Source organism: Bradyrhizobium sp. CIR18, assembly GCF_014198295.1.
Classification (GTDB): Bacteria; Pseudomonadota; Alphaproteobacteria; order Rhizobiales; family Xanthobacteraceae; genus Bradyrhizobium.
Genome location: NZ_JACIHF010000001.1, coordinates 1 through 53,690, shown reverse-complemented (window position 1 = coordinate 53,690; position 53,690 = coordinate 1). Strand labels below are relative to the sequence as shown.

Annotated in this window: 62 protein-coding genes and 1 pseudogene (1 of these 63 running past the window's edge); 29 read left to right on the top strand and 34 right to left on the bottom strand. The window is 63.1% G+C overall.

The window, feature by feature from the left end; all coding sequences use genetic code 11:
* On the bottom strand, window positions 1-406 hold the 5' end (the start) of the coding sequence (locus tag GGD65_RS00315) for an AraC family transcriptional regulator (RefSeq protein ID WP_183234106.1). 542 nt of this gene lie to the left of the window's left edge; 406 of the gene's 948 nt are visible here — the first part of the coding sequence; the start codon lies at window positions 404-406; its stop codon lies beyond the left edge, outside the window.
* A 298-nt stretch (window positions 407-704) separates the two neighbouring features.
* Here GGD65_RS00315 and GGD65_RS00310 point away from each other — a divergent pair, with 298 nt between their 5' ends.
* The 3 genes from GGD65_RS00310 to GGD65_RS00300 are packed head-to-tail and all read left to right on the top strand — an operon-like array spanning window position 705 to window position 3,312.
* Window positions 705-1,814, top strand: a complete 1,110-nt coding sequence (locus GGD65_RS00310) for a DUF2336 domain-containing protein (RefSeq protein ID WP_183234105.1) — start codon at window positions 705-707, stop codon at window positions 1,812-1,814.
* The gene (locus tag GGD65_RS00305) at window positions 1,811-2,143 is read left to right on the top strand and encodes a PilZ domain-containing protein (protein ID WP_028144927.1); all 333 of its coding nucleotides are present in this window, start codon (window positions 1,811-1,813) and stop codon (window positions 2,141-2,143) included. Before GGD65_RS00310 ends, GGD65_RS00305 begins: the two co-directional genes overlap by 4 nt.
* A gap of 50 nt (window positions 2,144-2,193) precedes the next feature.
* Window positions 2,194-3,312: an HD-GYP domain-containing protein gene (locus tag GGD65_RS00300; RefSeq protein ID WP_183234104.1), complete on the top strand. Its 1,119-nt coding sequence runs from the start codon at window positions 2,194-2,196 to the stop codon at window positions 3,310-3,312.
* A gap of 27 nt (window positions 3,313-3,339) precedes the next feature.
* Here the strand turns inward: GGD65_RS00300 and GGD65_RS00295 are convergent, their stop codons facing one another.
* Both GGD65_RS00295 and GGD65_RS00290 read right to left on the bottom strand, forming a co-directional pair.
* Window positions 3,340-3,543 (bottom strand): hypothetical protein, encoded by a 204-nt coding sequence (locus GGD65_RS00295; protein WP_183234103.1) that lies wholly within the window; start codon window positions 3,541-3,543, stop codon window positions 3,340-3,342.
* Window positions 3,544-3,674: 131 nt separating this feature from the next.
* Window positions 3,675-3,839: a hypothetical protein gene (locus GGD65_RS00290; protein ID WP_246783173.1), complete on the bottom strand. Its 165-nt coding sequence runs from the start codon at window positions 3,837-3,839 to the stop codon at window positions 3,675-3,677.
* A gap of 263 nt (window positions 3,840-4,102) precedes the next feature.
* On the opposite strand from GGD65_RS00290, the gene GGD65_RS00285 reads away from it, so the two are divergent.
* Window positions 4,103-5,065, top strand: a complete 963-nt coding sequence (locus tag GGD65_RS00285; protein WP_183234102.1) for an alpha/beta hydrolase — start codon at window positions 4,103-4,105, stop codon at window positions 5,063-5,065.
* Window positions 5,066-5,111: 46 nt separating this feature from the next.
* On the opposite strand, the gene GGD65_RS00280 is transcribed toward GGD65_RS00285, so the two are convergent.
* Complete coding sequence (locus GGD65_RS00280) at window positions 5,112-5,483, bottom strand: nuclear transport factor 2 family protein (protein WP_018322921.1); 372 nt, start codon at window positions 5,481-5,483, stop codon at window positions 5,112-5,114.
* 87 nt (window positions 5,484-5,570) lie between these two features.
* Between GGD65_RS00280 and GGD65_RS00275 the strand changes: the two genes are divergently transcribed.
* Window positions 5,571-6,134, top strand: coding sequence for a TetR/AcrR family transcriptional regulator (locus GGD65_RS00275; RefSeq protein WP_018322920.1), 564 nt, complete (start codon window positions 5,571-5,573; stop codon window positions 6,132-6,134).
* Between the two features lie 15 nt (window positions 6,135-6,149).
* On the opposite strand, the gene GGD65_RS00270 is transcribed toward GGD65_RS00275, so the two are convergent.
* Window positions 6,150-6,617, bottom strand: a complete 468-nt coding sequence (locus tag GGD65_RS00270) for a cupin domain-containing protein (protein WP_183234101.1) — start codon at window positions 6,615-6,617, stop codon at window positions 6,150-6,152.
* A gap of 205 nt (window positions 6,618-6,822) precedes the next feature.
* Between GGD65_RS00270 and GGD65_RS00265 the strand changes: the two genes are divergently transcribed.
* A complete protein-coding gene (locus tag GGD65_RS00265; protein ID WP_018322918.1) occupies window positions 6,823-7,071 on the top strand; it encodes a hypothetical protein in 249 nt (82 codons plus the stop codon).
* A gap of 155 nt (window positions 7,072-7,226) precedes the next feature.
* Here the strand turns inward: GGD65_RS00265 and GGD65_RS00260 are convergent, their stop codons facing one another.
* Window positions 7,227-8,102 (bottom strand): MBL fold metallo-hydrolase, encoded by an 876-nt coding sequence (locus GGD65_RS00260; protein ID WP_183234100.1) that lies wholly within the window; start codon window positions 8,100-8,102, stop codon window positions 7,227-7,229.
* 131 nt (window positions 8,103-8,233) lie between these two features.
* Between GGD65_RS00260 and GGD65_RS00255 the strand changes: the two genes are divergently transcribed.
* Window positions 8,234-8,767, top strand: a complete 534-nt coding sequence (locus GGD65_RS00255) for an REP-associated tyrosine transposase (protein WP_179730647.1) — start codon at window positions 8,234-8,236, stop codon at window positions 8,765-8,767.
* 535 nt (window positions 8,768-9,302) lie between these two features.
* Here GGD65_RS00255 and GGD65_RS00250 read toward each other — a convergent pair.
* Entirely contained in the window at window positions 9,303-10,925 is a 1,623-nt protein-coding gene (locus tag GGD65_RS00250; protein ID WP_028144936.1) for an ABC-F family ATP-binding cassette domain-containing protein, read from the bottom strand.
* Window positions 10,926-11,120: 195 nt separating this feature from the next.
* On the opposite strand from GGD65_RS00250, the gene GGD65_RS00245 reads away from it, so the two are divergent.
* From GGD65_RS00245 to GGD65_RS00220, 6 genes are all read left to right on the top strand, one after another.
* Window positions 11,121-11,390 carry a hypothetical protein gene (locus GGD65_RS00245; RefSeq protein ID WP_183234099.1) on the top strand — a complete coding sequence of 90 codons (270 nt, stop codon included), beginning with the start codon at window positions 11,121-11,123 and terminating at the stop codon, window positions 11,388-11,390.
* A 148-nt stretch (window positions 11,391-11,538) separates the two neighbouring features.
* Complete coding sequence (locus GGD65_RS00240; RefSeq protein ID WP_183234098.1) at window positions 11,539-12,666, top strand: TRAP transporter substrate-binding protein; 1,128 nt, start codon at window positions 11,539-11,541, stop codon at window positions 12,664-12,666.
* Window positions 12,667-12,779: 113 nt separating this feature from the next.
* On the top strand, window positions 12,780-13,382 hold the full coding sequence (locus GGD65_RS00235; protein WP_183234097.1) for a TRAP transporter small permease subunit: 603 nt from the start codon (window positions 12,780-12,782) through the stop codon (window positions 13,380-13,382).
* Window positions 13,379-14,728 (top strand): TRAP transporter large permease subunit, encoded by a 1,350-nt coding sequence (locus GGD65_RS00230; RefSeq protein WP_018322911.1) that lies wholly within the window; start codon window positions 13,379-13,381, stop codon window positions 14,726-14,728. Before GGD65_RS00235 ends, GGD65_RS00230 begins: the two co-directional genes overlap by 4 nt.
* A 31-nt stretch (window positions 14,729-14,759) precedes the next feature.
* Complete coding sequence (locus tag GGD65_RS00225; protein WP_183234096.1) at window positions 14,760-16,160, top strand: amidase; 1,401 nt, start codon at window positions 14,760-14,762, stop codon at window positions 16,158-16,160.
* Window positions 16,157-16,327, top strand: coding sequence for a hypothetical protein (locus GGD65_RS00220; RefSeq protein ID WP_018322909.1), 171 nt, complete (start codon window positions 16,157-16,159; stop codon window positions 16,325-16,327). The genes GGD65_RS00225 and GGD65_RS00220 overlap by 4 nt, the downstream gene beginning before the upstream one ends.
* A 99-nt stretch (window positions 16,328-16,426) precedes the next feature.
* On the opposite strand, the gene GGD65_RS00215 is transcribed toward GGD65_RS00220, so the two are convergent.
* From GGD65_RS00215 to GGD65_RS00195, 5 genes are all read right to left on the bottom strand, one after another.
* Complete coding sequence (locus GGD65_RS00215) at window positions 16,427-16,798, bottom strand: hypothetical protein (RefSeq protein ID WP_246783172.1); 372 nt, start codon at window positions 16,796-16,798, stop codon at window positions 16,427-16,429.
* 28 nt (window positions 16,799-16,826) lie between these two features.
* Window positions 16,827-19,946 carry an efflux RND transporter permease subunit gene (locus GGD65_RS00210; protein WP_183234095.1) on the bottom strand — a complete coding sequence of 1,040 codons (3,120 nt, stop codon included), beginning with the start codon at window positions 19,944-19,946 and terminating at the stop codon, window positions 16,827-16,829.
* Window positions 19,947-19,953: 7 nt separating this feature from the next.
* Window positions 19,954-21,660, bottom strand: coding sequence for an efflux RND transporter periplasmic adaptor subunit (locus tag GGD65_RS00205; protein WP_246783171.1), 1,707 nt, complete (start codon window positions 21,658-21,660; stop codon window positions 19,954-19,956).
* A 49-nt stretch (window positions 21,661-21,709) separates the two neighbouring features.
* The gene (locus GGD65_RS00200; RefSeq protein WP_183234094.1) at window positions 21,710-22,093 is read right to left on the bottom strand and encodes a hypothetical protein; all 384 of its coding nucleotides are present in this window, start codon (window positions 22,091-22,093) and stop codon (window positions 21,710-21,712) included.
* Window positions 22,094-22,292: 199 nt separating this feature from the next.
* On the bottom strand, window positions 22,293-22,559 hold the full coding sequence (locus tag GGD65_RS00195; protein ID WP_018317469.1) for a hypothetical protein: 267 nt from the start codon (window positions 22,557-22,559) through the stop codon (window positions 22,293-22,295).
* Between the two features lie 278 nt (window positions 22,560-22,837).
* Here GGD65_RS00195 and GGD65_RS00190 point away from each other — a divergent pair, with 278 nt between their 5' ends.
* Window positions 22,838-23,254, top strand: a complete 417-nt coding sequence (locus tag GGD65_RS00190) for an SRPBCC family protein (protein ID WP_183234093.1) — start codon at window positions 22,838-22,840, stop codon at window positions 23,252-23,254.
* 277 nt (window positions 23,255-23,531) lie between these two features.
* Window positions 23,532-23,972: a hypothetical protein gene (locus tag GGD65_RS40045; RefSeq protein WP_246783170.1), complete on the top strand. Its 441-nt coding sequence runs from the start codon at window positions 23,532-23,534 to the stop codon at window positions 23,970-23,972.
* A gap of 214 nt (window positions 23,973-24,186) precedes the next feature.
* Here the strand turns inward: GGD65_RS40045 and GGD65_RS00180 are convergent, their stop codons facing one another.
* Entirely contained in the window at window positions 24,187-24,582 is a 396-nt protein-coding gene (locus GGD65_RS00180) for a cupin domain-containing protein (RefSeq protein WP_183234092.1), read from the bottom strand.
* 505 nt (window positions 24,583-25,087) lie between these two features.
* Here GGD65_RS00180 and GGD65_RS00175 point away from each other — a divergent pair.
* Window positions 25,088-25,330: a hypothetical protein gene (locus tag GGD65_RS00175; protein ID WP_183234091.1), complete on the top strand. Its 243-nt coding sequence runs from the start codon at window positions 25,088-25,090 to the stop codon at window positions 25,328-25,330.
* A gap of 670 nt (window positions 25,331-26,000) precedes the next feature.
* On the opposite strand, the gene GGD65_RS00170 is transcribed toward GGD65_RS00175, so the two are convergent.
* The 9 genes from GGD65_RS00170 to GGD65_RS00130 all read right to left on the bottom strand — a co-directional run bounded on the left by GGD65_RS00170 (window position 26,001) and on the right by GGD65_RS00130 (window position 33,690).
* Window positions 26,001-26,387 (bottom strand): ABC transporter substrate binding protein, encoded by a 387-nt coding sequence (locus GGD65_RS00170; protein WP_312017691.1) that lies wholly within the window; start codon window positions 26,385-26,387, stop codon window positions 26,001-26,003.
* A 159-nt stretch (window positions 26,388-26,546) separates the two neighbouring features.
* Complete coding sequence (locus GGD65_RS00165) at window positions 26,547-27,539, bottom strand: glycosyltransferase (RefSeq protein WP_183234090.1); 993 nt, start codon at window positions 27,537-27,539, stop codon at window positions 26,547-26,549.
* A 547-nt stretch (window positions 27,540-28,086) separates the two neighbouring features.
* Complete coding sequence (locus GGD65_RS00160; protein ID WP_183234089.1) at window positions 28,087-28,692, bottom strand: hypothetical protein; 606 nt, start codon at window positions 28,690-28,692, stop codon at window positions 28,087-28,089.
* A 320-nt stretch (window positions 28,693-29,012) separates the two neighbouring features.
* Window positions 29,013-29,717 carry a hypothetical protein gene (locus GGD65_RS00155; protein ID WP_018317477.1) on the bottom strand — a complete coding sequence of 235 codons (705 nt, stop codon included), beginning with the start codon at window positions 29,715-29,717 and terminating at the stop codon, window positions 29,013-29,015.
* A gap of 262 nt (window positions 29,718-29,979) precedes the next feature.
* Window positions 29,980-30,129: a hypothetical protein gene (locus GGD65_RS00150; RefSeq protein ID WP_007591825.1), complete on the bottom strand. Its 150-nt coding sequence runs from the start codon at window positions 30,127-30,129 to the stop codon at window positions 29,980-29,982.
* A gap of 70 nt (window positions 30,130-30,199) precedes the next feature.
* On the bottom strand, window positions 30,200-31,021 hold the full coding sequence (locus GGD65_RS00145; RefSeq protein ID WP_183234899.1) for a tetratricopeptide repeat protein: 822 nt from the start codon (window positions 31,019-31,021) through the stop codon (window positions 30,200-30,202).
* 32 nt (window positions 31,022-31,053) lie between these two features.
* Window positions 31,054-31,737, bottom strand: coding sequence for a substrate-binding domain-containing protein (locus GGD65_RS00140; RefSeq protein WP_183234088.1), 684 nt, complete (start codon window positions 31,735-31,737; stop codon window positions 31,054-31,056).
* Between the two features lie 18 nt (window positions 31,738-31,755).
* Window positions 31,756-32,457: a GrlR family regulatory protein gene (locus GGD65_RS00135; protein WP_183234897.1), complete on the bottom strand. Its 702-nt coding sequence runs from the start codon at window positions 32,455-32,457 to the stop codon at window positions 31,756-31,758.
* 198 nt (window positions 32,458-32,655) lie between these two features.
* On the bottom strand, window positions 32,656-33,690 hold the full coding sequence (locus tag GGD65_RS00130; RefSeq protein ID WP_018317482.1) for a glutamine synthetase beta-grasp domain-containing protein: 1,035 nt from the start codon (window positions 33,688-33,690) through the stop codon (window positions 32,656-32,658).
* Between the two features lie 540 nt (window positions 33,691-34,230).
* On the opposite strand from GGD65_RS00130, the gene GGD65_RS00125 reads away from it, so the two are divergent.
* Window positions 34,231-34,434: a DUF2735 domain-containing protein gene (locus tag GGD65_RS00125; protein ID WP_018317483.1), complete on the top strand. Its 204-nt coding sequence runs from the start codon at window positions 34,231-34,233 to the stop codon at window positions 34,432-34,434.
* Window positions 34,435-34,547: 113 nt separating this feature from the next.
* Here GGD65_RS00125 and GGD65_RS00120 read toward each other — a convergent pair whose 3' ends face one another.
* Entirely contained in the window at window positions 34,548-34,859 is a 312-nt protein-coding gene (locus GGD65_RS00120; protein ID WP_092263016.1) for an MliC family protein, read from the bottom strand.
* A 71-nt stretch (window positions 34,860-34,930) separates the two neighbouring features.
* Here GGD65_RS00120 and GGD65_RS00115 point away from each other — a divergent pair, with 71 nt between their 5' ends.
* The 4 genes from GGD65_RS00115 (at window position 34,931) to GGD65_RS00100 (ending at window position 37,565) form a co-directional block, all read left to right on the top strand.
* On the top strand, window positions 34,931-35,674 hold the full coding sequence (locus GGD65_RS00115) for a tyrosine-protein phosphatase (RefSeq protein ID WP_183232325.1): 744 nt from the start codon (window positions 34,931-34,933) through the stop codon (window positions 35,672-35,674).
* 23 nt (window positions 35,675-35,697) lie between these two features.
* Window positions 35,698-36,378: an SDR family oxidoreductase gene (locus GGD65_RS00110; protein WP_183234895.1), complete on the top strand. Its 681-nt coding sequence runs from the start codon at window positions 35,698-35,700 to the stop codon at window positions 36,376-36,378.
* Window positions 36,379-36,477: 99 nt separating this feature from the next.
* Window positions 36,478-37,164, top strand: a complete 687-nt coding sequence (locus GGD65_RS00105) for a DUF2161 domain-containing phosphodiesterase (protein WP_092263010.1) — start codon at window positions 36,478-36,480, stop codon at window positions 37,162-37,164.
* Between the two features lie 95 nt (window positions 37,165-37,259).
* On the top strand, window positions 37,260-37,565 hold the full coding sequence (locus tag GGD65_RS00100; protein WP_018317488.1) for a hypothetical protein: 306 nt from the start codon (window positions 37,260-37,262) through the stop codon (window positions 37,563-37,565).
* Between the two features lie 79 nt (window positions 37,566-37,644).
* On the opposite strand, the gene GGD65_RS00095 is transcribed toward GGD65_RS00100, so the two are convergent.
* Both GGD65_RS00095 and GGD65_RS00090 read right to left on the bottom strand, forming a co-directional pair.
* Entirely contained in the window at window positions 37,645-38,256 is a 612-nt protein-coding gene (locus tag GGD65_RS00095; RefSeq protein WP_018317489.1) for a GNAT family N-acetyltransferase, read from the bottom strand.
* Between the two features lie 153 nt (window positions 38,257-38,409).
* A complete protein-coding gene (locus GGD65_RS00090; RefSeq protein WP_026201860.1) occupies window positions 38,410-38,808 on the bottom strand; it encodes a PaaI family thioesterase in 399 nt (132 codons plus the stop codon).
* Window positions 38,809-38,925: 117 nt separating this feature from the next.
* Here GGD65_RS00090 and GGD65_RS00085 point away from each other — a divergent pair, with 117 nt between their 5' ends.
* Window positions 38,926-39,777: a cobalamin-binding protein gene (locus GGD65_RS00085; RefSeq protein WP_183234087.1), complete on the top strand. Its 852-nt coding sequence runs from the start codon at window positions 38,926-38,928 to the stop codon at window positions 39,775-39,777.
* 25 nt (window positions 39,778-39,802) lie between these two features.
* On the opposite strand, the gene kynU is transcribed toward GGD65_RS00085, so the two are convergent.
* From kynU to GGD65_RS00060, 5 genes are all read right to left on the bottom strand, one after another.
* Window positions 39,803-41,005 (bottom strand): kynureninase, encoded by a 1,203-nt coding sequence (gene kynU, locus GGD65_RS00080; RefSeq protein ID WP_183234086.1) that lies wholly within the window; start codon window positions 41,003-41,005, stop codon window positions 39,803-39,805.
* Window positions 41,006-41,025: 20 nt separating this feature from the next.
* Window positions 41,026-41,865, bottom strand: coding sequence for a tryptophan 2,3-dioxygenase (gene kynA, locus GGD65_RS00075; protein WP_183234085.1), 840 nt, complete (start codon window positions 41,863-41,865; stop codon window positions 41,026-41,028).
* A 36-nt stretch (window positions 41,866-41,901) separates the two neighbouring features.
* On the bottom strand, window positions 41,902-42,711 hold the full coding sequence (locus GGD65_RS00070; protein ID WP_183234084.1) for an alpha/beta hydrolase: 810 nt from the start codon (window positions 42,709-42,711) through the stop codon (window positions 41,902-41,904).
* Between the two features lie 239 nt (window positions 42,712-42,950).
* Window positions 42,951-44,228 (bottom strand): ArgE/DapE family deacylase, encoded by a 1,278-nt coding sequence (locus GGD65_RS00065; protein ID WP_092262999.1) that lies wholly within the window; start codon window positions 44,226-44,228, stop codon window positions 42,951-42,953.
* Window positions 44,229-44,282: 54 nt separating this feature from the next.
* Window positions 44,283-45,008, bottom strand: coding sequence for a pyridoxamine 5'-phosphate oxidase family protein (locus tag GGD65_RS00060; protein ID WP_183234083.1), 726 nt, complete (start codon window positions 45,006-45,008; stop codon window positions 44,283-44,285).
* Between the two features lie 76 nt (window positions 45,009-45,084).
* Here GGD65_RS00060 and GGD65_RS00055 point away from each other — a divergent pair, with 76 nt between their 5' ends.
* Window positions 45,085-46,575, top strand: a complete 1,491-nt coding sequence (locus GGD65_RS00055; RefSeq protein WP_183234082.1) for a PLP-dependent aminotransferase family protein — start codon at window positions 45,085-45,087, stop codon at window positions 46,573-46,575.
* Between the two features lie 67 nt (window positions 46,576-46,642).
* On the top strand, window positions 46,643-46,888 hold the full coding sequence (locus GGD65_RS00050; RefSeq protein WP_018317497.1) for a DUF6719 family protein: 246 nt from the start codon (window positions 46,643-46,645) through the stop codon (window positions 46,886-46,888).
* Here the strand turns inward: GGD65_RS00050 and GGD65_RS00045 are convergent, their stop codons facing one another.
* The 3 genes from GGD65_RS00045 to GGD65_RS00035 form a co-directional block, all read right to left on the bottom strand.
* Window positions 46,889-47,254, bottom strand: a complete 366-nt coding sequence (locus tag GGD65_RS00045; protein ID WP_018317498.1) for a hypothetical protein — start codon at window positions 47,252-47,254, stop codon at window positions 46,889-46,891.
* 34 nt (window positions 47,255-47,288) lie between these two features.
* Entirely contained in the window at window positions 47,289-47,708 is a 420-nt protein-coding gene (locus GGD65_RS00040) for a hypothetical protein (protein ID WP_179730455.1), read from the bottom strand.
* Window positions 47,709-48,095: 387 nt separating this feature from the next.
* Window positions 48,096-48,644 carry a CreA family protein gene (locus GGD65_RS00035; protein ID WP_179730672.1) on the bottom strand — a complete coding sequence of 183 codons (549 nt, stop codon included), beginning with the start codon at window positions 48,642-48,644 and terminating at the stop codon, window positions 48,096-48,098.
* A 208-nt stretch (window positions 48,645-48,852) separates the two neighbouring features.
* Between GGD65_RS00035 and GGD65_RS00030 the strand changes: the two genes are divergently transcribed.
* The 4 genes from GGD65_RS00030 (at window position 48,853) to GGD65_RS00015 (ending at window position 52,850) form a co-directional block, all read left to right on the top strand.
* Window positions 48,853-50,436: a L,D-transpeptidase gene (locus tag GGD65_RS00030; RefSeq protein WP_183234081.1), complete on the top strand. Its 1,584-nt coding sequence runs from the start codon at window positions 48,853-48,855 to the stop codon at window positions 50,434-50,436.
* 93 nt (window positions 50,437-50,529) lie between these two features.
* Window positions 50,530-51,099, top strand: coding sequence for a glutathione peroxidase (locus GGD65_RS00025; protein WP_183234080.1), 570 nt, complete (start codon window positions 50,530-50,532; stop codon window positions 51,097-51,099).
* A gap of 166 nt (window positions 51,100-51,265) precedes the next feature.
* On the top strand, window positions 51,266-52,291 hold the full coding sequence (locus tag GGD65_RS00020; RefSeq protein WP_183234079.1) for a polysaccharide deacetylase family protein: 1,026 nt from the start codon (window positions 51,266-51,268) through the stop codon (window positions 52,289-52,291).
* 7 nt (window positions 52,292-52,298) lie between these two features.
* The gene (locus GGD65_RS00015) at window positions 52,299-52,850 is read left to right on the top strand and encodes a dihydrofolate reductase (protein ID WP_018317504.1); all 552 of its coding nucleotides are present in this window, start codon (window positions 52,299-52,301) and stop codon (window positions 52,848-52,850) included.
* A 4-nt stretch (window positions 52,851-52,854) separates the two neighbouring features.
* On the opposite strand, the gene GGD65_RS00010 is transcribed toward GGD65_RS00015, so the two are convergent.
* Entirely contained in the window at window positions 52,855-53,307 is a 453-nt protein-coding gene (locus tag GGD65_RS00010; RefSeq protein WP_018317505.1) for a DoxX family protein, read from the bottom strand.
* A gap of 192 nt (window positions 53,308-53,499) precedes the next feature.
* Between GGD65_RS00010 and GGD65_RS00005 the strand changes: the two are divergent.
* Window positions 53,500-53,690, top strand: a pseudogene (locus GGD65_RS00005) (IS5/IS1182 family transposase); the annotation flags it as partial.

Sequence of the window (53,690 nt, the reverse complement as noted above, 5' to 3'; positions counted from 1 at the left end):
AAGCTCTGGGCCAGCCGCGGTCCCTCACCTCCGGGCTGAAAACCACTGAGGCGATTTGCCGCTGCACCTCCTCGATGACGGTGTAGGCCGCGCCGCCGCTGCCGATGACCACGGCCGGGCGCGCACGTTGCGAGCCATTGAAGCGAATGGGGACGTTGAGGTCGTCCATCGTGAAGCCGATCGCCGTGCAATTCCCGACGAGCTGTGCATCAACGACCCGGGGAAACGCGCACGTCAAATTCACGTCGCACCCGGGCAACGACAGAATTGTCTGCTCAGACGAAATCTTCCGTACGAAAGGCGTGAACTCGAAATTCAGCCCGCGTATGGCGCTTCGAAATTCGTCGACGTCTGAAAAACGAAATGTCTTGAGTGCCAGCCTGGGCACGTCATCAATGCTGTTCATGAAAATACGAAACCCGGTGTCGCAATCGACGCGCATCCGGCAACGGTGCCGATCCGCTTCCCCTTTTTGGTTTCTCGTCGGACCTGAAGAATCAATCCTAACGTGTCCTGATCAATTGGGAAGGGTCCAACTGAAAGGACAAGCCGGGACGTCGAGCCTTGCCGATTTTCGATAGCATTTCCCGAAATGCCGCGGTGTATAATACTCTGGGATTTAATTCTCAAAATTAAAAATTAACATCTTTGAGGCCCAATAAAGCTCGTTAAATCGTATAGCTATTTTATTTCAGGCTCCTGCCATGATGGCAAATTCGCCTGCTGATATTTTGGTCGAGTTGGAGGATGCGGTCGCAACTTGCCCGCTGGACCGCTGCGCTCGCATCCTCGAAGGCATTTTGCAGCTGCTCACCGGCAGCCGCGACCGGCCTCAGGAATTGCTGGCCAGTGTGGTCGACGGCGTCCTGCTTCGATTGACGGAGCGGGTCGAGGCCAGCGCATTGATTCAACTCGGCGCGGCGCTTGCCGAGCTCAAAGTGGCTCCGCCGAAGACCCTGCAACGTCTTGCCTTACACGACGATCCCGGCGTGGCCTGCCCCGTTCTGCTCAAATCGCAGGCGCTCTCCACGTCCGATCTCGAAACAATCGCGATTTCGAGCGGCGGACCGCAGCAACTCGCGATCGCTGTCCGAGCGCGCATCGAACCCCGATTGACCGAGACGCTCATCAAGCGCGGCGGCCGCGCCGTTCACCTTGCGCTGATCAGCAACGCAGGGGCGCGGTTCTCCGATGCCGCCTACGTCGCGCTCGTTGAAACGTGCGCAAGCGATGACGAACTCACGAAGGCCCTGGCGCTCAGACCAGGCACGCCAGATCCGGTCCTGCGGAAATTGCTGCCGGCCTCGCCGGCCCCCGACGCTCGCGCGGAGCCAAAGGCTTCCACCGTCTCGTGTCCTCGAGCGGCAGCGCCGATCGTGCCCAAGCTGCCTAGCGCGGCCGGCTATGCAAGCGCACGGCCGGAGATCGTCGCGCTCAACCGCATCGGCAAGCTCAACGATTCTGCGGTGAACCGCTTCGCGATCCGCGGCGAGACCGCCAATTTGTTCACCGCCTTGTCGGTGCTTTCGGGGACCCCCATCGAGATCGTCGAGCACGTCATGACCGACGGCGATTGCGAAGGCCTGGTGATGGCCTGCCGGGCGTCGCGGCTGAACTGGCAGACCACGCTTGCCATCCTGAGCAACCGCAGCGGCACCAGGCTTTCCTTTACCGAGCGCGAACGCGCACAACACGTTTTCGAGACGCTGCTTCTGTCGACCAGTCAGTGGACGGTGCGATGGGGGGAAATCGCCGCAAGCGTCAAGGAGAGCAGTCGGCGAGATCGCGGCGCAAAAACGGGGGGTAGCCGATGAAGTTCGACGGCCGCAAAGCGGCGCGCGTGCGGATGGACCACAGGCAGGCCGTCAATCTGATGGGCTCTGACGGCACATGGCGGCGCAGCTGCGTTCTGCTCGACGTGTCGCAGACAGGCGCAAAGGTCGAGGTCGAGGGCACGCTGGACGTGCTGCAGGCCAAGGAATTCTTCATGCTGCTGTCGTCGACCGGGCTCGCCTATCGGCGCTGCGAGTTGGTCTGGATCGATGGCACCACGGCCGGCATTCACTTCGTCACCGCTGACGGCAAAAAGAAGCCGGCGAGCGCACCCTCGGCTGCTACGCAGACCGTCGCCCGAAGCAAATAGGCCAACAATTCATCCCAATTATTGCAATCCACGATAGTCCAGGTCGAGCCGTGCAGAACGCGCGAACCATCCTCAGCCCCGTCAACGCGGACGGCATCCGCGAGAAGGAAGCGGCCCGCTCCTTCGTGCATGTGCTGGCGGATACGTCCGACAGGCTGGCCGGCGTCTGCACGATCCTTGAGGACCGTTTCGCCATCGCCGGCGAACGGCTGGACGCCGAAGCCAAGCTGTCGCAGGTGCCCGCCGCCATCGTCATCCGCGCGGACCTGCGCGACGTCGACAATATCGCCGCCCTCAAGAGACGGGCTGGCAAGCTCGCCAAGGCGAAGAAGCGGATATTTCTCCTCGAGCACAGCTCTCACGTCGGTATCTCGCAAGCCTACGCGCTCGGGGCGACGCACGTCCTGTCCGGTACGATCAACCGGCCCAAACTACTGTCTGCGCTGTGCGATCCGGCGAATCCGTCCTCCGCCGCGCCGGGCGGGATGTCACGGTCCGACAACGCCGTCGAGGCGGCGGCGACCGCTGTCGCATCGATGTTCACGGCTGTGACCCTGGGCCAACCTCTTGACATAGACGGCACCAAGGAGGCCGGCCGCCAGATCGCCGATCGCATAACCGAGCGAGGTCTTTCGGAATGGCTCTCGACGGTACGGCGCCACCACGAGGGAACCTATCAGCACTGCCTGCTCGTGACCGGCCTCGCCATCGACTTCGGCCTGAGCCTCGGTGTCGGAAGAGCCGATCTGGAGCGTCTGTACTCGGCAGCCATGTTCCACGACATCGGCAAGGCGCAGATTCCGCTGGCCATTCTCGACAAGCCGGGCCGCCTCGATGCGGAGGAACGTGCCCTGATCGAGACCCATCCAGCCGCGGGCCACGCGTTTCTGAAAGGGCACGACAAGATTTCACCGGAAATTCTCGATGCCGTTCGTCATCATCACGAGTACCTCGACGGCAGCGGCTATCCCGATGCGCTCTGCGCCGAGAGCATTGGCGACATCGTGCGGATTTTGACCATCTCGGACATCTTCGCGGCGCTGATCGAGCGCCGGCACTACAAGCCGACCATGCCGCGCGCGGAGGCCTACAACGTCTTGTGCGGGATGAATGGGAAGCTGGAGAAGGCTCTGGTCCACTCATTCAAGCAGGTCGCGCTCACGCGGTGAGCGCGACAGACCCGTCTCGAACGCACCCTAATGGGTCGCGCGATGGCTGGCGCGGTGCGGGATGGACCGGCAGGCCAGGCCGTCGGCCAGCAGCTTCATGTCCTCATGCCGGCCGCTGCGAATCAGCCGGCCGAACTCTTCGGGTGTGAAAGGAAGACTTGGATCAGCCTCGATGGGGCGCCGCAGCCGCGGGCCGAAGAACCATCGAACCAGGCTAGCCAGCCGCCGCATGTCAATTCCCTCGCGCCAGCAACAAACCTCTCAGTCTGCATATTGTTCCTCCCGCATCTTCGAGATTGCAAGAGGCCGCGAACGACTCCGCACCAAAAAATTTGCGAGAGAATAATCTCCTCTTCATCATGCTAATCGGCAAAACCCACGTAGCGCACGAACTCTTCGTTAGGCTCGCGGTCCGAGCGAACGGCGTTCGCGGCGAGTCGTCGTCGGGATAGCCCATCGCGACGCAGGTCATGATCATCTCGTCCTCCGGAATTTTTCGCGACCTCGCGCACGATGTCGGAGCGCATGATGCCCTGCCCGTTGGTGACAGAGCCGAGACCGCGGTCCCGCGCCGCGAGCACGATGCCGCAACAGGGCGCACCGAGATCGACCCGGCTCGTTCTTGAAGCCACGCACGCTGCGGCATGACTAGACCAGCGTTTCGAATTCCACCCTCTAAAGCCTCCCCGCCCTTCATCCACCGGCCTGACGACACGGCCGGTTGCCGATGCGGCGCGCAAAATCTATGCTAAGCGGCAAGCAAGACCAAGAACCCTGGAGGACCGCAACCATGGCCGCGCCACTCGATCCCGTCATCGCCCAGATCATTCCGCTCATGCCGATGCGCGATCCCACGGTCATGACGCCACAGAGCGCCCGCGATTCCTTGCGCGCACTGGCTGCTTCGCGCGCCGCCATCCCGCCGCCGCCCGTCGCCAGCGTCGAGGACATCAAGGTGAAAGGTGGCGCCGGCCCGCTTCCTGCACGCGTCTACCGGATCGGCAGCACGCCCGCGCCAACCGTGGTGTTCTTTCACGGTGGCGGCTGGGTCGCGGGCGACCTCGAGACCCATGACCGGCAGGCGCGCAACCTTGCGATCGAAACCGGCGCCGTCGTTATCTCCGTCGACTATCGCCGCCCGCCGGAGACGCGCTTTCCGGGCGCGTTCGAGGACGCCTTCGACGCCGTGAGTGATATCTTTGACCGCGTCGCGGAATTTGGCGGCGACGCAAAACGCCTCGGCGTTGCCGGCGACAGCGCCGGCGGCAATCTCGCCGCGACCACTGCGATCGCCTGCCGCGATGCTGGCATCAAGCTCGCCGCGCAATTGCTGGTCTACCCCGTGACCGACATCCTCGGCGCTTACGCCGACGTGCGCGAGAACGCGCGCTATCCCTCACGCGCCGAGAATGCCGAGGGCTACTTTCTGACGCGTGCCACGATGGAATGGTTTTGCGGCCATTATCTCGCCGATCCCGGCCATGCCCTGGACTGGCGTGTCTCGCCGCTGCGGGCCGCCTCACTTGCAGGCCTTGCACCCGCGGTCGTGACCACCGCCTGGTTCGATCCCCTGCGCGACGAGGGCGCTGCCTATGCGCGGGCGCTGGAGGCCGCCGGCGTGCGGGTCAAGCATCACGAGGGCCCCGGCCTGATCCACGGCTATTTCGGCATGGGCGACGCCTCGGACGTGGCGCGTGCCGAGGCGCAGCGCGCGCGAGCCGACTTCAAGGCCCTGCTGGCGCGCGGGACCTGACGCAGAGCCGAGACACGGCGGACCCATCTCAAGCGGCAGCGGACGATCAGCCGTTGGCCGCCGCCACCTCAAAGAAGCCCGTCGCCTGAACCAGGCGACCATCTTCGCCAAAGCGGCCGAAGCTCTCGCCCTTGACGAAGACGCGGCCGGCGCCGTCGTACATGGTCCAGCGGAAAAGCGCCTGCTCGTGGTGTTCGAGGAAGCTGTCGTTCCTGAAGTAGGCGCCCGGAAATTTTTGCTGCGTCTGCCCGATGCGGGCCATCAAGGCTTCCCGCCCCGCCACCTGCGAACCCGGATCCGTGTACACGCAATCGGCGGCCACGCTCTGTTCGAGCAGCCGACGCCGTTCGCTCTCCTCAACGGGCCCCCATGCGGCCTGATAGGCGTTCCACGTCCTCAGTCGCGCTTCGTCGTTCATCTCGCAACACCCTCTTGCTTTTCCTAATCATGACAAATTGACAATTATCGAAATTTTGTCAAGATGCGAACGATTGATGGGGAGATCATGGTTCAATCCCGCGCCTCGAAAGAACAGCTTGCCGTCGCGGCTGCGACCACGGTCTTTTCGCGCTACGGCTACGCCCGAACAACGATGGGCGACATCGCCTCTGAGGCGGGGATATCGCGGCCCGCGCTCTACCTGCTCTTCCCCGACAAGGACGCGGTGTTCGCGGCAGTCATCCAGGGAATGGACGAGCAGAAGCATCGCGAGATCAGGGCCGCGATCGCCCGCCTCGACGGGCTTCACGCCAAGCTGCTCCACGCTTGCAAATCCTGGGGATGTCATGGCTTCGACCTGGTCGAGGCGCATCCGGATTCGGCCGATCTCTTCGACCTCCGCTTCCCCGCAGTCCGACAGGTCTATGACAATTTCCAGTCCCTGGTCGTCGAGCTCATCGGCGATCAGGTGCGGTCCGCAAGGGGAGCGGACGAGCCCGAAGTTTTGGCGCGCTGCCTCGTGTTCGGCATGCGCGGACTGCGGGAAACAGCCAGGAGCGGCAAGGAGATGCGGCGCTTGATCGCCGTTCAGGTCGCCATGCTCATCAGAAGCATCGGCGGCAAGGTTTAGACTGTGCAGAGGGGCCTATCGCGCGCTCCGCGTTCCCTCTGCGCCGGTGTGCCCCCAAGTCTCGTCCCAATCCTGGCCGGCGGCGTCGACCACGCGGCCGTCGGCTTCGAAGAACTTGTTCGGCACCTGGAAGATCGCGAGGATCAGGGCCCCGTCCGGACACCAGGCGGCATGCCGGCTGCCTGCCTCGCGCCAGATGAATTCGCCGGCCTTGCAGGCGATGCCCTTGGCCGGCCCCTCCTTGTCGACGAGTGCGCCTTCGATCACCCAGCTCTGCTCGATGCCGACATGCTCGTGATCCGGCAGCACCGATCCCGGCGCAAATCGCATCAAGGCGGTCATCAGGCCGGTGCGGCGATCGAACAGCAGCGTCTTGGCCTCGCACCCCGGAAAGCGCGTCGTCTGCCATTCCATGTCTTGCGGCCGAACCAGGTGCGAATGCTGATCGGCGGCTTCCCAGTGTTTCGGGATCACGGCGTCCATCACGATGCTCCATCCAGCTGAGCTGGCCAAGCCTAGCAGCATTGCCCGCCGCGGTCAGCGAGCAGTGCAACAGGAAGCGAGCCTGTTGCCAACTCCCACTCGAAAAAATCGCCAGCCGGACCGGACGGCAGGCCCTCATCCAGCTTGATTGCGCCACGATTCCCGGCTCCAATCTCTCCGCCATTTCTGGTTTACGGAGACACCCATGATGAAGCGGATTTTCCTGGCTGCAATCGTTGCCACCTTTGCAGCAGGCTCGGCCTTCGCGCAAGAAACCTGCGAGAGCAAGGCGGTCGGCAAGGACGGCAAGCCGCTCGCCGGCGCCGCCAAGACCTCGTTCCTGAAGAAGTGCAAGGCCGACGCCTGCACGCCCAAGGCCGTCAGCGCCGACGGCAAGCCGCTCGCCGGCGCTGCCAAGAACAGCTTTATGAAGAAGTGCGAGGTCAGCGCGTAAGGCGCGCTCGATCTACCCCCTCGCCCCGAGAGGGTTGGGGTGAGGGGAGTCTCCGTGGGGCGGTGACAGCTGAGCCCGAGGAGAGTCCCCCTCACCCGAATTTGCGCTTCGCGCAAATTCGACCTCTCCCCGCAAGCGGGGCGAGGTGAAGAGGTTCACTCCCGCTTGAACTTGTAATCAAACGCGTCGCCCAGCGGCTTGATCAGCCCCGCCGTCGGCGCCGGGAAATGAACCGGCAAAATCAGCGTGTCGGTGTCCGCCACGGAGGCGAAGAATTTTCGCCGCGAGAGCGCCGACTGCTTCGGGTCCCAATCCGGCTTCGCCGACCAGTCCGGCTCGCGGCACTGGATCTGGTGATGCATGAGGTCGCCCGCGACCACCGCGCGCTGGCCCTTCGAAAAGATGTTCACACAGCAATGACAGGGCGAATGTCCCGGCGTCGGCGTCAGCGTGATGGTGTCGTCGAGCGCGTAATCATCGTCGACCAAGAGCGCCTGCCCCGCTTCGACGATCGGCAGGCAATTGTCGCGAAACACGCTGCCGGGCGGATTGCTGCCCTTGGCGTTCTCCGCTTCCCAGGCCGCGTATTCACCCTTGTGAAAGACGTATTTCGCATTCGGAAATGTCGGCACCCAGCGGCCGTCGCGCAAACTCGTGTTCCAGCCGGTGTGATCGATATGCAGATGCGTGCAGAACACGTAGTCGATCTGCTCAAAACCGATGCCGAGCGCGAACAGCTCGTTGCGCCAGCGCTCCTTGCCCGGAAAATCGAACGGCGGCGGATGGCCCTTGTCCTCGCCGGTGCAGGTATCGACCAAAATGGTGTAGCGCGGCGTGCGCACCACAAAGGTCTGGTAGGTGATGACCATCATGCCGCGCGCGGCGTCGAACACCTCGGCCTCCATCGTCGGCAGATGACGGCCGAACACGCCCTCGTCATAGGCCGGGAAGAAATCCCGCGGCCGCCGCCACGGCCCCTCCCGCTCGATCACGGCGTCGATGGTGATCTCGCCGATCCGGAGTTGCTTCATCGCCGTTTCACTCCCTTTTTTTTCAAAAGCGTAGCGAGGGCGGCCGGGGCGTTCAAGCGAGCGAATTGATTGCAAATCTCTCGATGTGGTTGTAGCCCGGATGAAGCGAAGCGTAATCCGGGACGGTCTGCATGGTTCGCTATCGGCGCAATCTTCTTCCCGGCGGCACCTTCTTCTTCACCGTGACGCTGGACGATCGAACATCGTCCGCGCTGATCGATCATGTCGACCAACTGCGCGGCGCATTCCGCGTCACACGGGCCGAACGACCATTCGAGATCGACGCGATCGTGATCCTGCCCGATCACCTGCACGTCATCATGACGCTCCCGGACGAAGACGCTGACTTCTCCGGGAGATGGCGGCGGATCAAGAGCCTATTCACTCACCGGCTGGCGTCGTCCGGCGCCCCGATCTCCCGCAACGACCGTGGCGAATTCGCTTTGTGGCAAAAGCGTTTCTGGGAGCACACCGTCCGCGACGATGCGGATTTCGAACGATGCGCCGATTACATTCATTATAATCCGGTCAAGCACGGGCTCGTCGCGTCACCGGTCGATTGGCCGTACTCATCGCTCCATCGCTACGTTCGGGCTGGTATGCTCGCTCCCGATTGGGGAGGCGTTGGCGAGATCACAGGCAATTTCGGCGAACGTGGAGACTGATCCCGGATTGCGCTGCGCTTCATCCGGGCTACGGGCCCAACAACCTGCACTTCGTAGCCTGGATGGAGCGAAGCGTAATCCGGGGCCACCATCCGCATCGCACGACTGCCCGTGTGGCACGAATCCCGGATTGCGCTGAGCTTCATCCGGGCTACGGGTCCAACGACCTGCACTTCGTAGCCCGGATGAAGCGAAGCGTAATCCGGGGCGACCATCCGCATCGCACGACTGCCCATGTGGCACGAATCCCGGATTGCGCTGAGCTTCATCCGGGCTACGGGTCCAACGACCTGCACTTCGTAGCCCGAATGAAGCGAAGCGTAATCCGGGGCGACCATCCGCATCGCACGACTGCCCATGTGGCACGAATCCCGGATTGCGCTGAGCTTCATCCGGGCTACGGGTCCAACGACCTGCACTTCGTAGCCTGGATGGAGCGAAGCGTAATCCGGGGCGACCATCCGCATCGCACGACTGCCCGTGTGGCACGAATCCCGGATTGCGCTGCGCTCCATCCGGGCTACCCGCCCCCCAATTACGACCGCAACCCCGGCGCCTCCTGCCCGGTGCGCGCAACATATTCCGTGTAGCCGCCGCCGAACTGGTGGATGCCTTCCGGTGTCAGCTCCAGCACCCGGTTCGACAATGTCGCCAGGAAATGCCGGTCATGCGAGACGAACAGCATGGTGCCCTCGAAATCCGAAAGGGCCGTGATCAGCATTTCCTTGGTGGCGAGGTCGAGATGGTTGGTCGGTTCGTCCAGCACGAGGAAGTTCGGCGGGTCGAACAGCATCTTGGCCATCACCAGCCGCGCCTTCTCGCCGCCTGACAGCACGCGGCAGCGCTTCTCGACGTCGTCGCCGGAGAAGCCGAAGCAGCCGGCGAGCGCGCGCAGGCTTCCCTGCCCCGCGGTCGGAAACGCGTATTCGAGCGATTGAAACACCGTCTGCTCGCCGTCAAGCAGGTCCATCGCGTGCTGGGCGAAATAGCCCATCTTGACGCTGCCGCCGACCGCCACCGTGCCCTGGTCCGGCTCGCTCGCGCCCGCAACGAGCTTGAGCAGCGTCGACTTGCCGGCGCCGTTGACGCCCATCACGCACCAGCGCTCCCTGCGCCGGATCATGAAATCGAGCCCGTCATAGATGCGCTTGGCTCCGTAACCCTTGTGCACGTTCTTGAGCGCCACGACGTCCTCGCCCGAACGCGGTGCCGGCGGAAAATCGAATGCCACGCTCTGGCGGCGGCGCGGCGGCTCGACCCGCTCGATCTTGTCGAGCTTCTTCACCCGGCTCTGCACCTGGGCGGCATGCGAGGCGCGCGCCTTGAAGCGCTCGATGAACTTGATCTCCTTGGCGAGCATCGCCTGCTGGCGCTCGAACTGCGCCTGCTGCTGCTTCTCGTTCTGCGCGCGCTGCTGCTCGTAGAATTCGTAGTCGCCGGTATAGGTGGTGAGCGAGCCGCTATCGATCTCGATCACTTTTGAGATCACGCGGTTGATGAACTCGCGGTCATGCGAAGTCATCAGCAGCGTGCCTTCGTAATCGTGCAGGAATTTTTCCAGCCAGATCAGGCTTTCGAGATCGAGATGGTTGCTCGGCTCGTCGAGCAGCATCACGTCCGGGCGCATCAAAAGAATACGCGCCAGCGCTACGCGCATCTTCCAGCCGCCGGAGAGTTTTCCGACGTCGCCGTCCATCATCTCCTGGCTGAAGCCGAGGCCGGACAGCGCTTCGCGCGCGCGGCCGTCAAGCGCGTAGCCGTCGAGCTCCTCGAAACGGTGCTGCACCTCGCCGTAGCGGGTGATGATCTCGTCCATCTGGTCGGCTTTGTCAGGATCGGCCATGGCGGCCTCGAGCTCGCGCAGCTCGGCCGCGACCTCGCTGACGGGGCCGGCCCCGTCCATCACCTCGGCCACGGCACTGCGGCCCGACATCTCGCCGACGTCCTGGTTGAAATAGCCGATGGTGATACCGCGATCGGTCGAAACCTGCCCCTCGTCGGGCAGTTCCTCACCGGCGATCATCCGGAACAGCGTGGTCTTGCCGGCGCCGTTCGGCCCGACAAGGCCGATCTTCTCCCCCTTGTTGAGGGCCGCGGAGGCTTCAATGAAAAGGATCTGGTGGCCGGCTTGCTTGCTGACGTTGTCGAGGCGGATCATGACTGTCTTTTGGGGGATTTTTGCGTTGCAGCGTCATAGGGCATGCCGGCGCGGAGGGGAAGCCCGGCGGGGTACGAAATCGGACTAGGCCGATACCGCCTCCTGTCATGGGCCCGACCGCTCACGGCAACTAAACCGCGACCGACAGCCCAGGAGCGGGCTGCCGGCGGCCAGCCCCGCTGTCACCCGCGGTTTGTGCTCCACATCGTGCGGGAGCTTGCGCCGAGCGTTTCCGCCTCCTCCGATCTTTGGAAGGTCATTGGCCTATGCCGTGATCTCGATGACTTCCACACATCCGGCGACTGGAGTTGGCATGGTCTCGTGACGGTCAGCCGGCTCGGCCACAACATTCCCGTCGAGACTCAACATGCGAACGCCGCGATGCAGACGTTCGCCTTCATCTTTGCTGCGCCGCGACAGGCCCGTGAGTATCTCACTACTGAACGCTCGAATGGGATCGCCTAAGACTAAGGAATGCGACATCGGGTAGCTTGTCGGATGCCGGCAATACGTCCAAACTTCGATCAAAGTCGCTGGAATGCGGCCTACCTCCAGCGGTCATCGACGCGCACCGAAACGCGTTCGAACAACGAAGCCGCCAGGGAGGACGTCCATGACTGTAAAGTCTGAAAAGATCAGAACCACTCGTCGCAAATTCTTGCTGACGGCCGGCGCCGCCGGCGCTGCCACCATCGCCATGCCGCAAGTCAGCCGCGCGCAAACGGCGGTCCTGAAGATGCAGGGCTCGTGGGGCAAGGCCGATGTCTTCAACGAAATGGCCGAAGACTATGTGAAGCGCGTCAACGAGATGGCCGGAGGTCGACTGCGCATCGACTATCTGGTCGGCGGCTCGGTCGTGCATCCGTTCCAGGTATTCGATGGCGTTCATGGCGGCCAGATCGACGCCGCACACACGGTTACTGTCTACTGGTACGGCAAGCACAAGGCCGCCTCGCTGTTCGGTACAGGCCCCGTGTTCGGCTTCAACGCCAACGAAGGCCTCGGCTGGATCCACAACGGCGGCGGCAAGGAGCTGTTTGAGGAGCTCCAGACCAAGATCATGAACGTCAACATCAAGAGCTTCTTCGCCATGCCGATGCCGACCCAGCCGCTCGGTTGGTTCAAGAAGCCCATCACCAGCGCGGATGACCTCAAAGGCTTGAAATATCGCACGGTGGGGCTGGCCGCCGATCTCTTCCAGGCGATGGGTGCATCCGTCGCGCAGCTACCCGGTGGCGAGATCGTGCCCGCGATGGAGCGCGGCGTGATCGACGGGTTCGAATTCAACAATCCGACCTCGGACCGGCGCTTCGGCGCGCAGGATGTCGCCAAGAACTACATGATGGGCAGCCATCATCAGGCGACGGAATATTTCGAGATCATGTTCAACCGGACGAAATTCAACGCGCTGCCGAAGGAACAGCAGGCGATCCTGCAGTACGCCGCCGAAGCTGTGTCCTCCGCCAACGAATGGAAAGCCATGGATTATTATTCGAAGGACCTGCAGGAGCTGATTAACAAGGACAAGGTCAACGTCGCGCGGACGCCGAAGTCGGTGTTCGACGCGCAGATCAAGGCATGGGACGGCCTGATCGCCCAGCTCGGCTCCGATCCGTTCATGAAGAAAGTCATGGACTCGCAGAAGGAATGGGTGCGCCGCGTGGTCTACTACAACACGAATAACGCGACGGACTACCGCGGCGCCTTCGAGCATCACTTTCCTGGCGTGCTCAAGGTCTGAGGACTGTCGCGGCGCGATTGGCGTGAGGCCGTATAGAGGGGCGGCGCGATCGAAGCGCCGCCCAAGAATTAGGGGGACGTCCGGATGTATTGCTCGCAGCGAGTTCGGCTCGCATGACGAAATTTCTGTTCTTCATCGACGAGCTGAGCACGTGGGTCGGCAAGGCGTTTGCATGGCTGATTCTCGTCCTTACGCTGAGTGTCAGCTACGAGGTGTTCGTGCGCTACGTGCTGCGTGCGCCGACCACTTGGGCTTTCGACATCAGCTACATCACCTATGGCGCGATGTTTCTGATGGCCGGCGCATATACGCTCTCGCGCAACGGCCATGTCCGCGCCGACGTGGTCTACCGCCTCTGGTCGCCGCGCACCCAGGCAACGATGGACCTCGTCCTGTATATCCTGTTCTTCCTGCCGGCGATCGGGGCGCTGATGTATGCGGGCTGGAATTACGCCCAGATGTCGGTGCGGTTCCGCGAGGTCAGCATCTTCAGTCCGGCCGGCGTGCCGGTGTTTCCGCTGAAGGCGCTGATCCCGCTCACCGGCTTCCTTCTGTTCCTGCAAGGGATCGCCGAAATCATTCGCTGTGTGCTTTGCATCCGCACCGGCCGATGGCCGCAACGCCTGCACGACGTGGAAGAAACCGAGAGCCTTGTCATCCGCGAGCATCAGCAGCAGGCGGTTGAGCCGCAGCGCGAGAAGGGACCAGGCGCATGACCGATCCTCAACTCGGCATGCTGATGTTGGGCCTCTTCATCTTCATCATCATGCTCGGATTCCCGATAGCCTTCACGCTGATGGCGATGGGCGTCTCGTTCGGCTACTATGCCTACTACACCCCCGGTCAGGACTTCTTCCAGAATCGCATCTTCACGCTGCTGGTGCAGAAGACGTTCGAGGTCACGTCCAGCGACGTTCTAGTTGCGGTTCCGCTCTTCCTGTTCATGGGCTATCTGGTCGAGCGCGCAAACATTCTCGACCGCCTGTTCTACTCGCTGCAATTGTCGATGAAGAACGTGCCGGGCGCGCTTGCGGTGGCCACGCTGATCACCTGCGCGATGTTCGCGACCGCCACCGGCATTGTCGGCGCCGTTGTCACGCTGATGGGCCTGCTGGCCCTGCCCGCGATGTTGCGAGCGGGCTACGACACCAAGCTGTCGGCAGGCGTGGTCTGCGCCGGTGGCTGCCTCGGCATCCTGATTCCGCCGAGCATTCTCCTGATTGTCTATGCGGCGACCGCCGGCGTTTCAGCGGTCAAGCTTTATGCGGCCGCGTTCTTTCCGGGATTCTTGCTCGCTGGCTTCTACGTCCTCTATGCGATGACCCGCGCGATCATCAATCCCGCGCTCGCGCCGAAGCTGCCGCGCGAGCAGACCGACGTGCCGACGTCCAAGGTCGTCTGGGCACTTGCCACGTCATTCCTGCCACTTGCGTTGCTTATCGTTTCGGTGCTCGGCGCGATTCTGTTTGGCTTGGCAACGCCATCCGAGGCGGCCGCGGTGGGTGCCCTCATGAGCATGGTTCTGGCGGCCGCCTATCGTTCGCTCAACTACGAGATGCTGCGCGAATCCGTGTATCTGACCGTGCGCGCCACCGCGATGGTTTGCTACCTGTTCATCGGGTCGTGGACGTTTTCCGCGGTGTTTGCCGTCCTTGGCGGACAGTCGGTGGTGGAGCAGTTCTTCACCTCGATGGACCTTTCGCCGATCCAGTTCCTGCTGCTGACCCAGCTGATCATCTTTCTGCTCGGTTGGCCACTGGAATGGACCGAGATCATCATCATCTTCGTGCCGATTTTCCTGCCGCTGCTTCCCCAGTACGGCATCGATCCGATCTTCTTCGGCATCCTGGTGGCACTGAACACGCAGACGGCGTTCAACACGCCGCCGGTCGCGATGGCCGCCTTCTATCTGAAGGGCGTGGCGCCGCCTCAGGTGAAGCTAACCGACATCTTCTCCGGCGCGCTTCCCTTTGTCGGCCTCGTCTTCCTCACCATGGCGTTGGTCTACATCTTCCCGGAGATCGCATTGTGGCTGCCCACCTATCTCTATGGATCCCGATGAGCGGACCCGGTAAACCGCAGAAAGTCGGCGCATGAGTCTCAACGCGCTCGGTCTCACGGAAGCTGCGACCGGCATCCGCGATGGCCGCCTCAGTTCGACCGAGCTTGTCGGCGACTGCCTCAGGCGCATCGATGAGGTCGATCGCGATATCCATGCGTGGGCATTCCTCGATCCCGACCACGCGATGCGGCAGGCAGAGGCAGCCGACGATCATCGCAAGCACGGCAAGGCTTTAGGCCCGCTGCATGGCGTGCCCGTCGGCATCAAGGATATCTTCGACACCGGCGACATGCCGACGGAATTCGGCTCAGATCTGTGGGCCGGACGCACGCCGCGCCGCGATGCGGCGACCGTGGCGCGTCTGCGGGCGGCTGGCGCTGTGATCCTCGGCAAGACGGTGACCACCGAGTACGCGTACTACAATCCCGGCAAGACTCGAAATCCGCACGACACGGCTCACACGCCCGGCGGATCGTCCTCGGGCTCCGCCGCGGCCGTTGCGGCGCTGATGGTGCCAGGTGCCATCGGCTCGCAGACCAACGGCTCGGTAATCCGTCCCGCCGCCTTCTGCGGCGTGGTCGGTTTCAAGCCCACGCACGGCATCATTCCGCGCACCGGCGCGCTTGAATTGTCGCGCACGCTCGATCATGTCGGCGTGTTTGGGCGCAGCGTCGAGGACGTGGCCCTGCTCGCCGAGGCCCTCGCCGGCTTCGACCAAGAGGATCCGGACACCCGGTCTGTTGCGTGTCCGCCATTCTCCACGGTCGCGGCGAGCGAGCCGCCGTTACCGCCGCGATTTGCCTTCGTGCGCTCTCCGGTCTGGGATCAGGCCGAGCCGGTGACGCATGATGCCTTTGTCGAGCTCGTCGAGGTTTTGGGTGACGCGTCGAGCGAAGTCGAGCTTGGGCCCAGCTTCGACATGGCCGTCGATATGCACCGCATCATCATGGAAGTCGATATGGCGCACAATCTGCGGCGCGACTACCAGCGGGGCGCCGACAGGCTGAGCACACCGCTGCGTCAGGCGATCGAGCGCGGCCGCACGCATCTCGCGCTGGATTATCGCAACGCACTGTCCGGGATTGCGCCGCTCAATCAGACGCTGGACCATATGTTTGACGAATATGACGCGATCCTGACGCCCGCAGCGCCGGGCCCGGCGCCCGGAATTGAGACGACGGGCAACCCGATTTTCTGCACGCTTTGGACCTATCTCGGCGTGCCCGCCATCAGCCTGCCGTTGATGAGCTCCGAAACCGGCCTTCCGCTCGGCGTTCAGCTCGTCGGCCGCCGCGACAACGATGCCCGCCTCCTGCGCACGGCGCACTGGCTTGTCAGGACCATCGGACGCACCGGTCGTGGCACTCGGCGCAAAGTCGCGAGCGCCGGGGCGAAATCGGCTCCCGGTGCGGAGAAAAGGAACGTGCGATGACCAACGCGATCACCGGACTCATCGGCCTCGCGCTCGTGGTGACATTTCTTGGAATCCTGGTGGTTTGGATCAAGGCCATTCCGCTCATCATCATTGTTGTCAGCGTCATGATTCTGGCAGTGATCGATTTCGTGCGATCCCTGCGGACGAACGGCGGGCTTCGCTGACTGCCGGGCTGGCAAGACCGCCGCGTCTCCATCGATTCACCAGAAATCCAGGCGCTTGCAGGCCATCGGCCTGCATCATGGCCACCTATTGCGCGCCAACTATTCCGCAGTGTATCTCGCCGTCAGCGAATGACCGTGCAAACTCGCGGAAAACACCACAATGGCCTTTGGCGACAGCTCGGCCTGCAGCTTTCCCGCCATCAGGTTGGGGTTGGCCGGCGCGAGCGGAACGGTGACGGTCTTGCCGCCGTCCTGAATCGTTGCGCGCCCCCGCATGTCCTTGGTCGACAGCGGAGAACCATCGTCGTCGCCCACATAAAAGACAATTTCCGTGCCCTTGCGGACAAACTCGATCGGATGTCCTTGCGACTTGACGACGGGACCGCCGTTGCTGCCTTTAGCCTGCGCCGTGGCAGAACTCGGGGCAGCGGCGATCACAGCGATCAAGGCAAGGAACGCATATTTTCTCATCGGTAGCTCCTCGGGGCTTGTGCGGAGTTCAATAGGCTTCCGCGGGGGTGAAGGTTGCGGCATGTCCGGCCGCCAGGCGGTCCAACGGCGGCTGGCCGAACATCAGAAACAAAATTGGGGTCACGATGGTGTCGAGGATCGTGGCGCTGAGCAGGCCGCCGAAGATCGTCACGGCCACGGGGTGCAGGATTTCCCTGCCCGGTTGATCCGCGCCGATCAAAAGCGGCGTCAGGGCAAGTCCTGCGCAGAGCGCCGTCATCAGAACGGGGCTGAGGCGCTCCATGCTGCCGCGAACGACAAGCCCGGTTCCAAAACGCTCCCCCTCATGAATGGCGAGATTGATGTAGTGCGAGATCTTCAGGATCCCATTACGCGCCGAAATGCCGGCAAGCGTGATGAAGCCGATCATCGACGCAACCGACAAGGGTTGGCCGGAGATCTTCAGCGCCGCAACGCTGCCGATCAGGGCGAGCGGTATGCCGCCCATGATGATCAGCGACAGAGCGGTTGATCGGTAACGACTGTAGAGGACGATGAAGATCAGGGTCAGGGATGCCAGCGACAGAATGCCGATGCGCCACGAGGCCTGCTGCTGGGCTTGAAAGGCACCTTCGAGGTTGGTGGTGTAGCCTTGCGGAAAATCGAGCTCCCGAACCGCCTTCTGGATGTCGGCAGCGATATCGGCGATGTCGCGGCGCCCGTCCCCATTGCCGTAGACGACGATCCTGCGCTGGGTTCCCTCCCGCTGAATCTGGTTCGGTCCATCTGTCTCGACGACTTCAGCTAAAGCGCTCAGCGGAACGAATTCCAGGCCCGTCGGAATGAGCAGGTTTTGCAGCCCGGTTGTCGAACGGTCTTGCTCCGACAGGCGCATGACGACGTCGAAGCGGCGGTTACCGTCGACGATCTGGGAGACCTTCCGGCCATTGGAAAGCGTGTCGAGTGCCTGGATGATCGCGGCCGGCGTCAGGCCATGAAGTGCGGCGCGAGCATGGTCGACCTGAACCCGCACCTGCGGAATGAGCACCTGCTTTTCGACCTGGAGATCGACCAGACCGGGGATCGCCGATAGACGTTGCCGCACGGTTTCGGACAGGCGGCGCAACATCTCGATGTCCTGTCCAAAGATCTTGAGCACGATCTGGGCACGAATACCCGACTGGAGATGATCCAGGCGGTGGCTGATCGGCTGTCCGATGGTGACCGCCGCCGGCAGCGCGGACAGGGCCTCTCGGATGCTCGCATAAATGTCCACCTTCTGCCGGCCGGACGAAACGAGATCGACATCGATCTCGCTGTAGTGCACGCCTTCGGCGTGCTCATCGAGCTCCGCGCGGCCGGTGCGGCGCCCGACCGATTTCACCTCGGGCACCTTTGCGAGCAACTGCTCAGCCAGGAGTCCAAGACGGTTCGACTCCGCGAGCGAGATTCCCGGATTGAATTGCAGCGACAGCACCAGCGTCCCTTCATTGAAGGGGGGAAGAAAACTGCGGGGCATCTGGCTCGCGGCGTAGCCTGCCACGACGACCGCCGCCGCGACTGAGCTCAGCACGAGACCCGGCCGCTCGAAAGCCCATCCGAGCACCAGCCGATTGGCCTGCTTCAGCCTGGTGACAACAAGGCTTTCGCGGTCGCCTGAATGGGTCCGCCCCGAAAGCAGATAGTAGGACAGAACCGGCGTCACCGTGATCGACGTCAGCAGCGAAGCGAGGATCGAGACCACATAGGCCACACCAAGCGGCGTGAACAGCCGTCCTTCGATGCCCGGCAGGGCGAATAGCGGCACAAAGACGAGAACGATGATCATCGTTGCATAGACGATGCTGGAACGAACCTCCTGGCTCGCCCCGGAGATCACGTCCAGAACATGACGCGGCGTGCTCGACGCGGCGTTCTCCCGCAAGCGCCGCAGGATGTTTTCAACATCCACCACGGCATCGTCGACCAGTTCGCCGATGGCGATGGCAAGGCCACCCAGCGTCATCGTGTTGATCGTGAGCCCGAAGGCGCGGAACACCAGGATCGTCACGAGGATCGAGATTGGAATAGCCGTCAGCGAAACGAGCGCGGCGCGTCCGTTCATCAGGAAGACGAACAGGACCATGGCGACCACGATGGCGGCCTCGACCAGAACGCGCTCAACGTTGCTTATCGATGTCTCGATGAAGGTGGCCTGGCGGAATTGCACGTTGGTGACGTTAATCCCACTGCGCATGGTGCGTTGCAGGTCCCTGAGCACGGCTTCAATGTTGCGCGTCAATGCCACGGTATCCGCGGCTGGCTGCTTCATGACGCTGACGATGACGGCGGGCTTGCCATTGTAGCCGGCGTCGCCCCGCTTGGTGCGCGCGGCGAAATCAACGGCGGAGACCTGCTTCAGCAGGATCGGTTGCCGGTCGCGGGTGGCAACGACGGTGTTGCCGAGGTCCTCGATTTTCCTGGTGAGTCCGACATTGCGGATCAAATATTCGCGGCCATGCTGGTCAACAAAGCCGCCGCCGCTGTTGGTGCCGAACTTTGCGACCGCCTGCTCGATTTGGTCGTGAGTGACGCCGAGCGCCTGCATCGTCGCAACGTTCGGCGTCACCCGGTATTGCCGGACCTCGCCGCCGATGGGTATCACCTGGGCGACACCGGGAATGGCAAGGAGCTGCGGCCTGACGACGAAGTCGGCGATCTCGCGCACTTCCATGGGCGAAGCTGTGCCATCGCTCGTCAGCGCGATGAGCATGATCTCGCCCATGATCGACGTCACCGGCCCCATCTGGGGATTGACCGAAGAGGGCAATTGTTCGCGGATCAGCGCCAGCCGCTCCGAGACGAATTGCCGGGCGCGGTAAACGTCGATACCCCAGTCGAATTCGACATAGACGACTGATAGCCCAACGCCCGAGACCGAGCGCACCCGGATCACGCCGGGCATGCCGTTCATCGACGTCTCGATCGGAAACGTCACCAGCTGTTCGACCTCCTGGGGCGCCAGTCCCTCTGCCTCGGTCAGAATGTTGACGGTCGGGCGGTTGATATCCGGCAGGACGTCAACAGAAACGCTCGGCAGGACAAACAGGCCGTAGCCGACCAGCACGGCGGCTACTGCCAGCACGAACAGGCGATTGCGCAGACTTGCTTGCACGATGAGCTTGAACATGAGCGGTCTAGCGGATCTGGTTGATGAGGTCGGTGCCGCGAACGACGATGCGTTCGCCCTCGTTGAGGCCGACCGCCACAATCACGTGGGCCGCGTCGACCGGCAGCACGCGAACGGGCTTCGGCTCGAAGCGCTCGGGTCCGGAGTGCTGCCAGACGATATTCTCGCCGTTACCGCTCCGAACGACGGCATTGCGCGGAAAGAGCAGGCCCGTTACGGGTGCGCCGGTCTGGACCATCACATTGAGCGGCTGACCGATATTGAGGCCCGTTGGCGGCTCGGGCATCGCAAACTGAACGACGGATGCGTGTTGGCGCAGGGCCCGGCTCGTTCCAACGAAGGTCAGCGCAATCTGCTGCCCATTCGGGGCCATCGCCGTTGCAGCTTCCGGCTGCTTCAAACCGATATCGTCATAGGCCAATGCCTCGACCCAAAGGCTGCTTGGGTCCGCGATCTGAAACAGGATGTCTTGCGGCTGAATGACCTGGCCCGGCACGACTTTCGCGGATGTGATGATGCCGTCGGTTGATGCCCGCAGCTCCTCGAAGCCGGTGCGGGAATTTCGGACCGTTTCGCGGCGCGCCCGCAGACCCTCCAATTCACTTTCGAGGTCGTTGACCTGCCCTTGCGGCACCGCGCCGCGTTCGGCCAACGGCCTCAGCCGTCGCAGCTTGTTTTCCGTGACGGCCATCAACTGTTCGATCTCACCCACCTTCTCGAGGATCGTCGTGCGGTCTGCGACCGGCAGATGCGGCTCGATCTGGATGAGCAGATCGCCTTTGCGAACGGTCTGTCCAATGCGAGGTATGCCTCCATTGCTCGGAACGACGCGCCCCCCGTAGACGCTCTGCACGATGCTGCTCCGGTTGGGGTCGGCCATGACGCGGCCGATCAGCGTGACCGCGGGACGAATCGTCTGCGGCTCGGCTGCGGCGGTCCGTACATCGAGTAACCGCTGCGTCGGCTTGGCCGCGAAGACGGTGCCGTCTTGCAGGCGCCGCGGCGCATCGCTCAGTGCGGGAGCATCCGGCGGATTCGGTGGCGTTGGGTTCGTCCGGCCCTCGCCGAACATGATGGCGGCGAGAATGACGAGCGCCCCTGCCATCGCGGCGGAAATGGAGGCGGCCATGCTGCGGCCACGTCGCCTCCAATAGGCGAAGAGAAGGCCGAGACCCAAGCCAGCTAGCGCGGAGGCAGCGATGGCAGTTCGGCTTGAGAAGCGCCAGCCACGCTCATGCTTCTGTTGCGGGAGTCGGGCATCGCCGGCACGCGTCGGTATGAAGGAGTCGACCAGCAGATCATTCCCCTTCCTGGCGCTAACCGAGAAGATGACTTCAACCGATCCAGGCGGTGTGCCATTCGGGATCGTCGCCGTGTAGACACCCTCTCCGTTGCTCGGAGCCTCGATTGGGGCGGAATCGCCGATCGTGACTTGCAAGCCAGCATCCGAAACCGGTTCGTTCGTAACTGCATCGTCAATGAAAACGGAAAGCTTGCCGTCTTTCACGATGCCGACGATCTCATAAAGCTCGGAGCGCGCGACAACCCTCGGATAGGCTGATGAGACAGCCGCCGGCTTGTCGGCATCGCCGTGATCGTGCCCCTCATGGGCAAAGGCGCCTGATAGACCAAAGAACAGGCTTGCCAACCAGCCAAGACCGGTCAGCCAAAGAGTTGTTGGCCGCCCTTTCGGGCAGCGCTGATTCATGAACATGGAAAGATCCTTCAGACATGCAAAAGGCGGCGGCCGAGGGCCGCCGGGATCACGCGATGCTGAAGGTACTTGGTGGCCGGATGAGTGCCTCGGGACTTACCCCGATAATGACCCGCGCAACCGGCAGTTCGACAGCGCCGAGCACTTCAAAGGAACCGAGCAGGTCGATGAACTGCGGTGAGGCGATGGAGGTGCCAAACATGTCCCAAACCACGCCTGGAGCGCCCTCGTCGTCGTGATCGGGCCCATCATGAACGTGGCCTTCGGCGTCGTCACCGCCATGGGAATGCACATGGCCCGCCAGCTGATCGTGAAAATGCAGGGAACCACTTAACGTGACCGAAGGTGCAGGCATCGCGCCAACGGCCGCCTGCACCTGCGAAACCGAGATCAGGGTCACCTGAATCACAAAGGCCCATATCGCCACGAACATGGCCGTTCTGGCGAGTTGACGAAGTCGTTGGACAACACCGTGCTGCACGGCAAAGACCTAGGCCATCCGCGCCGCGATTTCAAGGCGACGGTGCGCGCGCATCGTCCATCGGCGAGAGCTCGCCGGCGTCTCGGTCCATCATCTCTCGGCTCAATCCGAGGCCGCCAGCGCCGCGTGCGGCCGGAAGCGGCCTCGAACATCACTCGGCCGATTTGTCTTGCTTGTGCCGGAAGGGATCGGCGCTGTCATCGTGACCGCTGCGGCTGCTGAAGAACATCAGCGCCATCAGTCCGCATCCGATCAGCAAGGAGAAAAATGTGCCAAGGCCTAGCGCGATCCAGCCGTGCCTGCCGATCTCGACCCCGCTGCTGGCATTCCATACCGAAACGGCCCAGACACCGGTCAAGATCAGGATCATGGCCAAAACGGCGAGCAGGAGGATCTGGCCCTTGCTGATGCGTTCCATGGTCACGCCTCCTGGTGTTTGGCTGACCAACAAGCTGCGCCGGAGGCCGTTCCTCGACCGTCGAGAGCAATTACCGTTTCAGGCATCGGTCGCGGATGGCCCAAAGGCGTTCTGGTGACACCCCTTTCTTTTTTACGCATTAACGGCGCGACCATGTCGGCAGGGACCAGTCTCGATCGTCCTCCGGTGGACACTGCTCGGAAGGGCCGTGTATGGACCCGTGCACGTGAAGTGATGTCATCACCTCAAACCGTCAAAACGAACCTGGAGCAATGCCCATGAGAATTACCGTCGAGACCAACGTAGCCGCCCCCGTCGATCAGGTCTGGCGTGCCTATACGACACCTGCCGACATCGTGAAGTGGAACGCCGCCTCCGACGACTGGCACACGACCAGGGCTACGGTCGACCTGCGTGACGGCGGCGCCTTCTCGTCGCGCATGGAAGCCAAGGACGGCAGCATGGGTTTCGACTTCGCCGGCACCTACACGAAGATCGTTGAACACAAGCGGATCGAATACGCGTTCGGCGATCGAAAGGCCGAAGTCGAGTTCGTGCCCGGCCCAAACGGGGTTGTCGTCCGCGTCGTCTTCGACAGCGAACCGACGCACTCGGTCGAGCAGCAGCAAGGCGGTTGGCAGGCAATCCTCGACAGCTTCGCGCGATATCTGGAGGCAAAGCAGAATAAGTCGTGACGTCGTGTGTAGCAGGAGATGGCGGTCCTGACGGGGCTGATCGCAGCCCGTGCGATTCTGGTCGCTCTGAGTTTGCTGGCGGCTTGCGGGGCCAGAGACGACGCCACGTTCCGTTATCGGCTGTCCTTTTCGGTCAGCGTCAATGGAGCGGTCAGGTCCGGCTCCAGCATCATCGCAGTTCGCTACTGGACGGGGGGAGCCTCCTGGGGGCACAGGTAAGACGACCTACACCATCGTCAAGGGCGTTGCCTCCGTCATCGATCTTGGCGAGTACGGCATGCTACTCGCGGCGATGACCTACGATGTCGATACATGGTTCCGCGATAAGGCCTGCAAGAAACCGATCCCAGCGGATGACCCGGGCAAATTTGGGTTGAAGCTGGCGGCGCTCGTCCATCTCGGCGAAGGCGACAAGCGCGACCTCGCAGACGATTCCTATCCGGCCTTCATCTGGTTTCCGGCCGGCCAGGCTTACGAGCGCGCCCAGCAGCTCTGCCCGCAGCAATTCTCCCGTGCGATCGGCGCCAACATAGAATTGCGATCAGTCACGATCGAAGCCGCGCCCGACACACCGCTGCTGACTAGACTCGAAATCAAGGCCCCTTGGCTCGAGGAGATCAGGATCGATCAGGCGAGGCTCAAGGGAGTTACCTCGTGGAGCGGCATCTTCAAGCCTCGCCGCATAGAGATGATTGAAACAGACGACCCCACAAACTGACTCCGGCTTTGAGGCTGGGGATGTCGCCTTTGGGTCAAAAGCTGCCGTGGCGCACCATGTTGCGATTGGTCCGCTGAGGGTCAAAGCGGAAGTCGCCACTGCTCGGTCGTCGCAGCCCCGCGAGCGCTGGCTGCGACGATCTTTCGGGCAGCCCAAATTTCCGCAATCCTCCGTATCGGCGAATATCAATCCCCGACTCTGGAAGCGCGGATGATCATGCCGGTATCAGGTCGATAATGCGCATGATCGCGACAGTTGAGCCGACATTCTCGAGATCTTCGCCGATGCCTTTCTTGCAAGTCCAAACATCACCCTTCTTCGCAACAAATTCCATGCCGTCGGTTTGTTTCACCCGGAGTTCGCCCTCGGGTACGTGGCAAACCATGTCATTGGGCATGGACGGGTTAGAAGTCGTCGCACCTGGCTGATAAACGACATCGCGCATTGAGACTGTTTTGTAGCCCGGGATCATCGACTCGCGTTTACCCCAAGGTTGGATGCTTACGCCTTGTGGTGGCTTAGTTTGTGCGGAGGCTGATGTTCCCGCCGCGAGCACCGCAGCGGTTGCAAAACCCAGTGATAGCGCTGATCTTCTGTTGATCTTCGTCATCGCTGCTCCTTTGGGCGTTTCGGCCCGCAGGCCTATCCTTAGGGCCTTGGTGTGCAAACTACACTGGATGTTCAGCCGAAGCGCAACCAAAGACTTGCAGGCGGGTGGCTAGCGCAAATTAATGCCCGTTTAGGGTCAGAAGCTGCCATCACGCAACATGCCGAGATTGGTCAGCTAAGGGCCAACAGCGGAAGTCGCGCTCATTCGATCATCTCGTTGCGCAGATAAGTCCTTGGCCCAGATTTCATTTCGGCAGCCCGGGGCAATGTGCCAGCACGCCGGTTGATGGAAACTCGGCGCAGCGGAGTTGATACCGCACGGGATCACCACAGTGGTACCCTGACCTTCCGCCGCCACTGTGGGGCCAAGTCGCTCGGGCGGGGGTCGCATGGTGGTCGGCGCACGAGACGGAACGTTTCACTCCGGCGGCCTGCCTGTGACTGCGTCCGGATAGGCAAATCGCGGAGCGACGCTCCGACGTCGGCTTTCGGGGAGCACACGCGTCATGGATGAAATCCTGCGTTGGGTGGCGACAGTCGGCACGATCGGCGCCGGGCTGATCCTAGCTGCCCGGGCGCGGCCACTCATTACCGGCTGGGCCTTCGTCGTACTGAGCGGTGCATCGGTGATCTGGATCGTCGTCGGCCATCTAACAGCGGAATATGCGCTGATGGTGCAAAACATGGTGGTGACACTTATCAACGTGTTCGGCGTCTACCGATGGCTGATCTGGAAAGGAAATGTATGAAAGCGCTCTGCCGCCCTCGCGCGCGCAGGTCAAGCTTAGCTCGGCGGCCTCTGTCCGGTCTTACTTCACGTCCATTGGGAGATTTGCGGGTTAGCGCCAATAACCTACCAGCGCGCGCCACTCGAATATGAGGACTATGCTGCCGACCAGCACGGTCCCGACCCCGAACATTATCAAAATCATTTGGAGCATCGAAACACCGCGTGCTCTGTCAATGCCGCTAAGTATCAAATTGGACGGTTTTCCCGAAACCTTTACTTGGGTGGCTGCAAGCCCGGCGAGGTCAACCAATCGCTTAGATGCGCGCCGGTCTCAGCAATCCTGACTCGCTTAAGCAAGCCCTCACGTTCCGCACCAGCGGGCAAGTGGCTGGCCCGCTCTTTGAGCTTAATGGCCTGTTCGGCCATTCGTTCTTCAAGGGAGCGAGTTTGCTTCACTCTTTTGCGGCGATCTCCCATGGCGCGGCTCCTCGAAAACTTTCCGACCACTCCAAACTGGAAAAGGTAAGATCGGTTCCCCTACCGGGTAAGCCTAGTCCATCGGATATACAAATTGAGAACGGCAGTAAGTCCGATATGGGTCAGAAGCGGCCTAAGCAGGCGTCGTCGTGAAGGTCAGCTACGGGCTAAAATCGGACTCATGCATCGCAGCAAATACCATCTCTATTCGATCACCTCATCGGCACGAACGAGTAACGAGGGGCGGGCACAGTGAGGTCGAGCGCTTTGGCCGTTTTCATGTTGATGACTAGCTCGAACTTGGTCGGCTGCTCTACCGGCAGATCGGCAGGCTTGGTGCCCTTGAGGATCTTATCGACGTAGCCGCCTGCACGGCGGAATAGATCGGCTATATCGGGGCCGTAGACGACCAATCCGCCATCGGCGAATTGTCGGAAGAAGTAAATCGCGGGCAAATGGTACTCCGCCGCGAGCCCGACAACTCGTGGGGCTTGGCGAATGGTCAGAATGTCGCCAAACACAATCATTGCATCGGCGCGCTGGGCAGCTGCTGAAGCAAAGGCGGTGTCGAGTTCCTCGGTCTTAGTCGCCTCGACTATAGACAGAGCGACCCCGCGCTTCCGGGCTGTGCTTGGTACCTCCTCAGCTAACAGCAGCCTGTGCGTTGGGTTGTCGCGATTGACTAAGAGCGGCGGATGTCTCGACAGGTCAGCTTTGGGGTCAAAAGCGAATATGACGGCCCAGTCGCTTTAGCAGCCTCAGCGGCGCTGAATCTGGAAGATTGACCTAAACCACTCAACTGAAGGCCGCACCAGCAGCCATCCTCGCAACCCAAGAGCCTTCTTGCAGGCGAGAAACCACCACCGCCGCGTTCGTTGAACGCTCGGATCGATACTCACCGCAAGCTTAGAAAGGCGTGCTGAGCTTTCCATCGCTCCTTCATTGAAGGCGGCGCTTGCGCAGCCGATCGCTTCAAGAGCCGACATGTGGATCAACCAGGCACGAAGATCATCAGCGTTCGTCAACCTGGCGGCGCAACTATTCAGGAAGTGATCTATCGCCGCCTTGCGTTGGAGCAGGTCTTGCTCCCGCGAAGGCTCGCTTGACATATTGGCCGAGTGCGATCGATACACAGCTTGATCAGCAGCAATGACCCCCACGTCGCCATGTGCGGCGAGCCGTAACCACATCTCCATGTCAGAGGCGTAGGGCAAGTCAGCCAAATACCCGCCTACTCTTTTCTGCAGGCTCGTGCGGACCACTACGGTGGGTGACAGCACGATATTTCTTGCGCCGCTAAGCGCAATGAAATCAAGTCCGGACAAAACGTGGGTTCTGGATCCCACTCCTGTTCTATGGCGCGAACGCTCCCCCCGTTGATCCACGACAACCGCGCCTCCGAAGGTGAAAGCGACAGAAGGATAATCGTCCATCAGATCCGCCGATCTGTTGAGGGCACCGGGCAGCAGGTAATCGTCCGCAGACAACAAAAGCATGTAGTTGGCCTTCACCCAGGCGATGCCTTCGTTGGCGGTAGCGATGAGACCTTGATTCGAGGTGTGCCTGCGGTAATTGACGCGGAGATCGGAGCCAACCAACTCTTTCGCAACTTCCGCAGTATTGTCGGGCGACGCATCATCGATGATGAGCACGCGCAATTCGGGACCGGATTGCGTCAAAACGCTCTCGACGCACTCTCGCAGGAAGTGCCCGTACCGGAAGCAGGGAACAACGACGTCTACGGAGCTCATTTTGTCGGATTCCACCGACTACAAAAAGCGTCTATCTGTTCAACAAAATACGGATTGAATGGGTTCCTGCCGGTTTCCATGGCCGGTAGTTCATCGGCTCCTTTCAACGCTGCCGATCAAATCCGCTCCTTAACTCCCCGAGTCCGCAACGGGTCAAAAGCTGCGCTCGGCAGTCAGCATGACCTTGGTCAGGTCATCTCTGGGAAGCGGACATCGCCGCGCTTTGGGCTGAGGTCGCCCACGGGCCAATCACGTCGATTTGGACCGCTCTAGGCAAGTCCGATCTACCCTTCAAAGGCGACATGAGGCGACAGGCGGATTCAGTCGCATCCGCAAACGTCGAACTATTGGCCCCGGCTGCCCATCACCTTGGGTCAGTTCGGGCGCAGCTTCGGGGGCATCGTAGCCAAAGTGGATGACCAAGTGCCCTTGGCTTGCTTTCGCCGAAAGGTGGTGGTGAAGCTGGGTTATGTGATGGGGATCCTGCCCGAGCGGGCGTGACTCGCTCGCATCACGCTGTGAAGCATGAACGCTGCTGGCGGCCATCTCAATTCGTCGTGGTCTTGCCGCCGCGCATGGACACGAGCTTTTCCTCACGAAATCGGAGAATGAGCCATGCGGTCTCATCGAAACCGTCTGCGAGCTTTCCGTGGTGAGAATACACCATCTGAGCAGCTTTCGACTTCGACGGCGGTCCGAGCGCCGTGACTACCTCCGAACGCGACATACCTAAATGCAGCTTGCCGTCGAAGACGAGGGGCGCGAACTTTTCCGGGATGATGGCGCAATCGGTCGAGGGTTCGGCGTCTTTCTCGGTGAGCTCTTCAACGATCTCTGTGACGAGATGGTCCGGGCCGCCTATCTCTCCGCTGGATACGACCCATAATCGATGCTGCGCGCGCCTATAACACAGCCAATAGATGCTACCTCCAGCGTCTCCCTGGTGTTGGATGGTCCCTTCGCCCACGGCTTCGCGAACCGCGCCGAGCCGCGTCTCCTCGAAGCGGCCGGCGAATGCGCCTAGCGAAAAGCGGGTCGCCAATCTCTTCACGACCGTCGGCGGCACGCGCTCGAACGCATGTTCGTCGAACGGCGGCGGCGGTGTCTGCGCGGAGCAGTCGTTCGCGGGGATCGCGAGAAGGAGAAGCAGCAAGAGAAGCGTCTTTCGACCATCAACTCCGAATTGCCTTACATTGGAGGTTGAGCGCTTCTCCATAGCTCGATTGCTCATCATTTTGTGCTCAGAGCTTTCTTCATTCGCCTGATCGCTTCTGGGGCGTCGGAAGCGGCCGGGGATAGCCTCTCGCTAATTCCCCGAACCCTCTTCCGACCCTTGGTCGGGATCACAATTCAAATGGTTCATACACGAACTCGGTCAGCTTCCGGTCCGGGTGACTTGCTGAGCTCGCCGGGCCGACGCGTGAGGGCTGCTTCAGCGCAGCAACCGGACTCCGCCCTTGCGAGCACTAGTCCTTAAGCCCTTCTCATCAGCCTCAGCGAGGCCGCAAGGCGCAGACTGCGCTTGCCGGCGAGTGCGATGCCTTCGAGCTCACCGCTGTCCTCGTTGCAGGTCCCGGAGAAGCCGATCCCGACCTCATAGCCGCCGAACACGGGGTTCTCGCCTTTGGCCGGCGTGTGCTCCTGGTTGAGCATCTCTCCCTTCCAGCGGCCGTCTGCCGAAGAGTAAGAGCCGAGATAGTAGAAGAACGCATCGCCGCCGAGGATGCGGCCGTCGATCAGCAGCATCACGCCGGAGAGCCCAGCATCGACGCCGTCGAGCGCGCGCAGACCCATCCCGTAAAGCCCGTTGGCGATGCCGCCCTGCCCGATCGTGCCGCGTGGCGGCAGCGCCCCGTCATCGAGCCGCGTCAGGTTGGCCCAGAAACCGGCGCCCGGCATGGTGTCCGCGCCGCCCGTAAGACGGATCTGGTTGCCGTGCAGCCGGCCGCGTGCGCCGATCCTGGCGACGTCGGCGCCCATCAGCGGCTTGTAATGGGGATCGTCGTTATGCCGTTCGGTGATCACCTCGGCGATGATCTCGCCATCGCGCTCGGCATAGGTGCCGAGATGCGCGAACGCCGAATTGCCGCCCAGCATCTTGCCGTCATGCAGGCACATGATGCTGCGCCCGAACGCATCGTTGACGCCGTATTCAACCTTGTAGAGTCCGTCCAGCAACGCAATGAACCCGTAAAAGCGGAAAAGAATCGCGGGCTACCTAGCATTGCCGCCGCCGCTCGGCCATCCGGCTTTTCCGCGCAGGGCCTTGCGGAACCTCCGCGACCGCGATGCCACCATGCCCCCGATTTGCCCGACGGGTCAATCATCATTTCGCTTAATCCGCAAGCGAACGATTTCATTGATCTGTTATTTCAAAGGCTTGGCTACTGTGCATGGGGTTGTTTTCGCGTTTCTTGTTTGCCGCTGGGCTCATCAGGCGTCAGTGACGTTTGAAATACTGCACCTCGCGCTCGTGTTTCTCGGCGGCCGCGCGGCTCCGGAAGGTCCCGAGGTTACGACGCTTGCCGGTCTTCGGATTCACCTTGCGTGAATAGAGGCGGTATTCGCCGGATGCCAGTTTGCGGATCATGATCGCGCTCCGTTGTGTCTTGAGATCAACGGCGTCCACGCGGTTGAGGTTCCGTCGCGTGCGGCTCTGCTCAGAAGCACAGCGTGGTGACGAGCTTGCCCTGCTTGTCCTTGATCGCATAGGGGCAGCGCAGCCGCTCCAGCGCCTTCTTGGCGTCCTCGTCGCCGAGCGCTGTGGCGCGCTCGTAATAGGCCTTGGCGGCGTCCTTGTCCCTTGCGCCGCCGCGGCCGCCTTCCGCGAAGGCCCCCATCCGCTCCAGCGCGCCGGGATGGTTTTGCGCCGCCGCCTTCTCGAACAGCCCACGCGCCGCGACGTCGTCCTTCGCGCCGCCCGTGCCTTCGGAGAGCATCAGGCCGAGCTGGTACTGCGCCTCCGCATTGGTCTCGGCAGCCTTGCCGAGCAGCGCGCGCGCCTGCGCGGGATCGGCCGGCGCGGCGCCACCTGCGCCGCCGAGCGCAGCGAGGTTGCTGACGCCACGGGGATTGCCTGATTGCGCCGCCTTCTCGAACAGTTTTCGCGCCTGCGCCTCGTCCTTGGCGATGCCGGAGCCGGTGCCATAGGCAACACCGAGCTCGACCATGGCCGCGCTCGATCCCTTGTCGGCGGCCCTGCGCCAGACAGCGATCGCCTCCGCCATCTGCCGGTTGGCGGCGTAGGCGCGGCCGAGCGCGAACATCGCGCGGCGCGAGGACGGCGCGGCCTGCTTGCAGAACCTGATCGCCGTCGCGACGTCGGAGGCAGCGACCTCCGCGACGCCCCTCACGTCAGCCGGCTTGTCGGGGTCGCTGGGATCGGCCGCGACCCGGTCGCACAACACGAGATCGGCCGATTGCGCGCGCGCCGCCAAGGGCGCGGCAAGCACCAGGACGATGGCAAGGAGACAAGTCCGCATGGTCATCACGTTGCGTCCCCGCCCCGGCAAATTCAAGGCTCGAGTCCCGATTGGCGCAGGACGGGTACGACCTCGGGCGATGCCAGATAGCGCAGCAGCCGGTCCGCGGCCTCGGCATGCTTCGCCCCTGCCATGCGGCCGGCGGAGAACACCGCCGGTGTCTGCAGCTCGTGCGGGATCGGACCAACCACCTCGATGCCGCTAACCTGCTTCAGCTCGCTGATCTGCTGCACAGCGAGGTCGGCCTCGCCGCTGACGAGACGCTCTGCCGTAAACCCCTGCTCGACGATGGTCGCCTTGGCGTTGATCTCGGCTGCGATCCCCATCCGCACGATCAGCTGGGCGAAGTAGACACCGCTCGCGCCCAGCCGCGAATAGGCGATGGACCGCGCTGCGAGCAGCGTCCTGCGCAGCGCCGCTTCGCTTCCGATATCGGGATGCGCCTGCCCTGCCCGCACGGCAATGCCGACATAGGAGCGCGCCAGAACGGCCGCGCTCCCGGCGAGCACGCGGCCCTCCGCGATCACCTCGTCCAGCCCTTCGCGCGTGAGGATCACGAGATCGGCGGCCTCGCCGTCGCGCAGGCGCTTCAGCAAAGCGAGGGTCGGCGCGAAGTCGGCGTCGATACGGACGCCGGTTGCAGCCTCATACGCGGACGACAGGCTGCGCATCGCGCCCATCAGGCCGAGCGTCGAGAGCATGCGAAGGTTTTCCATGAGCGATTTCCGTCGCGATCAGGCGCGATGCATCAGCTTGAGCGCCGCAGTTAGGCGCAGGCTGCGCTTGCCAGCAAGCGCGGTCGCCTCCAGTACCGCCTCTTCCGCGTCGTAGCGGCCCGAGAAGCCGATACCGACCTCGTGGCCGCCGAAGATCGGGTCGTCCTTGGCCGGCGTGTGCTCCTGGTTGAGAATCTGGCCCTTCCAGCGCCCGTTCGCGGCGGTGTAGCTGCCGAGATAGTAGAATGCCGCATCGCCGCCGAGGATGCGGCCCCGGTTCAGCAGCATCACGCCGGTGAGGCCGCCATCGAGACCATCGAGCATGCGCAGATGGATGGAGTAGAGGCCGTCGGCGATGCCGGCTTCGCCGATGCCGCCGGCGATCGGCACCTCGTCTTCCGTGATCGGCGTCATCACCGACTGGAAGGGAATGCCGGGCAACTCCTTCAGTTCGCCCTTGAAGCGATAGAGGTCGCCATCCGCCCAGCCCTTGGCGAGCAAGGTCGCATCATCGGTGCCCGCCATGGCGCGATAGTTCGGATCGGGGTTATGGCGGACGGTGTTGATCACGACGTCGACGCCGCTGGCGGTCTTCTCGTAGGTGCCGATATGGGCGAAGGCCGAATTGCCGCCGAGCATCTTGCCGTTGCCGGCATGCATCACGCTCCGGCCGACGGCGTCGCCGAGCTGAAATTTCACCTTGTAGAAGCCTTCAAACACCAGCCGTCCCCGGCCCTGCGCGCATCCTGCGGGCACTCTATCCCGCTTTGGGCCGACATGGACAGGCTTCACGCAACGCAACCCTGCTGCATCACGGGAATGGCTGTCATCAAGATGCTAAAAATCCGCCGGCGCCTTTCAGCTCCGGCGGATTGAAAGCCAACCCGGGCCAGCCCCCCAGCCCGGGCCGGGAGGATCTTAGGCTGCGGCCTTCTTGTCGGCCGGCACGGAGGCGATCGTCTTCAGGATCTGCGAAGCGATCTGGTATGGGTCGCCTTGCGAATTCGGACGACGGTCTTCCAGATAGCCCTTGTAGCCGTTGTTGACGAAGGAGTGCGGCACGCGGATCGAAGCGCCGCGGTCGGCAACGCCGTAGCTGAACTTGTTCCACGGCGCGGTCTCGTGCTTGCCGGTCAGACGCTTGTCGTTGTCCGGGCCGTAGACGGCGATGTGGTCCATCAGGTTCTTGTCGAAGGCGGCCATCAGGGCCTCGAAATACTCCTTGCCGCCGACCGTGCGCATGTACTCGGTCGAGAAGTTGGCGTGCATGCCGGAGCCGTTCCAGTCGGTGTCGCCGAGCGGCTTGCAGTGGAATTCGATGTCGATGCCGTACTTCTCGGTGAGGCGCAGCATCAGATAGCGGGCCATCCACATCTGGTCAGCGGCGGTCTTGGAGCCCTTGCCGAAGATCTGGAATTCCCACTGGCCCTTGGCGACTTCCGCGTTGATGCCTTCATGGTTGATGCCGGCAGCCAGGCAGAGGTCGAGATGCTCTTCGACGATCTTGCGGGCGACGTCGCCGACGTTCGAAAAGCCGACGCCGGTGTAGTACGGGCCCTGCGGCGCCGGATAACCCGAGGTCGGGAAGCCAAGCGGACGGCCGTCCTTGTAGAAGAAGTATTCCTGCTCGAAGCCGAACCAGGCGCCGGCATCGTCGAGAATGGTGGCGCGCTTGTTGGAGGCGTGCGGGGTCTTGCCATCGGGCATCATGACTTCGCACATCACGAGCACGCCGTTGGTGCGCGCAGCGTCCGGGAAGACGGCGACCGGCTTCAGCACGCAATCGGAGCTGTGGCCTTCGGCCTGCTGGGTGGAGGAGCCATCGAAGCCCCAGAGCGGAAGCTGCTCGAGCGTCGGGAACGACGCGAATTCCTTGATCTGAGTTTTGCCGCGCAGGTTCGGAGTCGGCGTATATCCGTCGAGCCAGATGTACTCGAGCTTATACTTGGTCATTGAGCCTCTCTGTAGATGATGCGAAAGGTTGGGGGCCTGGCGGCCCCCGAACGTTTTGTACCCGGCCATCATCGGCCGGCCCCTTACAAGCATTTAACGTGCCAAAAGGCCGCAGCGCGGGAGGTTCTCCACCGCGGCTGTCCCCTGCCCGGTGTCCACGCGATGTCGACGGCGTCGTGCGTCATAGCGGCGCACCATTGCGTGTAGCTGCACCGCAAAAATCCCGCGAAAAACGCCCGATTCTGAAGCAGGCCGGCCCGCGCCGGAGGTTGCCGATGAAACGCGCATCAACGTCCAGCAATTTTCGCAAAGCTTCACGCCCCTGCCTAGCAACCTTTGGAATGGCCCAGCCGTTAGCCACCGACACCATGCCTTAGGGGATGCAGTAGGCCACATGCCTACAAATTGGGCGGAAACTGATTTCGTTTTCAGCACTTTGCAATTCGGGACGCGCGGCCGATATGGGGATTCCAGTAACCACAATCGAACGAGTCGGGCGCACCATGGAGGCCAAGGCGCTTCGACCAAGGAGAAATCGCAATGATGAACAATGGTCTGAGTCACGGATCGGCAACGATCTACCAATTCCCGGTCGGGGGCCGCGCGGCTCTCGCGGGACGCCGCTATGGCGAGACCCGCCTTCCTGCCGATCACGCTTCGCTTCCTGCGAATGTCTCGATCTGCAGCGACAGCTGGTACCACCAAGAGGCGGTCGACGACGCCAAGCCGAAATGGGATCGCTGATGCCTGTGGTTGGTTTGAAACCGCCGCGCGCTCGCAGGCGCCCGGCGGCCGTTCGAAAAGGGTCGAAACAGCGATGTTTCGGCCCTTTTTGATTCTCGGGTGAACTACGCCGTTCAGATCACCGCGCAGGCCGTCACCGGCCGCTTCAGATGCTTGACCGTGGTGGCCCCGGTCTTGCCGATGGTCAGCGTGATACCCGCGCCCGAATAGCGTTTTCCGGCGACCGACAGCCGCTTGGCGAGCGTGACCGGCTCGCCGTCGATCTGGAGAAAGGCCCGCTTGTCGGCGTCATAAAATGCAACGATGAACTGAGTACCATCGGCGCAGCGATAGGTCTGGAACGTCTGGGCTTCAGTCTGCCGCGCACTGGTCATTCCAGCCGCCAGCATGGCGGTCGTCAAAAGAATGGCCTTGTGCCGGCCCATGATCGCCCCCTGTAATAGCTTTCAAGGACGCCCCTCGTGCGTCCAATGGAACCATAACCGAAGCCGATCCCATGTCCGATTCCCCCGCCCGTCACCTCGCCTTGCAAGGCGCCAGCAATTTTCGCGATCTCGGCGGCTACCCGACCATCGATGGCCGCACCACGCGCTGGCGGCACATCTTCCGCTCCAACCATCTCGGCCAGCTCACCGCTGCCGATATCGAGATCGTCAGGGCGCTGGGGGTGCGGAGCGCTTTCGATTTCCGTGGGGTTGAGGAGCGCGCGGCCGGCGTCTGCGTTGTCAGCGAGATCACGGTGCATTCGCTGCCGATCGAGCCGAGCGTCGTGGCTGCGCTGCGGACTGAACTCGCGAGCGGCACGCTGACGGCACCGGTCGCGCTGGAGCTCATGCGCGAATCCTATCGCAACTACGTTCGCTACCACACGAACAGCTTTCGCAACCTGTTCGGCCATCTCCTCGAAGATCGCGCGCCGCTGGTGATTCACTGCACGGCGGGCAAGGACCGCACCGGCTTTGCCAGCGCGCTGATCCTGCATGCGCTCGGCGTACCCGATGAAATCATCGCCGAGGACTACCTGCTCACCAACCAGCATTACAAGCGCGATGCGACGGCCGCCTTCGACCTGCCGGAGGACGTACGCAATGCCATCGGCAGCGTCGAAGCCTCGTACCTTGCCGCTGCATTCGAAGCCATCGGCAGTGAATATGGCGATCTCGAAACCTATCTGCGCGACGCCCTCAAGCTTGGCACGGCGGAGCGAGCCGCGCTGCAGGCGCGCTATCTGCAAGCATAGGCCGCAGCGCCCGGAGAGTGATGATGCAAGACAGGATCCTGATCGTGACAGGCGCACTCGGCGCGCTCGGCAAGGTGGTTGCGGAGATCGCACGATCGCGCGGCGCGCGCGTGGCCGGCATCGATCACGCTCCATCGCAGATTCCCGCAACGCCCGAGAGCATCGAGATCGGCGGCGTCGACCTCTCCGACACGGCCCAGGCGAAGACGGCGGTTGACGCGGCGGCCAAGCATTTCGGCCGGCTCGATGCGCTGATCAACATCGCCGGCGGCTTCGCCTTCGAAACCGTGGGCGATGGCGACGTCAAGACCTGGCAGCGCATGTACGCACTGAACGTCCTCACCGCGCTCAACACCTCGCGCGCGGCGCTGCCGCATCTCGCAGCGTCCAGGGCCGGCCGCATCGTCAATATCGGCGCCATGGGCGCGCTCCAGGCAGGCTCCGGCATGGGGCCCTATGCGGCCTCGAAAGCGGGTGTGCATCGGCTTACCGAATCGCTGGCCAGCGAGTGGAAAGGCAAGGTCACGGTGAATGCCGTGCTGCCGTCGATCATCGACACCGCCGCCAACCGCGCCGATATGCCGAAGGCGGATTTCTCCAAATGGGTGACGCCGCGGGAACTCGCCGAGGTCATCCTGTTCCTGGCCGGCGACGCGGCCAGCGGCATCACCGGCGCGCTGATCCCGGTCGGAGGACGGGTGTAAACGCGTTGCGTTCGGATCCTCCTGCGCGGGAGCTCTGATTCAATCGGACCCCAGAACGCTCTAGACTGCCCGCAACTGATTCTCCGACCGGACGTCCCCTTGGAAACTACGCTCTACCTGCCCGTCAAACGCTTCCTCGAAGAGCTCGGCTTCACCGTGAAGGGCGAGATCGGCGGCTGCGATCTCGTGGGCCTCAGCGCCGGCGATCCGCCCGTGGTGGTGATCGGCGAGCTCAAGCTCGCCTTCAATCTCGAGCTGATCCTACAGGCGGTCGACCGCGCGCCGGCCGGCGACGAGGTCTGGATCGCGGCCAAGATGTCGATCCGGGGCAAGGGGCGCGAGAGCGACGCGCGCTATCGCAATCTCTGCCGCCGTCTCGGCTTCGGCATGCTCGGCGTGACCGACCGCGGCCAGGTCGAGGTGCTGGTGAAGCCGCCGACCGCGGCGCCGCGCCGCGAGCCGAAGGTGCGGTCGCGCCTCGTTGCCGAACACCAGCGCCGCCAGGGCGATCCCGTGCTCGGCGGCAGCACGCGCGCCCCGATCATGACGGCCTATCGGCAGCAGGCTCTGGCCTGCGCCTCAGCGCTCGCCGACGGGCCGCGGCCCGTGCGCGAATTGCGCGAGCGCTGCCCTGACGCCGGCAAGATCTTGCTTAACAACGTGTATGGCTGGTTCGAACGGGCCGACCGGGGAATCTACGGGCTCACCGAGGCCGGACATGCCGCCCTGAAGCGCTGGCCGCAACAACGGATCGAGATCGATGCCGGTGTCGCGTCACCGCCCTGACACCCGACCGGTGCATAGCTGAGATGCCATACCAATTGCATATTGCAATGCAACATTTGGGGCACTAGGTATCCCGGCATCAAAACGAGGCCGTTATGAGCGCAGACTGGAATACCAAATATGGCACGCGGCGCGTCCGTCACGATCCGCCCACCCTGGACGAGGCGATCTTCGCCGCCATCGGCATTACCGACGATCATGAGCAGCAGGCCGAGATCGCCGCAGCCTTGATGGGGATGCCGCTCGATGTCGTGCAGGCCGAAGTGAAGAAGCAGGCGCGCACCAATAGCCGCATCACCGCCACCCGCGTGATCGCCGGCGAACAGGGCGCACAGCGCTCCGTTGTGGTCGAACGCCGCGTCGTCCGCCGTTTCGGCAACGACAAGCGCACCGGCACCTGAGCGTTCATTTCGCGCCCCCAGAATACGAAAGCGGACCGGCCACGCCGGTCCGCTTTTTGATTCAATCCGCTATTTGAGGTCAGGCGGCGCGGTTGTCGTACATGCTGGAGATGATCTTCCAGCAGGTCGAGTTGAGGCTGAGCAAAGCGCGGCCGGCCCTGAACGGCGAGGCCGCGAGATCGGCAAGTTCGGCCTCAGGCGTCTTGGCGAGGTCGATAGTGCCAGTCGATTCGCCGTGACGGAAAGCCAGATGCGCGCCGAACTTCCTGGCGAGCGCCCGCATGGCGTGATTCTCGGCGCCCGTGGTGATGCGCAGGCTCTTATAGCCTTTCCAGCGCGCTTCAGCGATCAGGCGGCTGAACAAGACCGTGCCGACGCCCTGGCGGCGCGCGGAGGCTTCCACACTGAAGGCAACTTCAGGCAGCGAACCATCTTCCGGCGGATGCAGCTCGGCAGCACCACGGACCACGCCGTCGACGATATAGGCGACGATCACGGTGCCGTCCTCGGCGCAGCGGGCGGCGTAACGCTCGATAAATGAGTCGTCGAGAAAGCCGTTGAAACGGTCGTGCCGGCTTCCGGCATCGAGTCTGAGCAGATGATCGCGCAGGAGCGGCAATTCTTCCTGCTGGCTCAAGGTCCGCACATAGCCCGGAACGGACGGCGCGCGAACGGTGTCTTCAAGTACCACGTCAAAACTCCTCTTGGTGTCCCTCGAGGAGGCGTTTCGAATCCCTAGGCCCCCTATATTGTGCATCGCACCATTCTTTTCAAGGAGGGAACCTGCCTAACTTAGCGGCATCGGGAACAACTAATTCGTTAACAAAATCAAGGCGCCGTAGTCTTACAGAACCAGCTGAGTCTGGGTCACCACCGCCACTAGCTTGCCATCCTCGGTTTCCAGCCGCGTGGTCCAGACCTGGGTCTTTCGGCCCCGATGGACCGGGGTCGCCGTGGCAATCACCGTGGTTCCCTCCTTGGCCCCGCCGATGAAATTGGTCTTGCTCTCCAGCGTGGTCGTGCCCTTGGCGTCTTCAGGCAGATTGATCACGGTCGCGGCCGCACCGACGGAATCGGCCAGTGCCATCACCGCGCCGCCATGGATAGTGTGGTGCAGCGTGCAGAGATCGGGGCGGACCATCATCCGCGCCACCACGCGGTCCTTCCCGGCCTCGACGAACTCGACGCCCTTGAGCTCGGCGAACGGCATCTTCATCGCTTTAAGTTTCTCGAGCGGCGTCATCAAAAGTCCTCCCAATCGATTGTTGTCCCAGCGTGAATTGCTTCGGGCGGCAAAGCAATGACGTCGGAGGTAATGGCGGCCGTGACATCGCCCCCGCATTTGCGCATATGAAACGCCATGCGCCACTTCCCGCCCCGCCGCATCGTCTGCCTGACCGAAGAGACGGTCGAAACGCTCTACCTGCTTGGCGAGCAGGACCGCATCGTCGGCGTCTCCGGCTACGCGGTTCGTCCGCCGCAGGTGCGGCGCGAGAAGCCACGGGTGTCAGCCTTTGTCTCCGCGGACATCCCGAAAATTCTGACGCTGGAACCGGACCTCGTGCTGGCCTTCTCCGATCTCCAGGCCGGCATCGTCGCCGATCTGGTCCGCGAGGGCATCGACGTCCACGTCTTCAACCAGCGCGACATCGCCGGGATTCTTGCGATGATCCGGGCGCTCGGCGCGCTGGTCGGCGCGACGGAACGCGCGGCGGAACTTGCGCAAGGTCTTGAGCGGCGCTTGGCCGCGATTGCCGCGACACCCCGCCCCTCGCCGCGGCCGAGAGTTTATTTCGAGGAATGGGATGACCCGCTGATCTCCGGGATCGGCTGGGTGTCCGAGTTGATCGAGATCGCCGGTGGTGAGGATGTGTTTCCGGAGCTGCGCCATCGGCAGGCCGCGAAGGATCGCATCGTCTCGGCGGAGGCAGTACGCAAGACCGCGCCCGATGTCATTCTCGCATCATGGTGCGGCAAGAAGGTCGTGCCGGCCCGCATCAAGCAGCGTGAGGGTTGGAGTGAAATTCCGGCCGTCCGGAACAACCGCATCGTCGAGATCAAGTCGCCGATCATCCTCCAGCCTGGACCGGCCGCACTCACGGATGGGCTTGAAGCGATCGTGACGACGTTGTGGGGACAGGACTCGAAACTGCCTACCCCGAGGTGCGAGGCATGGGACGCTTCGCGCCGACAGGCTCGCACCTCAGGGTGACGGTGATAGAAGGCGGCATGGATTTTCACGTCACCGCATTCACCACCTGATATTCCGGCCGCCGCCAGATCTCGCCCGCGATCACCTCCTCGATGATCGCGGCCGCCCGGACGATCTCGCTCTCGCCAATGTACAGCGGCGTAATCCCGAACCGCATGATGTCAGGCGCGCGGAAGTCGCCGATGACGCCGCGGGCGATCAGGGCTTGCATCGCTGCGTAGCCGCCATCGAAGGCGAAGGAAACTTGCGAGCCGCGGCGCTCATGGCCGAGCGGGGTAACGAGCTTCAGAGACGGACAGCGGCGCTCGACTTTGGCGATCAGCAAGTCACCGAGCGCCAACGAACGCGCACGGACCTCTGCCATTTCGACGCGATCCCAGATGTCGAGCGAGGCCTCCAGCGCCGCCATTGCCAGCACCGGCGGTGTCCCGACGCGCATACGCTCGACGCCACCTGCGGCCGCATAGCCAAGCTCGAATGCGAACGGCTTTGCGTGGCCCATCCAACCCGACAGCGCGGCGCGCGCGCTGTCGGCATGGCGCGGGGCGACGTAGAGGAACGCTGGCGCGCCTGGGCCGGCGTTGAGATATTTGTAGGTGCACCCCGCCGCGAAATCGGCGCCGCAGCCGGCAAGATCGACCGGCAGCGCGCCGGCGGAATGCGCGAGATCCCAGACCGTGACGATGCCGAGCGCATGCGCCTTTGCGGTGAGCTTCGCCATGTCGTGACGCCGGCCGGTGCGGTAATCGACCTCTGTGATGTAGAGCACCGCGACCTCCTCCGAGAGTGCGGCGTCGATCTCCTCCGGCGCCACCAGGCGCAATTGATGGCCGCGCCCGAGCGTGGCGATCAGGCCTTCGGCCATGTAGAGGTCGGTCGGGAAATTGCCGGTGTCGGACAGGACGACCTTGCGGGACGCGTTCATGTCGAGCGCGGCGGCAAGGGCCTGATAGACCTTGAGTGACAACGTATCACCCACCATCACCGAGCCGGCTTCCGCGCCGATCAGCCGCGCGATGCGATCGCCGACGTGGCGCGGCTGGGCGTACCAGCCGGCGGTGTTCCAGGCCCGGATCAACTCATTGCCCCACTCGGTCGTGATGACGCGGTTGACGCGCTCGGCCACGCCCGCCGGCAGCGCGCCGAGCGAATTGCCATCGAGATAGATCACGCCGTCAGGCAGATGGAACAGCGCCTTGGTGTCGTCATAGACGCGATATCTGGTCATAGACATTTCTTTGGGCATTTCTACAGAATGGTGCGGACGCGCCAGAGTTCGGAGAATAGCTCGACCTCCAGCATGCGCTTGAGATAGCTGACGCCCCCAGTGCCGCCGGTGCCGCGCTTGAAGCCGATGACGCGCTCGACCGTCGTCACGTGGTTGAAGCGCCAGCGGCGGAAGTAATCCTCGAAATCGACCAGCTTCTCGGCGAGCTCGTAGAGCATCCAATGCGTCTCCGGCGCCTCGTAGACGACGCGCCACGCCTGCAGCACGCCTTCGTTGAAGCTGTGGGTCTCGCGAACATCGCGCGCGAGCACCGCCGCCGGCATCTTCAGCCCGTTGCGGTCGGCGAGCCTGAGCACTTCGTCATAGAGGCTTGGGGTCGCAAGCTCGGCTTCCAGCAGTTTCGTCGTCTCCACGTCGTGCGCGTGCGGCTTGAGCATGGCGTGGTTGCGGTTGCCGAGCAGGAATTCGATCAGCCGGTATTGGCGCGACTGGAAACCGGAGGACTGTCCGAACTGCGAGCGGAAGCGCGTATACTCGCTCGGCGTCATCGTGCGCAGAACGTCCCAGGCGTTGTTGAGCTGCTCGAAGATCCGCGACATCCGCGCCAGCATCTTCATGGCGGGCTGCACCTCGTCTCCGGCGATGGCACGGCGTGCGGCGCTCAGTTCGTGGATGGCCAGGCGCATCCACAGCTCCGTGGTCTGATGCTGGATGATGAACAGCATCTCGTCATGCGCTTCCGACAACGGATGCTGCGCGCCCAGGATCGCATCCAGCGCCAGGTAGTCGCCGTACGACATCCGCCGGGCGAAATCGGTCTCGGCGCCTTCTCTCGTGGGATCGTAATCGCTGGACGTCATGGACAGGCCCTTTCGATCGATCTTCCCCGGCTTTGCTCAGTCGAGCCCGATCAGGCGCGCGGTGATCGGCGATGACGGATCCTTCAGTCCGTCGATCACGGTAAAATGGTTCAGCCCGGGATCGACGACGAGCCGGGTCGGCACGTCGAAGCCGGTCCAGACATTGGCCATCAGATCGGACTGGCGGATGAATTCCGGCCGCTCGCTGCCGCCGACCCAGGCGGTGACGGGTGAATGCCCGCGTGGCAGATGCAGGGCCGCGCTTTCGAGCGTCGCCTCCTCCATCGTCATGCGCAGCGTCTCGTTCATCTTCGTCTTGAGCAGCGGACGCAAATCATGCAGGCCGCTGATCGAGAGCGTGCCGGCGATGCGGTTATAGACAACAGGCTCCAGCCGGCTGTCGTCGCACAGCATGCGCGTGACGAGATGGCCGCCAGCGGAGTGGCCGGCGAGCCGGATCGGCCCGGGGACGAGCGAGGCCGCCTTGGCGATCGCCGCAGCGATCTCGGTGGTGATGTCGCAGATCCGTGCGGCCGGCGTCAGCGTGTAGCTCGGCAACGCCACCGCCCAGCCATGGTGGCGCGCGCCTGCGGCGAGATCGGTCCAGGTCGATTTGTCGAAGCGCATCCAGTAGCCGCCGTGGACAAAGACGACGAGGCCCTTGCTGTCGCCGTCGGGCAGGATCAGGTCGAGGCGCTGACGCTCGCCGGCCCCATAGGCGATGTCGGCGCGAAAGTTCTTCAGCCCGGCGCGGTAAGCCGCCGCCCGCTCCGCCCATTGTCCAGGCATCTTGTCCGAGCCGGGGATATGGGCCGAATTGGCGTAAGCATCATCCCAATCGCGCATTGTCGCTCCCACGGACTCGTCCACCAAACCGGACGCCAGTCTGCCACCGGGAGGCCCGGCAGCCTAGTCTTTCTTTTAAGCTTAAAGGATTTGAGAGTCAGTGTTTCGGGCAGATCGCGCTCCAGCCGAGACGCCGTAGGGTGGGCAAAGCGGAGCGTGCCCACGATCTTTATCATGTCGGGGAAAACTGGTGGGCACGGCGCAAGTGCGCCTTTGCCCACCCTACGAGATCTCGTTCGCTACCCCTTCTCCACCCCGCACCATTCCGCGATGAACAACGCCATCGCCTTGGTGGTCTTCTTCAGCGACTCCAGCTCGACATATTCGTTGAAGCCGTGCATCTCGCCGCCGCTGGCGCCAAAGCACAGGCTGGGGATGCCGTGGTTGAGGCCATAAAATCGGGTGTCGGTGAGCGCGGTGAAGACCAGATCCTCAGGCGTGCCGCCGTAGACTTTGCCGAACGCCTTGCCGAACGCGGCTTCCGGTGCCGCCGCGTCGGTCAGCTCATAGCCCTCCGACAGGAAGCCCGACCATTCAATCTCCGGCGGATTATTGGCGAGGAAGCGGTGGTTGCGCGCGGCAGCGGCGACGCAGGCCGTGATCTCCTTCTGGTGATCGGCAATCGACCAGCCCGGCAGCACCGCGATCCGGCAATCGACATCGCACCAGGCCGGCACGCTGGAGGCCCAATCACCACCCTTGATGATGCCGGGGTTGAAGTTGATGGGATGGTTCAGCGTCTTGAAGTGCCTGTCAGCCTTGGCCCGCTCGTTCCACTCGATCTCGAGCTTTTGCAGCGCCTGGATCAAATGATAGGCGGCCATGATCGCGTTCGCGCCGGAGCCGGCAAAGGCGACATGGGTCGGGTGCCCCTTCACCCGCAGGCGAAACCAGATCACGCCGACCTGCGAGCGCACCATCTTGCCGCCGGTCGGCTCCGGAATGAAGCAGGCGTCCGCGCGATAGCCGCGCTGCAGCGTCGACAGCGCACCAACGCCAGTGCTCTCCTCCTCGATCACTGACTGGAAGTGGATCCGTGCCGTCGGCTTAAGACCAGCGGCCTTGATCGCATCGAGCGCATAGAGCGCGCCGATGGTGCCCGACTTCATGTCGCAGGCTCCGCGGCCGAACATCTTGCCGTCCTTGATGACGGGCGAGAACGGCGGCGTGTCCCACAGTTCCAGGGGGCCGGCGGGCACCACGTCGCAGTGGCCCTGCAGGATCAGCGATTTGCCGCCATTCGTTTGCGGACGGTAGGTGCCCACCACCGAACGCGCCTTGGAGAAGTCGTGCTCGATCGGACCGAAGCCGCGCAGATCCTTGAGGTCGTCGACATCGATGTGCCAGTCGTCGACCTCGTAGCCGCGCGCGCGCAGGAGGTCGCCGATCATGTCCTGGCACGGCCCCTCCGCCCCGCGAGTCGAAGGGATTGCGACAAAATCGCGTGTGGTGGCGAGCTGGGCCTCGAAGCCGGCATCGACGGCGTCAAGAATCCTCTGCTGCGTTTCGGCATTCATCAGGCAACTCCCGGCATTCCAATGGTTCCCAAGGAGCGCGCAAGCTAGCCGATTTCAGCCGTTCGGGTACTCCACAAAATAAGCATCCCGCAATGCATCTTCGAGCAGGCGGCCCTCCGAATAGCCATTCAGCGTCGCAGGCCGGTTGACGCCGTCGAGCAGGCGCGGGCATGGCTCCGGCGCGCCGAGCACGGTGCGCACCGGGATGCGCTCGGCATAGATCGGCAGCGCATAGTCCTCGTCGTCGTCAGCAACACCCTTGGCGCGGACCTTGGCCGAGGCTTCCTCGATCTCCATCGCAATGAAGGACGTCGCCTTGATCTCCTGCGTATTGCTGGCCCTCAGAGTCGCCGTGCGGTCCGGGAAGAAGCGGTCGACCATCGCGATCACCGCACGCTCCTTCTCCTCGGGGTCGGTGACGAGATAGGCGGTGCCGAACGCCATCACCGCACGGTAATCGGCGGAGTGATTGAAGCCACAGCGCGCCAGCACGAGGCTGTCGAGATGGGCGACCGTGAGACACACGCGCTCGCCTTTGGTCTGGCTGCGCAGCATCCGGCTCGCGCTCGATCCGTGCCAGTACAGCTTCGTGCCCTCGCGCCAGAAGAACGTCGGTGTGCAATAGGGCTGGCCGTCGATCACGTAGGAGACGTGGCACAGCATCGAGGAATCCAGGATGCGATGAACCGTGGCGTGGTCGTAGAAGCCGCGGTCGTGCCGGCGCTTCACCTGGTTGCGCACTGAGGTCGGATAGGAATTCGAGGTCTCGGTCTGGCTCACGGCCGCTCCTGCTCGGATTGGAAGAAATCTGGAAGCAGTTGTAGCGGCGCATTTGGTCTGCGATAGTTCCAATTCCATGCGAAATATTCCGACCAATTCTCTCCCCGCACCGGCCAAGCCTTCCTTGCCGACAAAGGCCGAACTGCCGCTCGACCTCACCGGACCGCATGTCACGCCAGGCGCCTCCGCCGCACACCGGCTCTACCAGGCGCTGTGCGAGATGATCGTCTCCGGCCTCGTCAAGCCCGGCGAGCCGCTGCCGCCGTCGCGCACGCTGGCCAAGCAGACCGGCTTTCGGCGCAACGCTATCGTCATCGCCTATGAGCGCCTGATCACCGACGGCTTCGCCGAGGCGACCGTCGGCTCCGGAACGTTCGTCGCCGCGCGCATTCCTGCGCGCACGGCCGAGCCGAACAAGCCGAAGGTCATTGTCGAAACGCCGGGGCAAGGCGCGTTCGCGCTCGGCTGCACCCATATCGACGAGCGGGCGCTGCAGCGTTTTCGCGCCTTCGTCGGCCGGCGCATGCGCGCCTTCGGGCCCGAGCATTTGCATTATGGCGATCCCCGCGGCAGCCGCGAGCTGCGCGCGGCAATCGCCGATCACCTGTTGTCGGCGCGAGGCCTGCGCTGCGACCCCGATCAGATCATGCTCACATCAGGCACGCTGCATGCGCTGCGCATCGTGCTGAGCGCGATCCTGAAGCCGAACGACCAGGTCTGGTGCGAGGACCCTGGCTACCCCGCCGCGCGAAAAACCATCGCGCATTGCGGCTATCGCGCCGTGCCTGTTCCGGTCGACGAGCACGGGATGCAGGTCGCCAAGGGACGCTCTGCCGGCCCCAACGCGCGCGCGGCCTATGTCACGCCGTCGCACCAGTTTCCGCTGGGCGTGCAGATGTCTATGCCGCGGCGGCTCGAGCTTCTGGACTGGGCCAAGCAGGCCGGAGCTTTCGTGCTGGAGGACGATTACGACAGCGAGTTTCGCTATGACGGCGCACCGCTGATGTCGCTCGCCGGCATCGATCGCCTCCAGCGCGTGATCTACCTCGGCACGTTCGCCAAGACGCTGTTTCCCGGCCTGCGCATCGGCTATTGCGCCCTGCCTGAACGCCTGATCGAGGACGTGACGGCTGCGCGCGCGGCGCTCGACCGATTCCCCGGCACGCTGATGGAAGGCGCGGTGGCCGACATGCTCAACTCGGGCGCGTTCGCCGCAAACCTCAAGCGCGTGCGAAAACTCTATCGCGACGCCCGCGATGTGCTGGCCGAAACGCTGGAAGCCGCATCCGATGGCGCGCTATCGGTACCGGTGCCATCGCAAGGCCTGCATCTCGTCGCCCGGTTCGATCCCTCGGTCGACCTGGCGGTGGCAGCGCGGGCCAAGCAGGCGGCCGGCGCGGAAGGCTGGCTATTGGCCGACACCTATTCGCGCGCGCGCCCTCTGCCCGGCTTCGTGCTGGGATTTTCCGGCCATGCGGTTCCACAGCTCGTCGCCTCCGCCGAACGGCTCGCGCGGGAATCGCGCGCCGCGCTGCGCACGAGGAAGAGATCGGCCCGGCGGCCCTGACAAAGGTTCACTATCAGAATCGCGAGCCCGTCCTTACATTGTGGTATCAATGCCGGGATCTTTCACCATGCTTTTCCGCCGTGCAGCTTGCCTCTCGCTCCTGATCTCCGCCGCGCTCGTGACGACGGCGCACGCCGTCACGGTCGGACGCGAGCAGGACATTACCGATCTCAAGCTGGGCCAGCGCGTGCAGGTGGATGACGGAACCTGTCCCGCCGGACAGGTCAAGGAAGTCCGCGGAACAAAGATGACCGACAAGGGCGTCGCGCGCACCGCCGCCTGCGTGCCGCGCTACGGTCCGAAGACGAAATAGTTACTGCTTGGCCGGATCGAACATGCACTGCAAGGTCGGCTTGGCGATCTTGGTGAAGGTCGGGCCGATCTCGCCCTGCTTGGACGCCGGCACCCAGTCGGTCTCGATGGTGGGCACGCCGGTCTCGCTGATGCCACGCAACAGCGCTTCGCGCAGATCGCGGTCCTCGACAGCCGCGGCGGCATGATCGTGCAGGCAGCCGCAGACTTCCTCGGGATGTTCCCACCGCCCGAGCATCCGCGGCGCACATTGGCGCACGAACTCAGTGCGGGGATCCGGTAACCTTGATGGCGCACGCACCTGCGCCTGGGCGGCATTGATCGTCAGAACGGACACGAAGGCAGCGGCGCAAAATCGAACGATCATGATGGCCTTTATCGGCTGATTTTCTTGTTATCGATTAGAAGCGCGCGGCAACCACGATCGACTGCGACGTCGTGGGGGTGATCGGCGAACCGCTGTACTGGAAGGTGCCGACACCGGGGAGATTACCGTCCGGCGCGCCCGCGAACGAAGAGCCGGCGATCACGAAACCGAAGGCAAGGATGAAGCTCAGCGCGCGCATGGTCTTGTCTCCGAATTCGTGGCCGGCGGTGCGCCGTTCGTCGTTGTGAAGCTGATAACCATGGGCGGTTTCGCGCGTGATGCGCCAAAACCGCAAAATGGTTTCATCTTGCGTGAGAATTGTTTCGTCCGATCCGGGACGACGACACAATTCTCCAAAAAGACCAATCATTTCAGGTAGGTCTCGCCGCAGCTCAAAGTCGCCTGCCAAGTTCCGTTTGCGGTGCGCGAACACACCGGACGCTACCGCCGTCATGCTCCCGCCTCACCTGCTTCACACGCATTTTACGTTTTTCTGCTGAATGGAGCGGCAAACGAGGGCTGGGTCGAACCGAGGTCACATCGGCTGCGACCCAAGCCATCGAAGCCAGGACGCCCGGATCACCGGGCGCGTTCACTTGAGGGATGGCCATTATGGCGGCGCAAGATCGCGCAATGCCGCGCGAGGCGGACCAACGGACGGACCGCGGAGATCAACAGTCGAATCGCGTCGCCGCAGCCGGCGCAATGTCGTTGCAGTCTGGCCGCGGCTTTGAAGCCGCGCCACAAGCGTTCGTGCGGCTGACCGGCTCGCACCTTGTCAAACCGCGGGCCAGTCGCGCTGAGTGAAACGCTGACGCGTCACGGAGTGAACGCAAGCGCGTCACTGAGTGAAGAACTCGCCGCACTTCTGGACATTTGCGTCCGCCGGTCCCCACGGCATGATCGGCACGGTCGAGGTCGAGTTCTTCGGCGAGCCCTCGATCAGCCTGTCCGAATAGACCATGTAGACCAGCACGTTGCGCTTGGTGTCACAGCCGCGCACGATCTGCATCTTCTTGAAAAACAGCGAGCGGCGCTGGCGGAACATGTCGTCGCCCTGCTCCATCTTGCTCTTGAACTTGATCGGGCCGACCTGGCGGCACGCCAGTGAGATATCCGAGACCTCCTCGGCAAGGCCCAGCCAGCCCTTGAAGCCGCCCTTTTCCGGCACGGTGAAATGACAGGCGACGCCCTCGACTTCGGGATCGTCGAGACCATAGGTCGCAAGCTTGTCGTTCGGGCTCATCCATTTGAACACGGTGGACCGGCGAAAGATCAGATCGGGCTCGTCGGCGGCCGAAACGGACGCCGCCGGCACGACCAGGGCCAGGAGGAAGAAAGCAAAGCCTTTCAAGTGGATGCTGGAAAGACCGAGGAAACGAGATGACATGAAGTTCTCCGGTAACAAGTCGCCACAATGTAGGCATGTGGCAGCCGCTCAGGAAGACGACGGACAGACGGGCGCGGCCGCCGTTTACCGCTCCGTGAGGCTTTTTTGCTACGGCTTGGACAAATGTAGCTGATGGCAGAACCGCCTTGCTGGTGAACGCGTATCCCCTCTGCGAGACTAACGTCTGATTTGGATTATGGATTCGAGGATGAACAGCGTGAACGGGTCGGGTTTTTCTGCCAAGCCGGCGCGACTGTGGCAGGTCGCCATTTTGACGGCGGCGGGTGTGATCGGCGCGACCAGCCAGGCAGACGCAGCATATTATTATTGGACGGATTATTCCGACGGGTCCTATTACGCCCGGCCCGACCGGCATCCCGAAATACCGCGCCAGAAGCCGCAGAAGCGCGGCGCTGCGGTCAAGAAGGAAGCTGTCGCCGGGAAGGAAGCCGGGACCAAGCCACAAGGGCCGCTGGTCATCGTCGTCTCGATCGACCGGCAGAAGGTCACGGTCTACGACACCAAGGGCGTGTTCGCGGAATCTCCGGTGTCGACAGGCATGAAGGGCCATTCGACGCCGATGGGTGTGTTCAGCGTCATCCAGAAGCACAAATTCCACCACTCCAACATCTATAGCGGCGCGCCGATGCCGTACATGCAGCGGATCACCTGGTCCGGCGTTGCCATGCATGCCGGCGTGCTGCCGGGCTATCCGGCTTCGCATGGCTGCATCCGGATGCCGATGGCGTTCGCGGTGAAGATGTGGAACTGGACCAGGATGGGCGCGCGCGTCATCGTCGCGCCCGGCGAGATGACGCCGCACAGCTTCTCCCATCCCCTGCTCGCCTCCGTGCGCGTGCCGCCGCAGCCTGCGGCCAGCCTCGAGCCGCAGACCAATGTCGGCGACAAGGCCGACAAGGGCGCCGCGCTGACCAAAGCCGAAACCAAAACTGCCAGCGCCGACAGTGTGCTCGAGCTGCGCACGTCCGTCGGACACGTCGTGATGTCGGATGTGACCACGGGCAATGCGTCAGCCCGCGAGGAAGCCGCCGTACCGGCCGACAAGACCAAGACGGCCGAGGCATCCGACGCGGCCAAGCCTCAATCGGAGGAAGCCGCCAAGCCGGCTAGCGACGACAAGCCGGCTGCCGACAAGGTCGAAGCTATCAAGACCGAGCCGGTCAAGACGGAAGCCGCGGACTCCGCGAAGACACCCGATGCGCCGGCCACTGCAGCTGCGCTCGCCGCCTCGCCCGACGCGAAGAAGGATGACGGCCGCGTTGCCGAACCGGCGCCGGCCGCCAGGCCGGAAGCGCCCAAGCGGGCCGGCCAGATCGCCGTCTTCATCAGCCGCAAGGATTCCAAGCTCTACGTGCGGCAGAATTTTGCGCCGCTGTTCGAGGTCCCGGTCACGATCGCCACGAGCGACCGTCCGCTCGGCACGCACATATTCACCGCCGAGCTCGACAAGACCGATTCCAATGCGCTGCGTTGGTCGGTGGTGTCGCTGCCGGTCTCCGCCCGTTCCGCGGCCCGCGAGGACGACAGCCGCCTCACGCGCCGCAAGGGTGGCGCTGCGGTGATCCCCGTCGCCGCCAAGCCTGTGCCTGCCAAGCCCGTGGTCACGCCGGACAGCCCGGCCGCGGCCCTCGACCGCATCTCGATCCCCGCCGACACCATGGCGAAGATCAACGAGATGCTGACATCAGGCGGCTCGATCATCATCTCGGACCAGGGCATCAACCAGGGCGAGACCGGCGAAGGCACCGATTTCATCGTCCGCCTGTACTGACCTGTTTCACGGCGCCCCGATAACGCGGTGTTGACGAGGCAGGTCGCACCGGCAGAGTAACATGCGGCCCGGATCATTTCGGGGGACGCCGTCATGATGAATCGCAGAACCATGCTCACCGCGGCGCTTGCAGGCATGCTCGCGCCGGCAACACGCGCGCTCGCCGATGGCGGCATGAGCCGGATCTCGGCCTATGCCTTCTCCTTCCCCGCTTTGTCCGGTGACGACATCCGCCTTGCCGCTTTCACCGGCAAGCCACTGCTGATGGTCAACACCGCCTCGCTCTGTGGCTACACGCCGCAATATTCCGGCCTGCAGGAGATCTGGAACGAGTTTCGCGCGCGCGGGCTCACCGTGATCGGCGTGCCCTCCAACGATTTCGGCGGCCAGGAGCCGGGCGGCACTAGCGAGATCACGGAGACCGCGCACCACCAATATGGTGTTACCTTCCCGGTCGCGGCCAAGGCGAACGTCGTCGGCGCGAAGGCGCATCCCTTCTACAAATGGGCCGCCGACGCACGGCCGCGGGAAGTTCCGCGCTGGAACTTCCACAAATACCTGATCAGCCGCGACGGTTATATCGCCGAGGTCTTTCCGTCCGCGGTCGAACCCGCTGACACGCGGATCAAGACGGCGATTGCCAGGACGCTGGCCGACAGTTGACCCGCGGCGTCCCAATCCGGCTGGGCACAATTGTGGCGGGATGCCAAACAGCCGTTGCAATGGCGATAGCCCACCATCTAGGCTAGGATCGTTTGGGGCAGGATGGGTTTTGCTCGCGGCGAAAAAGCCGCGGCGGAACAACGGGATCAATCTCGAGGACAACACCATGCGTGTGGCGGCAGGACTGATTTTGGCAAGCGCAATGTCGGTTGCGATGACCGGCGCAGCATGGTCGCAGACCCCGGCCGCAAAGCCCGCGGCTGCGACGCAAGCCGCACCCGCGGCGACGCCGGCCGCGGCCGCGCCTGCTGCGGCTCCGCCAGCAGCTCCCGCGGCAGCCGCCGCGCCGGCAGGCTTCGTCAATCCGCCTCCGCCCAAGCAGGCGCCGCAGCCGGCCCGCGCGGCCTGCAACACGCCGGGCGCGCTCGGTGTCGCCCGCACCGTCGAGATCGACACCACGGGCGGTCCCGGCTTCGGCTTCGAGCACTTCAAGGACCTCGACTTCCTGCGCGACAAGGAGGTGGTGCTGACCTTCGACGATGGCCCCTGGCCGAAGAACACGCCCGCCGTGCTGAAGGCGCTCGCCGACGAATGCACCACCGGCATCTTCTTCTCGATCGGCAAGCACGCGACCTATGAGCCGGAGATCCTGAAGCAGGTCTACAACGCCGGCCACACCGTCGGCACTCACACCTGGTCGCACGCCAATCTCAACAACAAGAAGCTCACCGAAGCGCAGCGCAAGGAAGAGATCGAGAAGGGCCTGTCCGCGGTGAAGTGGGCGCTCGGCGGCATCTCGCCCTCGCCGTTCTTCCGCTTCCCGGCGCTTCAGCATCCGCCGGAGATGGTCACCTATCTCGGCAACCGCAACACCGCGATCTTCTCCTGCGATATCGACTCCTTCGACTTCAAGGCTTCAAAGCCCGAGAAGGTGGTCGAGACCGTGATGAAGAAGCTCGACACCAAGGGCAAGGGCATCATCCTCATGCACGACTTCCAGAAGCACACTGCGGAAGCCCTGCCCGAGCTGCTCAAGCGCCTGAAGGCCGGCGGCTACAAGGTGGTGGCGATGCGCGCCAAATTCCCGGCCTCGTCGCTGCCCGAATACGACCAGGAGCTGCTCAAGGACGCCAAGCTGCCGACCGTGAGCCAGCGCCCGGTCAATTCCGTGGTGACGACCGTTTCCGAATAGACGGCCATTGTCTTTCCGTATCGAAGGCTACGTCATCGTCTCAGCGGACGGCATGCTCGCCGACGCCGGCCACGTCATGCCCGACAGTCTGAAGTTCGACGGCGACAAGCTGTTCTTCGAGCAGGCTCTCGATCGCGCCGCGCTGACCGTGCATGGCCGCCACTCGCACGAGCAGCAGCCGAACTCGCCGAAGCGCAAGCGGCTGATCCTGACCCGCAAGATCAAGGCGCTCACCGTCGATCCGGAGATGCCGAACGCGACGCTGTGGAATCCGGAACAGGCGAGCTTCGAGGAGGCCTGTGCCTTTGCCGATGTCGCCTCCGGCATGGTCGCCATCATCGGCGGCCCAGCCGTGTTCGAGATGTTCATGGGCCGCTACGATACGTTCTGGCTGTCGGAAGCCCCCCATGTGCGCCTGCCCGGCGGCGAAGGCTGTTTCGTCGGCGTGCCGGCACGGACGCCGCAGCAGGTGCTGGCGTCGCACGGCCTGAAGCCGGGCACACCGTATTTGCTCGATGCGGCGCATGAGGTGACCGTGACACCCTGGCGCCGAACGTAGGCCCTCAGACGTCCCCGTACGCCGCTTCGGCCGGACGCGTGGTGCGGCCGTATCCCATGATCATGAACAAGGCGCCGATGATCGAGAGGTTCTTCAGCGCGTCGACCACCATCTTCGCGTTGTCGGGCGGCGCCTGGTTCCAGAAATCGTCGAACAGCACGGTCGCGACCGCGACGTAGATGATCAGCAGCATCGCGAAGAACCGCGCGCCGAAATTCAGTGCGATCATCAGCCCCGCGATGATCTCGAGCGCGCCGACGGCGATCGCCAGCAGCTGCGGCGTGGTCATGGCGGTGGCCGTCTCCACCTGCTTGGCGTAGGGCGCGACGATGTCGGGCACCACGACCTTGGTGGCGATGAAGTCGGCGGTCGCCTGAATGGCAAAGAGCTTGGTCGCGCCCGTGTAGATGAACAGAACGGCGAACAGGATTCGCCCGAAAGTCACGAACGCTGGCATGATCGGCCTCTTGGCAAAGCGCTAAGCACGGAACGCGTGAGGATTATGAAGAGTCGCGCGCCGCTTTACAAACGGGGAAATGGCGAACTGAAAGTAATTCAAGATTTGCGGCCTCTTCCCTTCTCCCCTCGTGGGCCTGTTGCGTAATTCGCCAGTTGTGATTCCCTAGGGCAAAGCCTTGGGGGAATGACGATGGCGGTGAAGCGGACAGGACAGCCGAGCTTTGTGGAAGCGCTGATGCCGAAGGGCGCCGGCGCCAATGCGGCGCTGGATCGGTTGGCTGGCCTGGTCAAGTGGTACCGGTTCGAGAAGCTGATCGGCCATTTGCGGGATGAAGGGAGCCCCGGTCGTCCAGGCTATCCGGTGCTTGTGCTGTTTCGCGC

Excerpts from the sequence above, each read along its gene's own strand:
- GGD65_RS00310 (WP_183234105.1), top strand. The coding sequence starts at position 705 with ATGATGGCAAATTCGCCTGCTGATATTTTGGTCGAGTTGGAGGATGCG.
- GGD65_RS00305 (WP_028144927.1), top strand. The coding sequence starts at position 1,811 with ATGAAGTTCGACGGCCGCAAAGCGGCGCGCGTGCGGATGGACCACAGG.
- GGD65_RS00295 (WP_183234103.1), bottom strand. The coding sequence starts at position 3,543 with ATGCGGCGGCTGGCTAGCCTGGTTCGATGGTTCTTCGGCCCGCGGCTG.
- GGD65_RS00290 (WP_246783173.1), bottom strand. The coding sequence starts at position 3,839 with ATGCGCTCCGACATCGTGCGCGAGGTCGCGAAAAATTCCGGAGGACGA.
- GGD65_RS00285 (WP_183234102.1), top strand. The coding sequence starts at position 4,103 with ATGGCCGCGCCACTCGATCCCGTCATCGCCCAGATCATTCCGCTCATG.
- GGD65_RS00280 (WP_018322921.1), bottom strand. The coding sequence starts at position 5,483 with ATGAACGACGAAGCGCGACTGAGGACGTGGAACGCCTATCAGGCCGCA.
- GGD65_RS00275 (WP_018322920.1), top strand. The coding sequence starts at position 5,571 with ATGGTTCAATCCCGCGCCTCGAAAGAACAGCTTGCCGTCGCGGCTGCG.
- GGD65_RS00270 (WP_183234101.1), bottom strand. The coding sequence starts at position 6,617 with ATGGACGCCGTGATCCCGAAACACTGGGAAGCCGCCGATCAGCATTCG.
- GGD65_RS00265 (WP_018322918.1), top strand. The coding sequence starts at position 6,823 with ATGATGAAGCGGATTTTCCTGGCTGCAATCGTTGCCACCTTTGCAGCA.
- GGD65_RS00260 (WP_183234100.1), bottom strand. The coding sequence starts at position 8,102 with ATGAAGCAACTCCGGATCGGCGAGATCACCATCGACGCCGTGATCGAG.
- GGD65_RS00255 (WP_179730647.1), top strand. The coding sequence starts at position 8,234 with ATGGTTCGCTATCGGCGCAATCTTCTTCCCGGCGGCACCTTCTTCTTC.
- GGD65_RS00250 (WP_028144936.1), bottom strand. The coding sequence starts at position 10,925 with ATGATCCGCCTCGACAACGTCAGCAAGCAAGCCGGCCACCAGATCCTT.
- GGD65_RS00240 (WP_183234098.1), top strand. The coding sequence starts at position 11,539 with ATGACTGTAAAGTCTGAAAAGATCAGAACCACTCGTCGCAAATTCTTG.
- GGD65_RS00235 (WP_183234097.1), top strand. The coding sequence starts at position 12,780 with ATGACGAAATTTCTGTTCTTCATCGACGAGCTGAGCACGTGGGTCGGC.
- GGD65_RS00230 (WP_018322911.1), top strand. The coding sequence starts at position 13,379 with ATGACCGATCCTCAACTCGGCATGCTGATGTTGGGCCTCTTCATCTTC.
- GGD65_RS00225 (WP_183234096.1), top strand. The coding sequence starts at position 14,760 with ATGAGTCTCAACGCGCTCGGTCTCACGGAAGCTGCGACCGGCATCCGC.
- GGD65_RS00220 (WP_018322909.1), top strand. The coding sequence starts at position 16,157 with ATGACCAACGCGATCACCGGACTCATCGGCCTCGCGCTCGTGGTGACA.
- GGD65_RS00215 (WP_246783172.1), bottom strand. The coding sequence starts at position 16,798 with ATGAGAAAATATGCGTTCCTTGCCTTGATCGCTGTGATCGCCGCTGCC.
- GGD65_RS00210 (WP_183234095.1), bottom strand. The coding sequence starts at position 19,946 with ATGTTCAAGCTCATCGTGCAAGCAAGTCTGCGCAATCGCCTGTTCGTG.
- GGD65_RS00205 (WP_246783171.1), bottom strand. The coding sequence starts at position 21,660 with ATGTTCATGAATCAGCGCTGCCCGAAAGGGCGGCCAACAACTCTTTGG.
- GGD65_RS00200 (WP_183234094.1), bottom strand. The coding sequence starts at position 22,093 with ATGTTCGTGGCGATATGGGCCTTTGTGATTCAGGTGACCCTGATCTCG.
- GGD65_RS00195 (WP_018317469.1), bottom strand. The coding sequence starts at position 22,559 with ATGGAACGCATCAGCAAGGGCCAGATCCTCCTGCTCGCCGTTTTGGCC.
- GGD65_RS00190 (WP_183234093.1), top strand. The coding sequence starts at position 22,838 with ATGAGAATTACCGTCGAGACCAACGTAGCCGCCCCCGTCGATCAGGTC.
- GGD65_RS40045 (WP_246783170.1), top strand. The coding sequence starts at position 23,532 with ATGCTACTCGCGGCGATGACCTACGATGTCGATACATGGTTCCGCGAT.
- GGD65_RS00180 (WP_183234092.1), bottom strand. The coding sequence starts at position 24,582 with ATGACGAAGATCAACAGAAGATCAGCGCTATCACTGGGTTTTGCAACC.
- GGD65_RS00175 (WP_183234091.1), top strand. The coding sequence starts at position 25,088 with ATGGATGAAATCCTGCGTTGGGTGGCGACAGTCGGCACGATCGGCGCC.
- GGD65_RS00165 (WP_183234090.1), bottom strand. The coding sequence starts at position 27,539 with ATGAGCTCCGTAGACGTCGTTGTTCCCTGCTTCCGGTACGGGCACTTC.
- GGD65_RS00150 (WP_007591825.1), bottom strand. The coding sequence starts at position 30,129 with ATGATCCGCAAACTGGCATCCGGCGAATACCGCCTCTATTCACGCAAG.
- GGD65_RS00145 (WP_183234899.1), bottom strand. The coding sequence starts at position 31,021 with ATGCGGACTTGTCTCCTTGCCATCGTCCTGGTGCTTGCCGCGCCCTTG.
- GGD65_RS00140 (WP_183234088.1), bottom strand. The coding sequence starts at position 31,737 with ATGGAAAACCTTCGCATGCTCTCGACGCTCGGCCTGATGGGCGCGATG.
- GGD65_RS00130 (WP_018317482.1), bottom strand. The coding sequence starts at position 33,690 with ATGACCAAGTATAAGCTCGAGTACATCTGGCTCGACGGATATACGCCG.
- GGD65_RS00125 (WP_018317483.1), top strand. The coding sequence starts at position 34,231 with ATGATGAACAATGGTCTGAGTCACGGATCGGCAACGATCTACCAATTC.
- GGD65_RS00120 (WP_092263016.1), bottom strand. The coding sequence starts at position 34,859 with ATGGGCCGGCACAAGGCCATTCTTTTGACGACCGCCATGCTGGCGGCT.
- GGD65_RS00115 (WP_183232325.1), top strand. The coding sequence starts at position 34,931 with ATGTCCGATTCCCCCGCCCGTCACCTCGCCTTGCAAGGCGCCAGCAAT.
- GGD65_RS00110 (WP_183234895.1), top strand. The coding sequence starts at position 35,698 with ATGCAAGACAGGATCCTGATCGTGACAGGCGCACTCGGCGCGCTCGGC.
- GGD65_RS00100 (WP_018317488.1), top strand. The coding sequence starts at position 37,260 with ATGAGCGCAGACTGGAATACCAAATATGGCACGCGGCGCGTCCGTCAC.
- GGD65_RS00090 (WP_026201860.1), bottom strand. The coding sequence starts at position 38,808 with ATGACGCCGCTCGAGAAACTTAAAGCGATGAAGATGCCGTTCGCCGAG.
- GGD65_RS00085 (WP_183234087.1), top strand. The coding sequence starts at position 38,926 with ATGCGCCACTTCCCGCCCCGCCGCATCGTCTGCCTGACCGAAGAGACG.
- kynU (WP_183234086.1), bottom strand. The coding sequence starts at position 41,005 with ATGACCAGATATCGCGTCTATGACGACACCAAGGCGCTGTTCCATCTG.
- kynA (WP_183234085.1), bottom strand. The coding sequence starts at position 41,865 with ATGACGTCCAGCGATTACGATCCCACGAGAGAAGGCGCCGAGACCGAT.
- GGD65_RS00070 (WP_183234084.1), bottom strand. The coding sequence starts at position 42,711 with ATGCGCGATTGGGATGATGCTTACGCCAATTCGGCCCATATCCCCGGC.
- GGD65_RS00065 (WP_092262999.1), bottom strand. The coding sequence starts at position 44,228 with ATGAATGCCGAAACGCAGCAGAGGATTCTTGACGCCGTCGATGCCGGC.
- GGD65_RS00055 (WP_183234082.1), top strand. The coding sequence starts at position 45,085 with ATGCGAAATATTCCGACCAATTCTCTCCCCGCACCGGCCAAGCCTTCC.
- GGD65_RS00050 (WP_018317497.1), top strand. The coding sequence starts at position 46,643 with ATGCTTTTCCGCCGTGCAGCTTGCCTCTCGCTCCTGATCTCCGCCGCG.
- GGD65_RS00045 (WP_018317498.1), bottom strand. The coding sequence starts at position 47,254 with ATGATCGTTCGATTTTGCGCCGCTGCCTTCGTGTCCGTTCTGACGATC.
- GGD65_RS00040 (WP_179730455.1), bottom strand. The coding sequence starts at position 47,708 with ATGACGGCGGTAGCGTCCGGTGTGTTCGCGCACCGCAAACGGAACTTG.
- GGD65_RS00035 (WP_179730672.1), bottom strand. The coding sequence starts at position 48,644 with ATGTCATCTCGTTTCCTCGGTCTTTCCAGCATCCACTTGAAAGGCTTT.
- GGD65_RS00030 (WP_183234081.1), top strand. The coding sequence starts at position 48,853 with ATGAACAGCGTGAACGGGTCGGGTTTTTCTGCCAAGCCGGCGCGACTG.
- GGD65_RS00025 (WP_183234080.1), top strand. The coding sequence starts at position 50,530 with ATGATGAATCGCAGAACCATGCTCACCGCGGCGCTTGCAGGCATGCTC.
- GGD65_RS00020 (WP_183234079.1), top strand. The coding sequence starts at position 51,266 with ATGCGTGTGGCGGCAGGACTGATTTTGGCAAGCGCAATGTCGGTTGCG.
- GGD65_RS00010 (WP_018317505.1), bottom strand. The coding sequence starts at position 53,307 with ATGCCAGCGTTCGTGACTTTCGGGCGAATCCTGTTCGCCGTTCTGTTC.